The organism is Microcoleus sp. PH2017_34_RAT_O_A (genome assembly GCF_020737885.1).
Classification (GTDB): Bacteria; Cyanobacteriota; Cyanobacteriia; order Cyanobacteriales; family Microcoleaceae; genus Microcoleus.
Map to the genome: position 1 here is coordinate 1 of NZ_JAEQDD010000035.1, position 41434 is coordinate 41434.

At 45.3% G+C, this 41434-nt stretch carries 39 protein-coding genes and 1 pseudogene; 12 read left to right on the forward strand and 28 right to left on the reverse strand.

Going from position 1 to position 41434, the window contains the following annotated elements; translation table 11 throughout:
• Window positions 1–650 precede the first annotated feature (650 nt).
• The 9 genes from JGK11_RS13600 to rpmH form a co-directional block, all read right to left on the reverse strand.
• Window positions 651–827, reverse strand: coding sequence for a hypothetical protein (locus JGK11_RS13600; protein WP_194010918.1), 177 nt, complete (start codon window positions 825–827; stop codon window positions 651–653).
• 434 nt (window positions 828–1261) lie between these two features.
• The gene (locus JGK11_RS13605) at window positions 1262–1738 is read right to left on the reverse strand and encodes an SH3 domain-containing protein (protein ID WP_293181953.1); all 477 of its coding nucleotides are present in this window, start codon (window positions 1736–1738) and stop codon (window positions 1262–1264) included.
• A gap of 381 nt (window positions 1739–2119) precedes the next feature.
• Window positions 2120–3628: an AAA family ATPase gene (locus JGK11_RS13610; protein ID WP_293181951.1), complete on the reverse strand. Its 1509-nt coding sequence runs from the start codon at window positions 3626–3628 to the stop codon at window positions 2120–2122.
• Window positions 3629–3967: 339 nt separating this feature from the next.
• On the reverse strand, window positions 3968–4486 hold the full coding sequence (locus tag JGK11_RS13615) for a YceD family protein (protein WP_293181949.1): 519 nt from the start codon (window positions 4484–4486) through the stop codon (window positions 3968–3970).
• Window positions 4487–4737: 251 nt separating this feature from the next.
• Window positions 4738–5211, reverse strand: a complete 474-nt coding sequence (locus JGK11_RS13620; protein ID WP_293181947.1) for a R3H domain-containing nucleic acid-binding protein — start codon at window positions 5209–5211, stop codon at window positions 4738–4740.
• An 8-nt stretch (window positions 5212–5219) separates the two neighbouring features.
• Window positions 5220–6368 (reverse strand): membrane protein insertase YidC, encoded by a 1149-nt coding sequence (gene yidC / locus JGK11_RS13625; protein ID WP_293181945.1) that lies wholly within the window; start codon window positions 6366–6368, stop codon window positions 5220–5222.
• Window positions 6369–6700: 332 nt separating this feature from the next.
• Window positions 6701–7096 (reverse strand): PH domain-containing protein, encoded by a 396-nt coding sequence (locus JGK11_RS13630; protein ID WP_293147797.1) that lies wholly within the window; start codon window positions 7094–7096, stop codon window positions 6701–6703.
• Window positions 7068–7472, reverse strand: a complete 405-nt coding sequence (gene rnpA, locus JGK11_RS13635; protein WP_293181943.1) for a ribonuclease P protein component — start codon at window positions 7470–7472, stop codon at window positions 7068–7070. The genes JGK11_RS13630 and rnpA overlap by 29 nt, the downstream gene beginning before the upstream one ends.
• Before the next feature lie 37 nt (window positions 7473–7509).
• Window positions 7510–7647, reverse strand: a complete 138-nt coding sequence (gene rpmH / locus JGK11_RS13640) for a 50S ribosomal protein L34 (protein WP_006632320.1) — start codon at window positions 7645–7647, stop codon at window positions 7510–7512.
• 256 nt (window positions 7648–7903) lie between these two features.
• Here rpmH and JGK11_RS13645 point away from each other — a divergent pair, with 256 nt between their 5' ends.
• Both JGK11_RS13645 and JGK11_RS13650 read left to right on the forward strand, forming a co-directional pair.
• Window positions 7904–8335 (forward strand): DUF433 domain-containing protein, encoded by a 432-nt coding sequence (locus JGK11_RS13645; protein ID WP_325315363.1) that lies wholly within the window; start codon window positions 7904–7906, stop codon window positions 8333–8335.
• The gene (locus JGK11_RS13650) at window positions 8332–8724 is read left to right on the forward strand and encodes an ACP S-malonyltransferase (RefSeq protein WP_293191699.1); all 393 of its coding nucleotides are present in this window, start codon (window positions 8332–8334) and stop codon (window positions 8722–8724) included. The genes JGK11_RS13645 and JGK11_RS13650 overlap by 4 nt, the downstream gene beginning before the upstream one ends.
• A gap of 295 nt (window positions 8725–9019) precedes the next feature.
• Here JGK11_RS13650 and JGK11_RS13655 read toward each other — a convergent pair.
• From JGK11_RS13655 to cysC, 5 genes and pseudogenes are all read right to left on the reverse strand, one after another.
• Window positions 9020–10660, reverse strand: a pseudogene (locus tag JGK11_RS13655) (acetolactate synthase large subunit); the annotation flags it as partial.
• A 205-nt stretch (window positions 10661–10865) separates the two neighbouring features.
• Complete coding sequence (locus JGK11_RS13660; RefSeq protein ID WP_293181936.1) at window positions 10866–12233, reverse strand: NAD-dependent succinate-semialdehyde dehydrogenase; 1368 nt, start codon at window positions 12231–12233, stop codon at window positions 10866–10868.
• A 496-nt stretch (window positions 12234–12729) separates the two neighbouring features.
• Window positions 12730–15054 (reverse strand): tyrosine-protein kinase domain-containing protein, encoded by a 2325-nt coding sequence (locus JGK11_RS13665; protein WP_293212049.1) that lies wholly within the window; start codon window positions 15052–15054, stop codon window positions 12730–12732.
• Window positions 15055–15343: 289 nt separating this feature from the next.
• On the reverse strand, window positions 15344–17149 hold the full coding sequence (locus JGK11_RS13670) for an SLBB domain-containing protein (protein WP_293197401.1): 1806 nt from the start codon (window positions 17147–17149) through the stop codon (window positions 15344–15346).
• 37 nt (window positions 17150–17186) lie between these two features.
• Window positions 17187–17711: an adenylyl-sulfate kinase gene (gene cysC, locus JGK11_RS13675; protein WP_293181930.1), complete on the reverse strand. Its 525-nt coding sequence runs from the start codon at window positions 17709–17711 to the stop codon at window positions 17187–17189.
• Between the two features lie 496 nt (window positions 17712–18207).
• On the opposite strand from cysC, the gene JGK11_RS13680 reads away from it, so the two are divergent.
• From JGK11_RS13680 to hetR, 4 genes are all read left to right on the forward strand, one after another.
• Complete coding sequence (locus JGK11_RS13680; RefSeq protein WP_293212050.1) at window positions 18208–20091, forward strand: FAD-dependent oxidoreductase; 1884 nt, start codon at window positions 18208–18210, stop codon at window positions 20089–20091.
• Between the two features lie 95 nt (window positions 20092–20186).
• Window positions 20187–20414 (forward strand): hypothetical protein, encoded by a 228-nt coding sequence (locus tag JGK11_RS13685; RefSeq protein ID WP_293181926.1) that lies wholly within the window; start codon window positions 20187–20189, stop codon window positions 20412–20414.
• 679 nt (window positions 20415–21093) lie between these two features.
• Window positions 21094–21312: a hypothetical protein gene (locus tag JGK11_RS13690; RefSeq protein ID WP_293181924.1), complete on the forward strand. Its 219-nt coding sequence runs from the start codon at window positions 21094–21096 to the stop codon at window positions 21310–21312.
• Between the two features lie 1080 nt (window positions 21313–22392).
• Window positions 22393–23298: a heterocyst differentiation master regulator HetR gene (gene hetR, locus JGK11_RS13695; protein ID WP_293181922.1), complete on the forward strand. Its 906-nt coding sequence runs from the start codon at window positions 22393–22395 to the stop codon at window positions 23296–23298.
• Between the two features lie 206 nt (window positions 23299–23504).
• Here hetR and JGK11_RS13700 read toward each other — a convergent pair whose 3' ends face one another.
• Window positions 23505–24398 (reverse strand): TIGR00297 family protein, encoded by an 894-nt coding sequence (locus tag JGK11_RS13700; protein ID WP_293181920.1) that lies wholly within the window; start codon window positions 24396–24398, stop codon window positions 23505–23507.
• Window positions 24399–24424: 26 nt separating this feature from the next.
• Between JGK11_RS13700 and JGK11_RS13705 the strand changes: the two genes are divergently transcribed.
• Window positions 24425–24880 carry a VOC family protein gene (locus JGK11_RS13705; RefSeq protein ID WP_293181918.1) on the forward strand — a complete coding sequence of 152 codons (456 nt, stop codon included), beginning with the start codon at window positions 24425–24427 and terminating at the stop codon, window positions 24878–24880.
• On the opposite strand, the gene JGK11_RS13710 is transcribed toward JGK11_RS13705, so the two are convergent.
• Window positions 24864–25505 (reverse strand): alpha/beta fold hydrolase, encoded by a 642-nt coding sequence (locus JGK11_RS13710; RefSeq protein WP_293181916.1) that lies wholly within the window; start codon window positions 25503–25505, stop codon window positions 24864–24866. The genes JGK11_RS13705 and JGK11_RS13710 overlap by 17 nt on opposite strands.
• A 315-nt stretch (window positions 25506–25820) precedes the next feature.
• On the opposite strand from JGK11_RS13710, the gene JGK11_RS13715 reads away from it, so the two are divergent.
• On the forward strand, window positions 25821–26270 hold the full coding sequence (locus JGK11_RS13715; RefSeq protein ID WP_293181914.1) for a hypothetical protein: 450 nt from the start codon (window positions 25821–25823) through the stop codon (window positions 26268–26270).
• 104 nt (window positions 26271–26374) lie between these two features.
• Here JGK11_RS13715 and JGK11_RS13720 read toward each other — a convergent pair whose 3' ends face one another.
• Window positions 26375–27532 carry a tetratricopeptide repeat protein gene (locus JGK11_RS13720; RefSeq protein WP_293212052.1) on the reverse strand — a complete coding sequence of 386 codons (1158 nt, stop codon included), beginning with the start codon at window positions 27530–27532 and terminating at the stop codon, window positions 26375–26377.
• Between the two features lie 127 nt (window positions 27533–27659).
• Between JGK11_RS13720 and JGK11_RS13725 the strand changes: the two genes are divergently transcribed.
• Together JGK11_RS13725 and JGK11_RS13730 are read left to right on the forward strand one after the other, a co-directional pair.
• Window positions 27660–27857 (forward strand): YgiT-type zinc finger protein, encoded by a 198-nt coding sequence (locus tag JGK11_RS13725; RefSeq protein ID WP_293212054.1) that lies wholly within the window; start codon window positions 27660–27662, stop codon window positions 27855–27857.
• A gap of 64 nt (window positions 27858–27921) precedes the next feature.
• Entirely contained in the window at window positions 27922–28539 is a 618-nt protein-coding gene (locus JGK11_RS13730) for a Uma2 family endonuclease (protein WP_293212056.1), read from the forward strand.
• A gap of 18 nt (window positions 28540–28557) precedes the next feature.
• On the opposite strand, the gene JGK11_RS13735 is transcribed toward JGK11_RS13730, so the two are convergent.
• The 8 genes from JGK11_RS13735 to sir form a co-directional block, all read right to left on the reverse strand.
• Window positions 28558–29331 (reverse strand): PPC domain-containing protein, encoded by a 774-nt coding sequence (locus JGK11_RS13735; protein WP_293181910.1) that lies wholly within the window; start codon window positions 29329–29331, stop codon window positions 28558–28560.
• A gap of 104 nt (window positions 29332–29435) precedes the next feature.
• The gene (locus JGK11_RS13740) at window positions 29436–29876 is read right to left on the reverse strand and encodes a hypothetical protein (protein WP_293212058.1); all 441 of its coding nucleotides are present in this window, start codon (window positions 29874–29876) and stop codon (window positions 29436–29438) included.
• Between the two features lie 3 nt (window positions 29877–29879).
• Complete coding sequence (locus tag JGK11_RS13745) at window positions 29880–30236, reverse strand: lysozyme inhibitor LprI family protein (RefSeq protein WP_293181906.1); 357 nt, start codon at window positions 30234–30236, stop codon at window positions 29880–29882.
• A gap of 117 nt (window positions 30237–30353) precedes the next feature.
• Window positions 30354–30740 (reverse strand): type II toxin-antitoxin system PemK/MazF family toxin, encoded by a 387-nt coding sequence (locus tag JGK11_RS13750; RefSeq protein WP_293181904.1) that lies wholly within the window; start codon window positions 30738–30740, stop codon window positions 30354–30356.
• On the reverse strand, window positions 30730–30960 hold the full coding sequence (locus tag JGK11_RS13755; protein ID WP_293181902.1) for a hypothetical protein: 231 nt from the start codon (window positions 30958–30960) through the stop codon (window positions 30730–30732). Before JGK11_RS13755 ends, JGK11_RS13750 begins: the two co-directional genes overlap by 11 nt.
• Before the next feature lie 59 nt (window positions 30961–31019).
• Complete coding sequence (locus JGK11_RS13760) at window positions 31020–31856, reverse strand: 16S rRNA (uracil(1498)-N(3))-methyltransferase (protein ID WP_293181901.1); 837 nt, start codon at window positions 31854–31856, stop codon at window positions 31020–31022.
• Between the two features lie 128 nt (window positions 31857–31984).
• Window positions 31985–33211 (reverse strand): transposase, encoded by a 1227-nt coding sequence (locus JGK11_RS13765; RefSeq protein WP_293191683.1) that lies wholly within the window; start codon window positions 33209–33211, stop codon window positions 31985–31987.
• A gap of 351 nt (window positions 33212–33562) precedes the next feature.
• Window positions 33563–35554, reverse strand: a complete 1992-nt coding sequence (gene sir / locus JGK11_RS13770) for a sulfite reductase, ferredoxin dependent (protein WP_293212060.1) — start codon at window positions 35552–35554, stop codon at window positions 33563–33565.
• A 288-nt stretch (window positions 35555–35842) separates the two neighbouring features.
• Between sir and JGK11_RS13775 the strand changes: the two genes are divergently transcribed.
• Window positions 35843–36091 (forward strand): chlororespiratory reduction protein 7, encoded by a 249-nt coding sequence (locus JGK11_RS13775; RefSeq protein WP_293181897.1) that lies wholly within the window; start codon window positions 35843–35845, stop codon window positions 36089–36091.
• 183 nt (window positions 36092–36274) lie between these two features.
• On the opposite strand, the gene JGK11_RS13780 is transcribed toward JGK11_RS13775, so the two are convergent.
• Together JGK11_RS13780 and JGK11_RS13785 are read right to left on the reverse strand one after the other, a co-directional pair.
• Window positions 36275–36655, reverse strand: a complete 381-nt coding sequence (locus JGK11_RS13780; RefSeq protein ID WP_293212062.1) for a hypothetical protein — start codon at window positions 36653–36655, stop codon at window positions 36275–36277.
• A 168-nt stretch (window positions 36656–36823) separates the two neighbouring features.
• The gene (locus tag JGK11_RS13785; RefSeq protein ID WP_293191679.1) at window positions 36824–37963 is read right to left on the reverse strand and encodes a glycosyltransferase family 4 protein; all 1140 of its coding nucleotides are present in this window, start codon (window positions 37961–37963) and stop codon (window positions 36824–36826) included.
• Window positions 37964–38570: 607 nt separating this feature from the next.
• Between JGK11_RS13785 and serS the strand changes: the two genes are divergently transcribed.
• Window positions 38571–39851, forward strand: coding sequence for a serine--tRNA ligase (gene serS, locus JGK11_RS13790; RefSeq protein ID WP_293212064.1), 1281 nt, complete (start codon window positions 38571–38573; stop codon window positions 39849–39851).
• Between the two features lie 254 nt (window positions 39852–40105).
• Here the strand turns inward: serS and JGK11_RS13795 are convergent, their stop codons facing one another.
• A complete protein-coding gene (locus JGK11_RS13795; protein WP_293212066.1) occupies window positions 40106–41122 on the reverse strand; it encodes a hypothetical protein in 1017 nt (338 codons plus the stop codon).
• Window positions 41123–41434: the final 312 nt, after the last annotated feature.

Genomic DNA, 41434 nt, shown 5'->3' on the forward strand with positions numbered 1-41434 from the left:
TCTTGAAGGAGTCAGTAGAGGCGCTTTGATTTCGCCTTTGAAAGTTCGCATTTGGACTCTTCAAGAATCCCCGTCCCGGAGCGGGCTGGGGAGTATCAAGATCGACTAAAAATCCCCACCCTTGCTAGTTGCAAACAGAATGAGGATTTTATTGGTTAACTAATTTTTGACACTCCCCGGCATGAATGCGCGGGGATTCTTGGTTCACCGATACACCTTTAAATTGCCTATCCTTTCGGCATTACTTAAACCAAAAACCCGTTCAATAGAACTAAGTTTCGAGCCTAACTTAGACAACCCCAGAGGGCTTACCTCCCCAAGCTTTAAGAGATTTCTCTCTTTGTTGACCTATGCCCTACGGTACACTTTTATTAACAAGTTTTTAATTTTTCTGGTAGTGAGCGCGCGTTGGCTATCTCGGCTATGTTTATCGTGGTTTTCGCCATCCACTAAGTATTGTTATTTCCTAGGCAATCGTTTTGGAATTGGTTATCCATTTGTTCTAGCGGGTATTCTACCTATACTAGGTTTTAGTATAGCTTGTTATGAGAGCAATTAGCGGAAACTTTCAAGACAAATTTAGAGAATTAAAGCCGTCCTTCTACGATGGGGCTTTAGACCCACATTTCCGGTAAAAATGGGACATTAAGTTAAATTAGACCGAACCGATCGCAAATCAAAGCAACTCCGGCTGCAAAAACAGTAATTGCTAACGCTACCAGAGGGTTTTGCCCTCTGCTGACTGCAAAAGAAGTGACCACTCCAGCTCCTAAAGCCGCAGTTACAGCAGCAGTCGCCAAATCTCGATCTGGACGTTTGTCGTACATATTTTTTATGGTTGATAGCTGTCAAGCTGAAAACTTAGATCTTGTTATCTAAGCTACCATTCTTGCCTCTACTGCGGTGACAAAAGCCTACGATTTGCAACTAAGCTTAAAATTTTGCTAAGTTTCTTAACATAACTCTCAGTTGACTGTTGACTGTTGACTGTTGACTGTTGACTGTTGAGGGCCACCTCTACCTGGAAGGAAGAGGATTCGAGTAATGAATAGTCTGCTTTTAATTTTTGCCGATCGGGCGGGCGGGCTTTAAACCAATTCTTTAGCGTAAATAAATTTAACTTGACTTTTCAAAAAGAATGTGATATGTAGAGTTGGTTTAAGCGGAGATTAACCTTAGACTTATTGCATACGATCTGCGATCGGGCAACCGCAGAGCAACACAGTCCAACGCAGATAATTTGTAGACACCAGCCTTGGTGCTATTCGCCTTCAACTTTTTCAGTATTGCCACCCTTCACCCAACCTTCGCGATTGCCATCCTCAACTCGAATTCGCTGCCACTCTTTGTCCGGCGAATCTTCCAAAACCACAACTTTTTCCTTGTAACCTACACCGCCAATCCGGTTCGAGTCTCGATTGCCACTATCCCGAAGAATTAAGCCGATCGGCTGAGTTACCAGAGCTCGGTAAGCTCCCGGTTCCAGGGGTTTCTCAGACGCAGCATCGCCAGACGCAGCATCGCTAGACGTAGACACTGGGCTGGCCTTGGCTGTTGACTTCGCCCCAGCACCGGCAATCTGAGCTGCTGTTTTGTCGTTGGGAAAAACAGGTCTGTCGGGCACAGTAGTTAGCTTAGCGGCAAAGTAAAGTGCAGCCGCCACGCTAGCGCCTGCCATCAGCACGATCGCTAGCAGAAAACCCACTAAAAACTTGAAAACGCTATATATACTGTTCATAGGGCGGAAGAGTTGACAGTTGACAGTTGACAGTTGACAGTTGACAGTTGACAGTTGACAGTTGACAGTTGACAGTTGACAGTTGACAGTTGACAGTTGACAGCTTGCGAAAGAGAAGGGTTGACAGTTGACAGTTGACCGAAGGAACAAGGAAGAGCGAATGGGGAAATTTGGGTTCGATGGGATAGACGCTGGGAGGGAAATTTCAGCTTCGGGCGAAGGCCGAATGCTTGGGAGCATCTCAGTTTTACAAGAAGCATTTTTTATTGTAGTGCGAGCGTCCCCGCTCGCGTGCTTATAAACCCACGCGAGTTCTCGACAGCACTATAAATGCAAAACTAAGATGCTCCCGAATGCTTTCTGCACAATGTTTTCGATCGACTATCCTTGAATCCGGCGGCTCAAACTGCCGTATCTCGAAGCAAGGCGAGCTTTACCCGCCGCCGCCCAATCTTGCAAAAATTGGATTTGCTCGCTCGCTGTTCGGGCTAACGGCACCATCTGACTAGCTGATTCTAAAATATCATCTGTGGTAAAGTCTCGATTTTGGCTAAACCCAATGTGCATTGCTTCAATCAAAGTTTGCTCGATTTCGGCTCCTGAAAAATCTGGAGTTTCGTAAGCCAAGCGCTCTAGATCGTAGTTTTTGATGCTGTGCGATCGCAACCGCAACAAATGTACCTCAAAAATCGCCCGCCGTTCCTCCTGACTTGGCAAACCTACAAAAAATATTTCGTCAAACCTGCCTTTTCTCAGCATTTCCGGCGGTAAAGACTGGATGTTGTTCGCCGTGGCGACGACAAACACCGGTGAAGTTTTTTCGCCCAACCAAGTAATAAAAGTTCCGAACACGCGGCTGGTTGTCCCCGAATCGCCTTTACCATCCAATCCCGAAAAAGCTTTGTCAATCTCGTCAATCCACAGCACGCAGGGCGCCAAAGCTTCCGCTAGCTGAATCATTTGTCTGGTGCGCGATTCCGATTCCCCGACTAATCCGGCAAACAAGCGCCCGACATCCAACCGCAGCAAGGGCAAATGCCAGTGGTGAGCGATCGCCTTTGCAGTTAAGGATTTGCCGGTGCCTTGAATTCCGACTAATAACAAGCCTCTGGGATGCGGCAAACCGTATTGGCGGGCGCGATCGGAAAAAGCACCACCGCGCCGCAGCAGCCATTCTTTGAGATTGTCCAAACCGCCGATATCGGAGATGTTTTCGCGGGCTGGGTAAAAATCGAGAATTTGAGTTTGGCGGATGGTTTGGCGTTTTTCTTCTAAAATCAGTTCGGCATCGTCGGGATGCAGTTCGCCTCTGGTGGCGATCGCCTTTGCCAAAACTCGGCGGATTCGTTCGATCGACAATCCTTGACAGGAGCGCACCATTTCATCCAGGAAACGCCCTTCTATGCTTTGTCCGGTAGCACTTAACAGTCTTTCTACCTCAATTTTGATTTCCGCAGCCGCAGGCAGAGGAAACTCCAAAACAGTGATGACTTCGCTGAGGTCTTCCGGGATCGAAGTTATCGGAGATACGATGACTATATTTTTGGGTACAGATTTGAGGAGTCTCGCCAAATTTCGCAACTTCCGAGAAATCGAGACATCTTCTAAAAAGCGCTGAAAGTCTCGCAAAATAAAGATTGCTGGTGCGGATGCCGGCAATTTTTCCAGAAACTCTAAAGCTTGTAGCGGGTTGCGCTTGCCAAAACCCGCATCGTTGGGATTGCCTTGATAGCCATCTACAAAATCCCAGATGTAGACGGCGCGAGAACCCTGTTTTTTGGCGCATTGGGCGATCGCGACTTCGACGCGCTCTTCTTCCCGTGTGGGAATGTAGATTAGGGGGTAGCGCGATCGTAGCAGCAGTTCAAACTCGTCGCTAAAAATAGTCATTAGTTATTAGTCATTAGTTATTAGTTATTAGTTATTAGTCATTAGTTATTAGTTATTAGTCATTAGTTGTTAGCGGGTGTTTTTTTTCGTCGTTATTCCACACTTATTCGTGGTTAGCTACGAAAGCATTTCTTTCCGAGAGTAAAAAGAGTTTTTGTTAGAGTGCGAATTCTTCAAGATCGCAGCAAAGCTTATATACATCTAGCAAATGTCCCGATCGCGGACAGTAAAAGCAAAACTGAAATGCTCCCTTAGCTATTGACTATTGACTGCTGACTAATGACTAATGACTAATGACTAATGACTAATGACTAATGACTCTGGACTGCTGACTCTTGACTAAGGCAATTGCCGTTTAAGTGCCGCCAGAGACGCCCAGCGACTGTCAGAGACTGTTTCTGAACTTTCTGTCTCTTCTGCATCATCCTCATTTAAATCTATTCCCGGACATTCAACATCGCATAGCTGTTTGTGCGGCAGTTCCAAGCACATTTGTTGGTACACCCAATCACTCGGAGAGAAATAGCCTGTGGGAGATAAATTTTCCACTAAATCTTCTAAATCCACTTCAAATTCTCCTGAACTTGCATCAGGATCGCTCACTTTTTCTTCGAGCCAAATTATTTCCGATGATTGGATTTTTAAACGGTGATTGTATTGTTTTAGGCATCTATGACAGCTAAGAGTCACAATTGTTTCAGCTTTCGCCTTCACATCAAGAAAATTACCTTTGTGAGTAACTTGCAGTCGCCCCCGCACGGGAGTCAGAGTTGCTAAATCGGGGATAATTTCTTCAAAATCAATGACCTCTTTCCGCTCGGTTTTTGCGAGTAGGTGAGGGATATAAATTGTCTCCATAATCATCTTTCGCCGTTTTATTATCCTCGTCTCAAGTCACAAGCCAGTCGATTTTAGATTTTAGATTTTAGATTTTAGATTTATTTCACAGATGAATCTGGGAGCTTAAACACGATTCTAAAATTTTCGGATATCTACTTTTGGCATCGGGGCTTGTACTTGTTTTTGGGCGGGTAAAAAGTTAAAAGTCAAAAGGAATAGCTCTTTTTTGGCTTTTTCCTTTTTCCTTTTTTCTTTTTTCCTTGTTACCGTCAGCGCAGTCGCACTACCAAACGCCGATCGGCATCTTGGCCTTGACTGTAAGTTTCTATATCCTCACATTCGCTCAAAAAACTGTGTACTTGACGGCGTTCTGCCGAAGACAGCGATTTGAGTTCAACTTCCCCTCCAGTCGATCGCGCTTGATCTGCTGCGTACTCTGCCATCGATCGCAATTCTGCTTGTCGCCGGATGCGATAGCCGTTCAGTTCGACTGTATAAGCAATGGGTTCATCTGATTCGTGAGCGATGTTCGCAACTGTGTTGCAGAGGTACTGAATCGCATCTAGTACATTACCGTCTGGGCCGATTAAGATAGCAACTTGTTCGGGTGTCAGATTGCTTTCATCTATTGTCATCCAATAGCAATCATCTTGCTGTTGGCTTACCACTGTTGAGGGAATTGCGGACAGTTTTAGCAATTCTTCTAACCATTGCTGTCCGCGCTGCATTTCTGATTCTTTCATTTTAACAATCAAGCCTTTTTCTTAGAACGGCCCGGCTCAAAGGGAAGTGCATCTAATCCCTGTTCTTTTTTTGTTTTCGCTTCTGCTTCGTCCACGATTTTTTGGAGATTTTCGGGCAGCGGTTCTCTAGACAAAATAAACGATTGAACTGTTTGGAAGATGTTAGCAATCAGCATATACATCAACACGCCGGCGGGCAGCGGGAAGAACAAAAACATCCCCGAAAATATCACTGGCGTCAGTTTGTTGACTGTAGCCTGTTGGGGATTGTCGTTTGGCCCTTGTGCTTGTCCCGAAAGAGTTTGGTTGATATACAAACTGATACCGAAGCCGAGGATCATCACCAAAATATCCCAGTGGATTGTGCCGTCTGGGTCGATCGCGCCCACGCGGCCTAGAGCTTCGATAAACAGGAATCCTTTGTTGGTAGCCAATCCGGGGATTGTGCCTTGAACTGTGGCTTCACCGGTCGCTAAAGCCACGATGTTGCCCTGTTCGTCTACCTTGACGAATTCTTCGCCTTTGATGACTTTCCAACTGGGAACAAAGTCAATTTCGCTCTTATTTTCTGCCGCTAGAGCTTGGAGAGGTTTACCGTCTGGGGTCTTAAATTCAACCTTGGTTGTATCGCCGACTCCGAGTTTGTCACCTGCTGGAATCACGCCCACAACTGGAGCGTGAAATGTACCCGTCACGTAAATATTTTGTGGTGGCGTAGCAAAGGCTTGCGGTTGAACAGTTTCGATTTGTTCTTTCGGCAAAACTTGGACGTTGACGCTGTAATTTACGTCAGAAAAAGGCGAACCCCTCAGCGTTGCAAACAGTGCAAACAGCACCGGCATTTGCAGCACCAACGGGAAGCATCCTGCTAGAGGATTGCCAAATTCTTTGTATACTTTGCTCATTTCCTCCTGCTGTTTGGCAGGATTTTCTTTATACAGTTTTTGAATTTGATCTACTCGCTCTTTCATCAACGGCTGCGCTACTTTCATGCGCCGCATATTGCGAAGAGAGCCTGCATTTAGAGGATAGAGAGCAAAGCGAATCACGAGCGTCAGAGCTACGATCGCTAAACCGTAGCTTGGCACGATCCCGTAGAAAAAATCTAGGATCGGCAGCATTAGGTTGTTGGAGAGAAACGAGATACCAAAATCCATTCGCTTTGAGTTAATTTAGGTGCTCTTAGTTTACTGTTGAGAACTATTTTTACCCGCTGAATGCGGGCCGTCTCAACTTTTAGGCTTTTGTCTCTATCTTAGGACATTGCCTGTCGATCGACCGCCCGCTACCAGATTTTTGTAATGACTAAAGCCAATACTCGCGCTGACTTCACCCAAAAAACGCACGCAAACGCCCGACAATCGTCATAAATATCCCCAAATTTTAGACTAAGAGTTCAACCTGGCAGATTCATCTGTGGAGTAAATCTCAAATCGAAAAATGGAAAATCGACAGATTTCGCCTTCAAATCAGGGTAAAAGCCTTTCGGTTATTTAGCTTTTGCTGCTGCGTTGGCTTTTTGAGCTGCTGCGGGCAGTTTTTCGTTAATGTAGTCATAGACTGCTCGAAATTTCGGAATCGATCGCAGTTCCAAGCGGCTGCCATTTTTCATGGTCAGCACCATGTCTCCGTAAGTCCCGAAACCCCGAGGTACTGTGACAATTTTGACTATATCTGAGTAGATAACGTCGATGCGATCGCCCCCCATCCAACCGCTAGTTACGGACACTCGGCGGTTGGTGATCCGGTAGCGCAGCCACAGAGCCCGAACAATTGCTCCTACTGCGAGGGGGATTCCCACGACAGTCAGCCCCAGGAGTAAGTTGATAATCAAGTCTCCCAGCGCGGGGCCGCCTTCATAATATACTTCCTCTCGAATTCCCATCTAGTACCTCGGCTTCTACCAACAACTGCTCTAATTCTTGCAGAATTTCTGCATAATTGCACTCTTGTGCGATCGGACGCACCACAATTACTAAATCCCATCCGAATTTTAATCGGGGCAATAGCTGTCGCAAAGCGGCGCGAATCTGGCGCTTGATCCGGTTGCGGACTACAGCGCGCTTGCTGACTTTCAAGCTGATAGAAATGCCTGTGCGACTCGGTTGCAAGGATTTATCGGCTGTGGGTTTGCCAATCTCGACGCTTTTGGGTTTGCGTAGAGCTCTTAAGCTGAAATGAGCGGAGTTGCGGCGGATTCCCTTGCGGTAAACGGCGCTGAAGTCTTTTCGGTGCTTGAGTCGGTTTGTCAGGGGCAACATGGTGGCTGCGTGCGATCGGGCTCATTCTTGGGCCGTGCTAGACTGCGAGGCGGTGACGACCTTTGCTGCGGCGTGCTTTGATTACCAATCGACCAGTTGCGGTACGCATTCTGGCGCGAAAACCGGATGTTCTTTTTCTTTTGCGGCTGGTTCCGTGCAGGGTTTGCTGTGTCATTTCGATTTCTCCCGTCTTGTTACTTTACTTTTGATTAATATTCACAATCTTCTAGTATACCATAGAGTGGTTTTCTTGGCAATAATATTTTTCCGAGTTGATATGTATTGAGAGTTGAGTTAAGTTGCGATCGCAGCCTTGAATGATTGGTCAAGGCTATAATCCCGACTTATTTAAAAAATGTGGTTTATGAACGGCTGACATCTCTTGAAAGCATTGCCAAAAGAATTTGATGTTTGAAAAACAATGGGTTAAAATGCCAAATATTATAACCAACCGGAAAAAACAGATGGATGCCACAGTATTAAATCCTAATCCGAATCCTAATGAAAAAGTGACTATTGTCCGCACAGAAAGGGGGCTTACGATCGCGGGAACACGCATAACTCTTTATGATGTAATAGATCATCTCAAAGCCCACTATCCCCCTAAATTCATTCGCGATGTATTTAACCTTACGGATGAGCAGTTGGGCGCTGCCATTTCCTACATTGAGGCGCACCAGACAGATGTAGAAGCTGAGTATCAAGAAGTTTTGAAATCAGCCGAAGAAACTCGCCAGTATTGGGAAGAACGCAACCGCGAACGCTTTGCTCGCATAGCTGCAACTCCCCCTCGCTCTGAATATGAAGCTGCGCGAGTCAAACTTCAGCAACGCAAAGTGCAGCGGGAAGCAACAAAGCAATGATGATTCTGGCTGACTACAATTTGAATCGGCAAGCTCTCTTGCTTTCTGGAAGTCTGGTGGCAGGAGGGTGGTTAGATATTGCTCCCATTCGGTTAGTGACATTTCAAGATATTGGCTTAGCGTCTAATAGCGACGATCGAGTTGTTTGGCGATTGGCTCAATCTAATCAGATGCTTTTATTGACAGCAAACCGTAATGCAAAGGGTGAAGATTCTCTGGAACAGGTGATGCGGGAAGAAAATGAGCCAACTTCATTTCCCATTATCACGATTGGCGATCCGGATCGGGTTAACGAATATGATTATCGAGAGCGTTGTGTTGAAAAGCTTGTAGAAATAGCGATCGATATCCAAGACTATATGGGAGCAGGTAGGTTATTTATTCCGTAAACAAATATATCAATACTTCGGACAGTTTTTCTATGGCCCAATGACTTATCCTCTATGACTTTGAGCCACTGTGGATAATTAAATCAAAGTCATGTCCACCCCTGACTTGCATTTAATTCGACTTTTTCATGATCCTTAGCCTGTAAAGCTTGTAGTATCGTTCCAAGAACTGTCCGGAGTATTGGTGTACCAATCTGTTGTTGAATCGAAGAGTGTCCCTTACCCGAAATATAGCGGATTTCAGGTAAGCGAACTATGTTGATTTAGGCGATCGCAAAAAAGCCAGTTTCCTAACTTAGATATTGCAACTCATATCGTCAGATAATTGACTGAAACGAGCATTTTCCCGATAGTCTACCGGGCAGTCAATCACGCAGGGAACATCTTGAGCCAGCGCTTCCTTCAGAATAGGAATAAAATCGGTGGCGGATTCCACGCGATAGCCTTTTAAACCCATACTTTCGGCATATTTTACAAAATCAGGATTGCCAAATTTGACGAAATCTGAATGACCAAAGTGATCTTCCTGCTTCCATTCAATTAACCCGTAGCCGCCGTCATTAAAGATGAGAGTGACAAAATTAGTACCGACGCGCAACGCAGTTTCTAACTCTTGAGAGTTCATCATAAAACCGCCGTCGCCGGTGGCTGCTACTACTTTGCGATCGGGATAAACGAGTTTTGCAGCCACCGCCCCCGGAATCGCAATCCCCATCGCAGCAAATCCGTTGGATATTAAACAGGTATTCGGGCGATCGCAATGATAGTGCCGCGCGATCCACATTTTGTGAGCCCCCACATCAGATATGAGAATATCTTCCGGGCCCAGCACTTGCCGCAAATCGTAAATCAGTTTTTGTGGCTTGATCGGGAAACCATCATCCTTAGCATATTGTTCGTACCCAGCGCGAATATCTGCCCGCAATTGCTTAGCAAAAGGATCAGTCTTCTCCATGCGATCGGCACGCTGCAAAATTTCATTGAGCGAATCCGAAATATCCCCCACAACTTCTACAACAGGAATATAACTGCTATCAACTTCTGCTGGCAGAGCTCCTACGTGAATAATCGGAATTTTGCCGTCAGGATTCCACTTTTTCGGGGAATATTCAATTAAATCGTAGCCAACAGCAATCACTAAATCCGTTTCTTCAAAAGCACAGCTAATGTAATCCCGTTTTTGCAATCCCGTCGTCCAAAGTGCCAAAGGATGAGTGTAAGGAATTACGCCTTTGCCCATAAAAGTATTAGCGACGGGAATATTTAATCGAGTCGCAAATTCTGTCAAAGCATCGCTAGCATTAGCCCGAATCGTGCCATTTCCTACTAAAAGCAAAGGACTTTTCGCCTTGGAAATTGCCACAGCAGCTTTATTCAGACTTTGGTAAGCACCAAAAGTTTTTTCGCGGTTATCTTTAGTGAGCGGCTCTCCTTCGACAGGCATTGCTGCGATGTTTTCGGGCAAGTCAATGTGAACTGCTCCCGGTTTTTCACTCTGAGCTACTTTAAAGGCTTTGCGGACAATTTCTGATGTCGTACTGGGGCGGACAATTTGAGCATTCCACTTAGTAACCGGAGCAAACATAGCCACCAAGTCCAAATATTGGTGCGATTCTATGTGCATTCTATCCGTGCCGACTTGTCCGGTAATTGCTACTAGAGGAGCGCCGTCTAAATTCGCATCAGCAACACCTGTAATTAAGTTAGTTGCGCCGGGGCCCAAGGTGGACAAGCAAACGCCTGCTTTGCCGGTAAGGCGGCCGTAAACGTCTGCCATGAAAGCGGCGCCTTGTTCGTGGCGAGTAGTAATAAATTTAATTGAAGAGTGTCTTAGGGCTTCTAAAACTTCTAAATTTTCTTCTCCGGGAAGTCCGAAGACGTATTCTACGCCTTCGTTTTCTAAACATTTGACCAAGAGTTGAGCTGTGTTCATTTCCGTTTTTTCCTCGGTTACTCAGGATTTGTTGTTCTCAAACAATTTACAAGGTTGGGATTTATTGTACAACTTTTGAGGCTGACAAAGTTTTTAGCCGCCCTCAGTCAACTTCTTGCAAAAATCTAATGTTGAATTTTTAACCGCAGATCAACGCGAATTAACGCAGATGGATTGAGGTTTTTGCAAGAAGCCGATCGAGCTTTACTTATTTTACCCACACTGTTTTAATGTTGACAAATTCGTGAATTCCTTGGATGCTCAATTCGCGTCCGTAACCGGAGCGTTTGATGCCGCCAAAGGGCAATCTGGGGTCGGATTTTACTAAGCCGTTGATGAATACGGCGCCTGCTTCTAGTTCGGAAATAAATCGATCGCCTTCTGAGCTTACTGTAGTCCAAGCTGTCGCGGCTAAGCCAAAAGATGTATTGTTGGCTAGTTCGATCGCCTCATCGATGTCTGCAACTCGAAATACTAAGGCTACGGGCCCGAAAAATTCTTGTTGGCGCGCCGCAGCATCTAGGGGAATATCTGTCAAAATAGTTGGCAAGTAGAAATTGCCGGCTTTCTCTGACAGTGCGCGGCCGCCTGTCAAAAGTTTTGCTCCTGACTGAATGCAAGCTTGCACTTGATTGTCCAATTCTTTAAGAATTGTCGGAGTAGCTAAAGGGCCGATATCGGTTTCTGGCAACATCGGATCGCCTACTTTCAATTCCTCGAATTTTTTGACAAATCCTTTGATGAATTCATCGGCGATTTCTTCTACTAAAATAAAGCGTTTAGCAGCTACGCAAGTTTGGCCGTTATTTAGCATCCGCGATGTTACAGCAGTTGATAAAGCTGCTGGTAAATCGGCGCTGGACATCACAATAAATGGGTCGCTTCCTCCCAATTCCAACACTACTTTTTTCAAATTTTTGCCCGCATTTGCTGCTAAACTTTCGCCGGCTGGTTCGCTACCGGTGAGAGTTGCTGCTTTGACGCGATCGTCCGCAACGATTTTAGCTACTTTGTCGGCGCCCACTAGCAAAGTTTGAAAAACTCCTTCGGGAAACCCTGCTTCGGCGAAAATCTCTTGAATTTTTAGAGCGCACTGAGGCACGTTGGAAGCGTGTTTGAGCAAGCCGACGTTGCCCGCCATCAGCGCCGGCGCGGCAAACCGAAAAACTTGCCAAAATGGGAAATTCCAGGGCATGACGGCTAAAATAGCGCCCAGTGGCTGGTAGCGGACAAAGCTGCTGCTAGCGTCGGTGGTTGCGGGTACGTCTGCCATAAATTGAGCGGCATTTTTGGCGTAAAAGCGGCAAACTAAGGCGCATTTTTCTACTTCGCCGATCGCCGATTTAAGCGTTTTGCCCATTTCCAGCGTCATCATTTCCGCGAAAATTTCGCGATCGCGCTCCAAGATATCCGCAGTTGTCTGCATCCAGATTGCTCGCTGCTCAAACGGCTGGTGGCGGTAGTTGTTAAAAGCTTGCTGTGCTAATGCCAGCTTAGCTTCTATGGCCTCATCTGCGATCGGCTCGAAAGTTTTCAGCGTTTCTCCCGTTGCCGGGTTGATAGTAGAAATACCCATTGTTCTATCTCCGTTTCAAAATATACAAAACTCCCTTATAGTTTTGAAGCTAGTTCGGGAGTTGTATTGATGTATTACAAAATTTGGATTTACCAGCCATACTTTTAGATATTGCTAATTTGCAAGTGCCGGGATTTGTTTAAATCTCTCTGTTTTTAATTATAGTGCAAAGTATTAATTGCAAATCTTAAGAAATTTTGTTTTTAAAGTTTATGTTGGCGATCGAAGTGGCAAATGCTTCCCAGGCAGAGCCTCTTGGGTGCATCTGGTTTTTGAAGCCTGAAGAAGCATGACCGCATATAAGTTATTAGTTATCATCTTATGTTGACTACGGTCATGCTTCGCCCCTACGGATATATTTGCCTTGCGCCAGATGCACCCGAGCCTCTTAACCCATATTCAGAGGCTCTACCTCGGCTGGGAGAATCGACAATGGAGGCAGAGCCTCCGCATCTCCGTTACCAGGCAGAGCCTGATAACGAGTAACTACACGCTCCTAAACAGACTTTTCCTCGATGTAATTCTGCACGTAAGACTGATAGTAATACCTGCTGCCTTTATCGTTATTGGCCACCATTCCCAACAGCGGAATCCCCGCCATTTTCAAATCTTCAAAAGCCAACAACAGCGCCTCCCGCTCAGTTTGATGCAGCCCCACCACTAGCATCAATCCGTTAGTATGAGCCGCCAACAAATTCGCATCTGCCAAACCCAACAGCGGCGGAGTATCGTAAATAACTAAGTCAAAATGACTTGCCAAAGCTGCCATTAAATGCTGCATTTTTCGGGAAGACAGCACCTTTGTGGGATCGGGAGGCACTGGCCCGGATGTTAACACAAATAGGTTTTCATCGCGGGGCGATCGCAAAATCACCTCTTCGACATCCACATCCTCGGCAATTACATTGTGCAAGCCTTGCCAATTCGGCAAACCCAGCATTTCGTGCACCTGCGGCCTCCGCAAATCCGCATCCACCAACAGCACTTGCTGGCCCATTGCCGCCGCCGCCCGTGCCAGATTTACCGCCACCGTTGACTTACCGTCAGCAACTTGACAAGACGTAATTACGCAAGAAGCGATCGGACTATTAACATTTAACAACCGAATATTAGCATTGAGCGATCGAAAAGCCTCTTGAAAAGCATCCGTCGGCACCGGCGAACTTCCCACATCAATCGTAGTTCCCTCAGCAGGTGGCAGTCTCAAAATTTTATCGCTAGCAGGAATTACCCCCAACAAAGGCAACCGAATCGAATGTTTGACATCCTCAGGAGAATTGAACACAGTTTTATTATTAAACCGTTCCGCCAACTGCGCCGCCAGCATCCCAAACAACAAACCAGCCAATCCCCCCAAAGCCAAATTCAAAGGCATAATCGGAGCAACAGCCATCAACTCGCCATTTTTGTAGCGCGGAATTTCCGGCTTAGCAATAACTTCCCAAGCCACCTCTTTTTTACCCACAGCTTCAAGCTGCAAAGCTTGCTGTTTTGCCAGCAAACCATTCAGCGTATTGTTAGTCAACTCCGCCTCCCGTTGCAAATCCGAATAGCGCCGAAAAATTACCGGGAATCCTTGAGAATATTGATTCAACTGCTTAGCAGCCTGTTCCAAAACTTGATTCCGCACGCCCAAAATCTGAATTAAATTAGCAGTACCGATAAACTGTTCGATTAACTTAATCCGCACCGGATCTTGAAAAGCCAGCACTTGCGAATTCACCTTAGCCAAATCAGTTCCCAGAACCTGTTGGGCTTCTTTCTTCAGCAAAGGAATCAGATTTTTGCGCTGTTCTCGCAACAACTGCATTTGCGGAGTTTGGTCTGTATATGTCGCCGAATTAATCGCAATTTGTCCTTCCAATTGCTGCAATTGAGTTAGCATTCCTTGATAGCGGGGAGCTTGACTCAGCGCCGAAGCCATCAGCGCTTGTTTCTGGTTTAATCCGAGCTGATTTTGCAGGTTAATATAGAGCAATCTTTGCTGGTTAAGCTGCGTTTGCGCGTCCAATCTTTGCGTTTGAAGTTGGCTGATTTGCTGCGCGAGTTGTTGGGTTTGAATTTGCGGATCAATGAAATTGTACTGCTGCCGCAACTTTTGAATTTCTGTTTGCAGAGCTTGTTGGCGCTTTTGCTGGTTGGGAATTTTGGATTTCACAAAATCCAAACTCTGGCTAATTTGAGTTTTGGTATCTTGCACGCTGTAGTTGCGGTAGCCTAGGGCAACTTTTTCCAAAACAAACTGAATTTTTTTCGGATCGAAATCCCGATATCTAACTTCGATAATTTTGGTATTTTTGAAGCGATTGATTGACAGCCTAGTTCCCTGAGAATATGGCAGATTATCTGCTTTTTCGTTCAAAAGATAGTTGTAATTTATTTCTGGATACTTCGCTCGCAACTGTTTGATAATTGGCGACATTACTTGCGGGCTTTGCAAAACTTGAATTTGCGATTCGTAGTCAAAACCTGGATTTTCTGGCGTCGCGGGACTCGCTGGTTGTAGTTTGAGCTCCCCGGAGTAGACTTTTGCTAAAGTGTTTTGCGTAACAGGGGTTTCTACTAATAATTGAAAGCGTCCTTCATACTCGCTTTTTTGAGTTAGCGTCCAGGCAAAAACTCCGGTTGTCACCGCCGCTGCTACGCCGATAACTAAGAACGAACGACTGCGGCAAACTTCCCAAAAACTTAACGGTTCTTCTGTATTTTCCCTGCCGAAAAACTGCTCTTCATCATAAAGTACGGAAGATAACTTTTGCTGTCCAAGGATTTTTTTATTGTGATTAAACAGTGCTATTGAAGATTTTTTACCTGGTTTCATTTGATTGCTACAACTTATTAGTTTAAACGTTTGTAATGCTGGCGCAGTTTCATTAACCCGGTTTCTGACTAGAGATATCGCTACCAACTAATTTTTTTTGTAGAAACCGGGTTGATGAGGTCTTATACCAATTTAATGTGAAGTTGCACATATTCCGATCCCCCTAAATCCCCCTTATTAAGGGGGACTTTGAGAAGAATCTTGTCCCCCCCTTATCAAGGGGGGTTAGGGGGGATCGGAATTCTATGCAGCCTCATAAAAAATTGGTCTTAGGGCTAGTCTATTGAAATCATCGAAAAATATTGAACAACCGGAAAATTCCCAACAGTGGACTGAAAGGAGCGAGAGTGCCACCTACATTATCCGAGAACGCAGCGCGACCCGATCGCCTTACCATAATTACATCATTATTTTGCAGTTTGGGATTACTTTCCTCATTGGCGGTTGCAGAAAAATTCACCTTAACACTTAGCCGCGAAACAGTGCCGTTAGGATTGAGGCGAATTAAATCCACCGAATCCATTTCTGCCCGCGATTTATTAAAACCTCCCGCTGCTACCAGCGCTTGATTTAAAGTAGTGTTGGGCTGCAATGCAAAAGACCCCGGTTTGACGATTTCTCCCACCAGACTAACCTTAATCGAATCCGGTGAAAAATTAGAAGTAGCCACTTGTGCGCCTTCGAGTGCATTGAGATTTTCGGCTTTGGGCACGATTACCGTATCTCCCTGTTGCAGTGTTAAATCTTGGGATACATCTCCTGCTTCCAAAAGTTGCCACAAATTCACATTAATAATTTGTTCGGTGCCCGCCCGCGTCAGGCGGCGAACTTGTATTTGTCTGATATCAGCTACCGGCGTAATGCCGCCCGCCATTTTAATAGCCCTAGTTACAGTTTGCTGCAAAACATTTTCCCCTCCACCGGGAGTTTCCTTAGCAGCAAACAAACCAGAATCTGCACCCGATTCATTCTCTTGTAACCTACTTTGAAGCTCTTTTGCCAGAGTATAAGTACCGGGTCGAGTTACTTCGCCCACTACAGCAATATTAATTGGTTGAGTGCTTTGCCCGGTAATGTTAGCTACTGCTAAAGTCGGTGCTTCTTGGCGGTTGAGGCTAGTTACAGTGGGAATAAATATTGTGTCGCCGTCGCGCAAAGTCATATCGGCGCGCAAATCGCCGTTTTGCAATAATTCCCACAAATCCACACTGATAATTTGTTCCGCTGCGTTGCGCTGGGGGCGGCGGATTTTGATTTGGCGCACGTCTGCTGACTGGGTAATTCCGCCAGCTAGTCGCAGCGCCCGCGATATTGTGGGCATTTGAGTGCCTATTTGCTCTGAGGTGCCTCCAGGGCCTGCTGCTGAAGATATTGTATAGGCTCCGGGGCGGTTGATTTCGCCTGCGATCGCAATTTGTAAAGGACGCGCAGCCAGCAGTTTCAGCGTAATCCAAGGACGTTTGAGATATTTGCCGTATCGCTCCTTGACAGCATTAGAAGCTTGTTCTAAGGTCATTCCGGCCACTCCCAGGCTGCCAATTAAGGGCAAACTCAGGGAACCGTCAGCCTGTACTTGGTGTTGACCGTTGGGGCCGCTGTATTCTGGGACGTTGAAAATGTCCATTTGAATGCGATCGCCCGCGCCCAAAGTGTAAACTTCCGATCGTACACTCGAAGGTGCACTGGCCGGAACTGACGGAAATCCCGGCGCTGCCGGTACCGGTACGCGAATCGGAGAACCCGAACCCGAAGCAGGAGGAGGAGGAAGAGGATAAGAAGGGGAAGGAGGAGGATAAGAAGGGGAAGGAGGAGGAGAAGGAGGAGAAGGAGGAGGAGGAGGCAAAAACTGGGCCACCGCGACAGATGAACCCACAGTCGCCGCCAGCACTGACACAGTTAAACTTTGGAAAATTAAATTTTTGACTGCATTACTTACGCCATAAACCTGTTTGCAGATTGTGCTGAAAACCTCTCCCTCAGACCCTTTCCTGCAAAGATAAGGGAGAAAATCTCCCCTTTTCCTTTTTGCCAAGACAACCGCAGGGTGAGGTTTTTTCTCAAGTTGCGCGCCGCGCGAAGAACTGTTCACCACCATCGCTTTTTGCCCCTATCCTCTTCCTACCCCGCCAACATTAAATGTAACCCAACTGTTCCAACTTGCTCAGAACTTTTTTGACACTATCTTCCAAACTTTCCTCGTCTGTGCAACAAACAATCTCGGGATTGAGGGGTGCTTCATAAGCATCGTCAATGCCCGTAAAACCCTTAATCTCTCCTGCTCTGACCTTAGCGTACAGCCCTTTGACATCTCGAACTTCGCACACTTCTAATGCCGCTTTGACATACACCTCAACAAAATTTGGCTCCATTGCTCTAATTTCGTCGCGAATAGCTCTGTAGGGGCTAATAGCTGCCGTGATTGCCACAACTCCATTGCGGCTGAGTAGGTTTGCGACAAATCCAATCCGCCGAATATTAGTATCTCGGTCTTCTTTGCTAAATCCCAAGCCTTTTGACAAGTTGGTGCGAACGACATCTCCATCCAATATTTCAACTTTGCAGCCTCGGGTCTTCAATTCTGGTTCGAGAGCTTTGCTGATAGTTGTCTTGCCAGAACCGCTGAGTCCGGTAAACCACAAAATAAAACCTTTTTCCATTTTCAACCATTAATAAGTAACTGGGAAATTATAGAATGTAAAATTTTCTATATCTATTCTCCCTTTTCTATCTTATCGTGGTTTGCGGTGTCATCTTGATAAGATTTACCTGCGAAAAATGAGAACTCAAAATTTGCGAGTTCTGCGGTCATCTCACCACACAAATGCGCGACAGTCACATAATTTACGATATATTCTTTATAAAGACTTAACAAATTCAAATCAAAGTCGCGATCGATCGCAAACCTCGAAGATCTAACAGTATATTTACGGCATTGAACACTTAAAATTATTATAAATATCGAGCATATATCCGTAGATTAACGGTACTCAACATTTGATATTATCACAAGTGTTTAAAATATATCCGTATATTCACGGCACGAATTGCTGGTAATTATCACAAGTGTTTAACATATATCCGTATATTCACGGCACGGCTCGCCTACATAAGCCTTGAACAATCCCAAATCTCCAATCTCCAATCCTATTGCCTATGTTTCCCGTCTTAAAAGCAGATGTTTTAGTAGTTGGTGGCGGCACCGGCGGCACTTCAGCAGCAGTCCAAGCAGCCCGCCGAGGTGCCAAAACTATTTTAGTCAGCGAATTCCCCTGGCTGGGAGGAATGCTGACTTCGGCCGGCGTTTGTGCTCCCGACGGCAACGAATTAGCAGCATTTCAGACTGGTTTGTGGGGCGCGTTTCTCCGGGAACTCCAGCAGCGACAACCGGGAGGTTTGGATTGGGGCTGGGTCAGTTTTTTTACTTACGATCCCCGCATCGGTGCTGAAATTTTTGCTGATTGGGTTAAGTGTTTGCCGAACTTGCAGTGGATTTCTGGACAAACAGCTCAAGATGTGATTTTTGAAGACAACAGAATTTCTGGGGTGAGATTTGCAGATTTTACGGTTTCTGCCAAAATCACTTTGGATGCAACGGAATTGGGAGATTTGCTGGCTTTAGCGGATGTTGGACACTGCTGGGGTTGGGAATTCCAAGCTGAGTGGGGAGAACCTAGCGCGCCGATCGCCTCTAACGATCTCACAGAACGCTATTCGGTGCAAGCTCCAACTTGGGTGGCCATCATGCAGGATTTTGGCGAAGGCGCGGTGGCGCCAGAAATTCCCGCGCCACCTGTTGACAATCCCGATCGATTTTTCGATGCTTGGAAAGATTACACTCCCGAACAATTTCTCAATTACGGCCGACTTCCTGGGGGATTGTTGATGATTAATTGGCCGATTTGTGGTAATGATTATGGTGAAAAGGTCGATCGACTAATTGAATCTCAAGCATCCCGACAACAATTCCTCCAAGAAAGTCTCTGGCACAGCCAAAGTTTCGCCCGCTTCATTCAAACCCAACTCGGCCCCCGCTACGGTTTAGCAGAGAACATTTTTCCCATTTCAAAAACAGAAAATCAATCAAATTCTTCCCTTCTTTCTGCTTTTGCCTTGCACCCCTACTACCGAGAAAGCCGCCGTTTGCGAGGGATAAGTACAGTCAAAGAACAAGATATTTTGCCGGTTGTCGGGGGTAGAGTCGCGAAATTGCCGATCGATTCTCACGGAATTTGCGAGACAATTGCGATCGGCAACTATGCAAATGACCACCACTACACCAGCGGCGACATTCCCTTACAGCCCAAATCCATCCGCTGGGGCGGCCGCTGGACTGGCACTCCGTTTACAATTCCCTACAGTGCGCTAATTCCTGCGACTACAGACGGATTGCTAGTCTGCGAAAAAAATATTTCCGTGTCTCACATCGCCAACGGTGCAACTCGCTTGCAGCCTTTGGTGATGAATATCGGACAGGCGGCGGGGATGGCGGCGGCTTTGTGTGCGGAAGTTGGATGTCAGCCGCGCGATTTGCCTGTCAGAGTTTTGCAAGAAGCTTTGCTGCAAGATTCCGAGGCGAGGGCGGCAGTTGTTCCTTTATTTAATTTGACACCGGATCGATCGGACTGGCTACATTGGCAGCGCTATTATCTCGATCGACCTCAAGCATATCCCGCCAGCGGCGAATGTCCTGTGTCAGTCAAAAGCGATCGAGAAACCGGGTTTCTCAACGAAATTTCTGTATTAGAACCCATAACTTTGAAAGTTGAACCCGGTTTCTACGTAAATCCGCGTAGTAAAACAGCAAATACCGAGAGTCAATTTTCGGGCATTTTCCGCCGTCTGGGCGCACAAGACTGGACACTGACGCTGACAAGTCCCCCATCCTTAGCCGATCGAACTTGGCAACTCGTGACTTTGGACTGGGAAACCGACAGATTTCTACAGAGTTGCGAAACCGAAAAGCCTCTGACGGTATGGGGCAGGCTGAATTTTGCTGGTGCTTGGCTCCTAGCGGGTGCAGTAACATCGAAGAGGTGAGGTTTTTTGCAAAGTTCCGAAAATTGCCAGAAATTTATCCTGATGGATGGGGGGAAGTCTGTATCAGGTTATAGACACTGACACGGAAACTACCCATGCACACCTACACTGCAATTGCTTTACTGAGCCTGTTGGGCATTACCTTGAGTGCCAGCGCCGCTCGATATTTTGAACGCCTAGTGGAACTGCTCGTAATTGCCACTGCTGATTATATGTTCTTGGCGTCCACTCAATCACAAAAAGGCGATCGTTCTCCAGAAAGAGGCAGCGGACGCAGAGAGTTTGCTCAGCACGATCTTTACACACATTACATACTAGCTTAATGGCATAGGACGAAAGAAAGTTCTGCAAATGAGTGGGTTTCGGCCGCCCGTGTCGATCTGATTTTCTGGGATTCTAGTTGGTCACGTTCGTTTGGCAACTGCACTTCTTGTTGACAGTCATTAGGATATTTTTGCGTGTTAAAAATAATAGCAGATCGAGCTGCAACCGCCATCTATTGAGGGATTTACTCTTTCAATATTTGGCGGTTTTGTATGTTCCAGGCTGGAGAGACTTTTGGGAGCATCTCAATGAATGCAAAAAAGCAATTTCTTTACAGTGCGAGCGTCCCCGCTCGCGATTATAGATCGCGAGCGGGGACGCTCGCACTATAAAATCAAAACATCAAAACTGAGATGCTCCCAGACTTTTTACCTGTCAATTCAGGTAACTAAAATTTATTTTGGGTGAGACAATTTAAAAAATTGAGGACTTACGTATTAAGACCAAAGAAATCGGTTTTTTTACCTCATCTGTGGAGTACAACGCAAGATTTTCGTAAAAAACTGCTGGTTAAGCGGAGTCGAAACCCGGTTTCTGCTCGCCCGTGCGTCCAGGACTAAAATCAAATAATTCTCCCATCATGTTTTTTTGGGTAGTCTGGCAAATTCAAGGAAATCAATCCTGATTAGCAAGGGAAAAGTCCGTATCTGTAACTAGACACTGACACGGATACTACCCATGCACACCTACACTGCAATTGCTTTACTCAGCCTGTTGGGCCTTAGCTTGAGTGCTACCGCCGCTCTAAGCATAGAATCCCCAGTCCCACAGCTAAAAACTTCTACCGCTCAATATATGTTATCAGCGCAAACTCAACAAAGAGGAGATCGCGCTCCCCGCAGAGGCACCGGACGGTATGATTTGATGCAGGTCAACACTGACACTCAGGCACTATAATAATTTCGATCGCATTGCCAGAAAGCTAGTTCCGCAACTGACTTGTTTCTGGTTTCGAGGCTGGTTTCGAGGTCGCCCGTGTCGATCGATCGCATTTTCTGGGATTTATAGTTTGTCAGGTTCGTCAGGCCACTGCACTTTTTATTGATACTCCCTAGAAGATTTTTTTTGTAACAAATGTCACAATATAAACTGGAGCTGCCATCTACGTAGAGATATATTCTCGTAGGTGGCGGTTTTGTATTGAAAATGCTCTTTCTCTTTTTCCCATTCTCCCCCTCTCTGAGTCGCCTCAAATTCTTCCGATCGCAATAGTTCTTTACGTTTTCCCCCCACAGGTGGGGTTTAATTTTTAACCGCTGCACTATAATTGACGTGCGATAACTAACTTAATATATAGCTACACCCTGAGTGCAGAGGGTGCAGCTCTCGACTTAAATTCGCCAATAAGAACCACTTATTCGGTGTCGATCGCCTTTAAGCTAAGGCCCGAGTGACCTCAGGAAAATTAACCGGCCTGAATCTTAGGGTAGCTGCCAAGCTTTCCGGCGACTGTCGGCTATGCTTGATTCGGCGGTCTCGCAATATTTCTTTTATGGAGGATGAAAAGATGCCTCCAAGTTTTACTATTTCGGAGATTGTCAGTAACTCAGGGAATCAACGCCACTGAGCTTGTAAGAGTAATCGAGCAAGCTGTACTGACGGGCCTCAGACTTTCGAGGTCTACGTTATTTGAGTCAGGACACTCCTTGAATGCGACGCTAGTTTTCCGCTCTGTCGCTTGTAGTTAAACAGTCTTAAAGTCACTCTCGTCAGTGCTGCAAGCCTCACAAGCTCTTATAACATTGACCGACAAGCGAACATTACCCCGCTTTCTTAGGCTCCATCAGGAGCAAACATTATGCGTACAGGGTTGTAAGGTTTGAGGTGGTAATTGTCCCATCGAAAGTACATTACAAAAGTACACCTGATCGAACAACCCCAAGGCGGTAATGGAAAGATTCAAGGCGATTGAAATCGCCTGGTCGTTTTCCTCTCAGGTCTTTCATACTCTGAGTTTCCCACTTACCTAGTGTTTTTATGAAAAATGACTCTTTAGATCTGGTCAAAAGCCTGAGTCCCAGTGCAATGGATCAGATCATGCTATATCTGGCGTTTAGCGCCATGAGAACCAGCGGACACAGGCACGGAGCGTTTTTAGACGCGGCGGCAACGGCAGCTAAGTGTGCCATTTATATGACCTATATGGAGCAGGAAAACAACCTGCGGATGACCGGACACTTGCATCACATTGAGCCTAAACGGGTGAAAGTCATCGTCGAGGAAGTCCGGGAAGCTCTGACTAAGGGAAAATTGCTGAAAATGTTGGGTTCCCAAGAACCTAGATATTTGATTCAGTTTCCTTATGTCTGGCTGGAACAGTATCCTTGGGTTCCGGGACGCCCTCGGATTCCGGGAAACAGCTTGACGGCGGATGAGAAAAAATATCTCGAAGGCAAGATTCCTCCCAATCCACCTGATGCTCAATTGATCAATTCTTTTCAGTTTATGGAGTTGATCGAGTTTCTACATAGACGATCGCAAGAAGAAATGTCAGCAGAAAGGCGAATGCCTTTAAGCGAAGCTCTAGCAGAACACATCAAGCGCCGCTTGATCTATTCCGGAACCGTGACTCGAATTGACTCTCCTTGGGGAATGCCTTTTTATGCCCTCACCCGCGCTACTTACTCTCCCGCAGAACAGGAAGAGCGCACGTTTACGATGGTGGAGGATACGGCTAGATATTTCCGACTGATGAAGGATTGGGCGGAAAAACAACCGAAAGTCATGCGAGTTATGGAAACTTTGGATGTTCCGCCGGAACGCCTAGAACAGGCTGTTGAGGAATTAGATGAAATTATTCGTAATTGGGCCGATCGCTATCACAAGCGGGGCGAACCAACGATGATTGTACAAATGGTTTTTGGGCCAAAAGACGACGATTAGTCAGTTGTCAGTTGTCAGTTGTCAGTTGTCAGTTGTCAGTTGTCAGTTGTCAGTTGTCATTGGTTGATTCCTTGAAACTAATGACTAACGATTAATAACTCATATTTCTGGGCGCAGAAACCGGGTTTTATACGAAAATATTGCGTTAATGCCTTGAATAATCGTGCAAAACCCGGTTTCTTGGGTGAGATTTCGTGCAAGCTGGACTAGGCTAAAAAAGTTCTCCAAGCGGAGGCTAGGACGATCGCTGCGATCGCTCCGATGAGTGTATTGAAAAAATTCACTACCTCGTTCGTGAGCCACTCAAACTTTGATTGCACCGTCGCACCAATCACGCTCTCGATGTTCGTAGCAATAAAAGCTGCAACAACACAAAAGACAATTCCTGTCAAGTCAATTACACCCACAGCCCAACTCACAAGAGCAATCAGGATCGATCCGACAATACCTGCGATCGTTCCTTCCAAACTTACCGCCCCTTCCGTACCCCTAGGTACAGGCTGCAAGGTAGTAATCAAAAACGTATGCTTCCCGTAAGCTTTGCCGATTTCGCTAGCGCAGGTATCGGAAAGTTTGGTGCAGAAACTCGCCGCATAGCCCAGCAACAACAAGGAAATCACATCTTGTGACACAGGCCAAATAGCATCTTGTGGCACAGGCATCTTGCCTGTGTCTCCTAAAATACCGCCTGTGTCTCCTAAAATACCGCCTGTGTCTCCTAAACCTGTGTCTCGGAAAATACATAATGCCAAAACTGCCACAGCACAAATAGCAGCGGTTAAAGCCGAACCCCAGACATTTTCCGGGCCTCGGGCGCCCGATCGCTTTTCGGCAATACCTTCAGCTTCTTTTTGGGCTTTGCCAATGCGGGTAACTCCAGATCCGACCAGAAAGTAGAACATGACCACAGCATAGCCTTGCCATCCCAAACTGCCCCAGATGATAACACCCAGCAGCCAACCGTGGAGTTGTCCAGCCGGAGTAAGCAATTTTTTGGGAGCAAGGGTGGCGATCGCGAGTAAAAATGTATTCAGGGCGATCGCCACCAACCAAGGATTAGACCAAGACAAATAATTAAAAAAGAATTCTGAGTTTTGCATAGCCTCTAGTAGCGTCTCTTATTGTTATGAACAGTCAAGTCTTATTTCATCTTGCCTTCCCCGTAACCGATATCGATCGAACCAAAGCATTCTATGTCAGCGGGCTCGGCTGCGAATTGGGTCGGGAGTCACCCAGTTCTCTCATTTTAAATCTCTGCGGCCATCAGATTGTCGCCCACGTCACCCACGAACCTCTAACACCCCAGCGCGGCATCTATCCCAGACACTTCGGCTTAGTTTTTACCTCGGAGTCTGACTGGGAAGCGCTGTTAGAAATGGCGCAGCAAAAACAGTTGAATTTTTATCAAGAATCAAGACGGCGGTTTCCAGGTTTGCCCACAGAACACCGCACCTTTTTTCTAGAAGATCCGTTTGGAAATTTGTTGGAATTTAAATATTACTGCGATCCAGAAGCAATTTTCGGTCGCAGCGAATACGCTCAAGTTGGAGATTATGTACTAGGAATCAGAGATTGTTACTAGAGATTGTTTGGGTAAATTTAGAGGGTACAATAGGAGCCTCTAGTTCTCGAACTAATGCGTTAATACTTTGAGAATCTGTCACCATTTGGCGGTGCAGCAAAACGTTGAGTTTAACTTCTTTACCTACTGGCATTTGGGAGCTGTGCGACGGTAAAATCATCACATCAAATGGCGTCCACATTGATGTAAAATTTATGCGTTTGAGCATAGTCGCATCTTGGTTCAAATCGCGCAACAAGCCACTATCGGGGCGCATATCCAGGTATCCTGGTAGGCGCAGGGAATAGGCGGTGAGGGTTCCTTTGTGGGGGGAAGATATGGTTATGAAACGCTGGACTCGGTTAATGCCTCCGAGTCGCTGGACGTAGTAGCGGCTGACGATGCCTCCCATGCTGTAGCCTACTATGTCGATCGCCTGTTCTGGATCGAACGTCTCAGAAATGTAGTCTGCCAGTTGCTTGGCTAGGGAGTCGAGGCCGAGGCTGCCGTCGTTGGGGGTGAGGTTGAGGCTGTGGACACACCATCCAAGTTGGGTGAGGCGGGCGGACATTTTGTCAAAAATAGTCTTTGTGTCCCAGATGCCGTGGATGAGAATGACGGGATTGCGATCGAGCGAACTGTTCATTTGAAAAGAAAATTGCTTGCCGATTACAGCATAAATTACTCCCCTAGGGAGTTTGACCCCGAGTAGGACAGATGGCGAATCGGCTTGAGGTATCGCTGGCCAATAGCAAATCAGTCATAAATTCTGAGATAATCGTAAATAAGTGCAAAGTTAAAACTGGCATTACTGAGTAAAAATTACTAGAAGCTCTGCATTTTTAATCAAAAAATGTAAATTTTGATTAAGAAATATAGACAAAGGTTGCCTTAGCTCGTAATCTAACTTTGTTGACAAACTTGTACAAATTTCTCTAAAAAAACAAAAGGAGTAAGTCTAATGTTTGGTTTTATCAAAAATTTCTTCGGCGGTATTTTCGGCTTTTTTGCTGGACTGTTGGGCTTGAAAAAGTCTGAATATTTCCTAGATTTGGGCGAATCTTCGGATAAAGAACCTGCGAAGGTTGCACCTGCGAAGGCTGAGCCTGTTGCAGCCGCACCGGCAAAAGTTGAGGCTGTCAAGTCTGAGAAGTCTGAACCGGCGAATAAAGCTAAGGTAGAGAAAAAGTCTAAGAAAGAAAAAGAACCAGTCGCTAGCGCTGCTGCTAAGACTTCGGAAGTGCCGAAGGTACCTGCTGCTGCAACTAACGGCAAAGTGTCGAGTCAAGCTGAACCTGTTCTGACTTTTGCTCCTAATAATTTAATGCCGACACCAACTGCAAATCGTCGCACCCCAGGCCCAAGCATGAATAATTTCCGGGAAATGGCTCGTCAGGTGAAAACCAAGTAGGAAATGGAGAATTCGCAATAGGGAATTGGGGATTGGATAATTCCAAATGCTGGGGTTGAAAAATTAAAAATGGGATTCCTCATTTTTAATTTTTAACTCTTTTTTTATTCCCTATTTCCTGGGTGTCTGAGAAAGGCTAATCCGCTGTATAGCTGGAACGCCGAGTCCCAAGGAGTTTCGGATTTGCGCTCTACCTCTACATGAGATTCGATTTTGCTTAACATATGCGTGTAATCGAGAACTGTCTCCGCAAAGGGAGTAAATTCCGACCAAACTGTAACGTCAAGCTGTTGGTCAAATATTTCTAGCAAATGATTCCAGTTAATTCTGGTGGTACTTTGAGGTATTTGTGGGGATTTTTTGACACTAGATTTTTTGTTTTTTGACTGCGGTGAAGCTACGCTAGTTGCTGAACTTTGAGTGAAGTCAACGCCTTGTTTAAATTCGTAACTTTGGTCGCAAATTCGCAGAATGCAGTTGCGGCTGGGAATGTGCAAGTCGCAGATTTGAGCGTAATCTTGGGTGATTTCTTTGTGGCGAAATTGCTCGTTTCTGCGGTTGGGCGAGTAGTCCATGATTTCCATGAACATTGGTAATAAGCCTTCTACTCTTTGGCTGACTTCTGACCAGTTAAATTCTATAGCACCGAGCCGATTTAGGTTATCTTTACAAACAACCGCTGGAGAAGAGAGAGACTGGAAGTGTTGGACTCGGAAAATTTGGATGTTTTTAATGTCGGCTAGGGTTGCCCAAAATACGGGAATTCCGGCGTTGAGAAGTTCTTGGCCGTAAATTCTGAGTTCGGCAATGGGGCCGGTTTTGTAGAGTCTCCAGCCGCGGCTTTGGATTTGCATCCGGGTTGTGTAGGCGTCGATTTTGAAGATTCTGCTGATATTTTGTACGGCTGCGGGTTTGTCTTCGGGACTCACTGGTTCGAGGATGAGGAGTCCGGGTTCTAGGCTGCTGGGGTCGTTTTTGGCAGTTTCGATGGCTTGTTGGCGGAGGTTTTGTTGTGCCGTTTCAATGCGTTGAATGCCTTGGCGGGCCTGGGAAACGATTTTGGGGTTGGTGATGTCGCGGAGTATTTGTTTGTAGGTGGTTTGGGCTTTGTCGGGGTTGTTGGTGAGTTCGTAGTAACGACCGATGTAGTATTGTACCCAGGGATTTTCGGGGGATTCTTTTTGCAGTTGTTTGATGAGTTGGGCGGCTTGTTTGTAGTCTTGGCTTTCGAGGGCGGTGGCTATTTGGTGGATGTCTGTCATGGCGGTTGGGGGAATAGGTGTGTTTCTATCTTGGCTGATGTTTGGTTGGTTTTGCCACTGTTAGCCACCGGCGCTCCTATGTTAACTTATAGATATGATATGAAATTATGACATTTAGCAAGAAACAATGGTGGAACAAAAGGTAACTTACACGCTTGAAATCAATAGTAAGTTTATTATTATTGAAAATATTCCTGCTAGAGTGTGTTTGGAAACGGGAGAGCGATTTTTTTCGGCTGAGACTGTGGAACGGTTACAGAAGATGATTTGGGAAGATAGAAAGCCTACTAGGATGATTGAAACACCTGTTTTTGAATTTGCTTAGCGGTTCGTTGAAATTTACTTAAAAATGATTAGAATGAAGGCACAAGTAGAAAAAAGTTTGAGTTATGGTGCAAACAGCAGTTAAACTTACTTTTGAGGATTTCCTCGAACAGTACCCCGATGGTTATGGCATCTACGAACTTGTAAACGGAGAAATTGTCGAGGTGGACGCAACAAGAGCTCATAAAAATGTGGCGCGCTATCTGGTCAAGTGTTTTGATGGAGAAAACGAACGTTTAGGACTTGATTACATTGTTGATAAGGACATCCGAATTAGAACTGTGACGGCTGGGGGACAAGAACAAGGTAGAAATCCTGATGTTGGGGTGGTAAGTGGCTATTTGTGGAATAGCAATGTATTAGCTTATGGTGCTTTGAGGGAACCGATTCAGTTAGCAGTTGAGGTGGTGTCAACAAATTGGGAAGATGATTATGTTGATAAGTTAGATGAATATCAACGGTTGGGTATTTTTGAGTATTGGATTGTGGATTTTTTGGCGATCGCATCTAGATATTATCTGGGTAATCCAAAAGTTCCTAGCATTTTTGTTTACCGTTTGGTAGATGGGACTTACCAGGTTGAGAGGTTTACAGGCTGCGATCGCATTATTTCTCCAACTTTTCCTGAATTAGACGTGACTGTCGATCGCGTTTTCAAAAGTAGTCAAATTCAAAAACTGTAATATTTGGGCTGGTGTTTGTTAAAGTTGATTGGAATTAATACTTAAGGTGTATGAACCTTTGCTGGTGCGATCGAGTCCTTGAACAACTATTTTGTAAGTGCCGTTACTGGGCAATTTTACGGTTATTTGGGATTCTCTCTTGTTGACGCGAACTGCTTTGATATCTACAATTTTATTGTCACTGGGTGCGATGAGGGTGATGAAGTGCTCGAAGGATCTGCTTTTGAGGTCGATGGTGATGGATTGATTTGCACTTCCTTGGAAGCTGTGTTCGCGGTAGAAGCTGCCGTTGGGAAGGCTGGGGTCGCCGTCTTTGAGGGTTCCGCGTTGCTGTAGGAGGGAAAGGGAGGTGAGTTTTGGTCGATCGACATTTTTGAAATCTAAGCCATAATTTGTCATGGGTGTATCAAGACCATTTCCTTCTCTGACTGTGACGATAAAGGCAGTTTGGTTTTTGGTATCTCGGACTATTTTATCAATAAAATTGGCTTGTATTTTGGGTTGATTTAAATGTTTTGGTTGGTCAAAATTGGGTTTTGATATACACAGAACCACGCCTCCATCTTGATAGCGGGCGCTGTAGAACCAATATTTTTGACCGTTAGTTGTGAATTCGTTTCTGAAGAAGATAGTGTATCTTTCAAGTTGCGGTAGTTGTTGGTTGGGGCGACAATTTTTATCGATGTTGATTTCGGTGGTTGATGGCTGTCGCTGGGCGAAAACTGCTGGGATGCTGGCGGTGGCTAAGACTGCTGAGATAATGGCGGTGATTGTGGGCGATCGCATTTTCATGAATTATACTCCCGTTTTTTGATTTTCTTTGAACCGTAGATGCACGCAAGTTAACGCAGATGTCGGAAAATTAATCTTTGTTACGATCGAGGTTTTGTTGGATTCTAAATTTTCTTATTTTTCTCGAATAACTTGATACATTCTGTCAGCCTTTGTCTGCCATTTACCTGAGTGTCTGAACCATTGAGTCTCTGAAAACTATTTAAATCTATAGATTTAATCTGATAAAGTTTATGTCCTGCGGGGTCGTCCGTGAACTCAATCACGGTGGGATGGATCATAGTGTTTTTATTGACATTACCTCGAAAACAGTAACGATAACTTGTATTTCTTTGGTAGCCAAATCCTGTGACAGTCTTCTTGGATTTCCTTAAGAATATGTACTCTTTACCGGGCTGATTTGTTTTGCTTGTTTGTCCGTAAAAGTAGTCGCCATTGGGGATGCTTTGAATGGTCGGTGTGGATTGTGCTAAGATTGGGAGGGAAGCTACACTAAAAATTAGTAAGTTGATTGTGAAGCTTAAGGGCGATCGCATTTTCATCATTGTTTATCTCTGTAAATATTTCTCTAATTCGGCTGTGCGCTGTTTAGTAGCTCGTTCCAAACACTCATTCAGAAAGCCTTGAAACCCGCTACCACCGCGATTTCTATACACTTCAAATTCGCAGCTATTATCTCGCACTTTGATCCAGCCTAACTGAGCTTCCGCAAGTAGGGCTTTCTCTTCCTTGCTCAATTTAGCAGCCAGTTGCTTGTAAACCTCGTTCAGCCGTTTATCCGAGGCTTCGTACCTTAACCTAATACAAGATCTGACTTGTGCATCTCCTTGGGGGCGATCGCAATTAATCTGTTGAGCGATCGCAGAGTGCTCAGATTGTGCGAAAACTGATGTTGTAGCTAACATTGTCAAAAGCGCGATTGACCAAAAGAGCGATCGGCTTTTCCTTAAATTTCTTTTCATTGCCCTTAAACACCTATTTTACGAATTCTCTTAACACAAGACAGATTTGATATAATAAATTTAAAACTTTTTTTGATATTTGGCTGTTCGCCCTGTCGATGGGATTGCCAAAGTATATTTGATAGCTGCATCTACTCTCGCCATATTTGACCAAGTACCAATTTTGCGATCGATTTCAACTTCTAGAAGCGTCACCAGATTGTCTGTCATGATTACGGAATCAGCTAACAATCGTGTTTGCTGGCCCTCCGGTGTTGCTAGGGAAACAAAAACCCGGCTTGGGTGTCCTGCGCGGGCTAAATTGCTAGTAATCATCGCTGTAATAGTTTGTCCTAAACCAGTGCCCAGATTGTCCGCTTGAACTATCAAAACTGGACGGCGTTTCGCAGTCCGCAAATCAGCGTTGGGAAACAAAGCCAGCACTACATCACCTCGCCTATAAAGCATCGTAAGCATCCATTTCAGGTCGTTCCCAATCCTCTGCAAACCTGCTCAACCTTACCCGTAAATCTCCTGCTTGTTGCCGATCGATACCGAGAGATTGCAGCTCTACTAATCCTGATTCTGCCAGAAAAGTAACGATAACTTTCCCTTCAGTTAAGTCGCCCGGAGTTTCTAATAACACAACTTTGCCGTCTCGATATATACCCTTTACTGATTTTAACATTTTAGTTTTATGCCTAATGACTCATTGACATTTTAGCTTCGTTTACCATATCTAGCACTTCAGGGAGATATTTTTTGGGATGGGTACTTTTCAAAAGCGGCTCCTACCAAGGATAAAGCCACCATTGGTGCTGTTACCGCCCTCAAGATTCTCCTACCCAAAGAAACAGGTTCAAAACCAAACTCGATCGCCCTTTCCACTTCTCCATCAGTCCAGCCGCCCTCCGGGCCAATAGCAATCGCGATCGATAATTCTCCCCGATAATCTTGCTCCCCCCTTATTAAGGGGGGCTGGGGGGGATCTTCCCCATCTTGCTCCCCCCTTAGCAAGGGGGGCTGGGGGGGTTCTAAACCAATCAAACAATCCCACAAATGTCGATTATCCCCGCGAGCCACACAAATAAATCGATGTTTTTGACAGCAATCTTTTACCGCCAAATCAAAGGAAAGAGGCTCATAAACCGTCGGCACAATTTGACGTTCCGACTGTTCCGCCGCCTCCGCAGCAATTCTTCTCCAGCGATCGACCTTTTGAGCGCTTGGTTTGAGCAAAGTGCGATCGCTCGTTACGGGCACAATACTTGCCACGCCCAACTCCGTCGCCTGCCGAACAACCTCGTCAAAGGCGTTTCCTTTGGGCAAAGCGGCGATCAAAGTTACTGCGACCGGAAGCTCCCTGTTAACGGCAATCTCCTCTTTTATCGAGGCAAATAACCCGGTTTCCTGGGCTTTTAGAATTGCTGACCACCAATGTCCTCGGCCGTCCATTGCTATAAATCGATCGCCCGCTTGCAACCGCAAGACGCGATTTAAATAATGCTGTTGTTCTTTTGTTAAGTCGATTTTGTTAGCACTAATTTGGGCTGCGGTAACTGCTAATCTTTGTAATTGAGCCATGAGATTTTGGATTGCTCGTTTTATATTAGATTTTTTTATTTAACCGCAGAGGGCGCAGAGAGCGCAGAGGAAGAGAGGAGATAGACTGTTTACCGCTCAACTAAACCTACTCAAACCTACTCAAAGGCTTAAAGTCCAGTCATTCGTAGTGGGTCAAGCACCACAGGGTCAAACGGCTGACCCTTTATTCCTTGGTCTAAGACATCAGGAATTACTTTTCTAATGATATTAAATGAGCCATTCACATCAGCATTTAATAACTTACCCTTTGCTGTTTTATACAATCCTCTCGCTATTCTCTTTCCCTGAAACACAGGTTTTTTTCCCCCATATTTAGGTAGAGCATCTCCATCTACAGCACTGGCTTGAGATGTATACGATTCTTCTGTTATGACTACTTTAATTCCTTTTAATTTGGCTTTATACGTCAACATTTCTATTAACCTATAATGAGGAATGCTCACAAATTGTTGATTATTCCTTTTGCCTAAATTAATCTCTTGTTTCCAAGTAGGATTATGTCCAATTACTAAGATTCCTATTTGATGCTCCGTACACCAATCTATCACTATTTTACTGGCTGTATGTAGATAGTTGTCTACTCTACAGTTGCGTTTATGAGTGAGTTTTTTTAATCTTTGAGATTGGGTTTGATTCTGCTTGATTTTTAGCTCAGATTGTAAACAGGAACGTTGTTTATTGTAAAAGGTGTTAATAGCTTTTAGTGGTCTGCCTTTAATTAAAAGAGGTCTGAGACCTGTTTGATTGGTAGTTACAGCCATTAGGTTATTAACTCCTAAGTCTATACCTGCTATTTGTTGATAATTGGTTGTCTCCTCTGCTTTTTCATAAACTATTTCTACTACATAACAACTACTCTTCGGCACAATTCTCGCCTCTATTATTTCCTCTACTGATGTCGGAATTTGTATTTCACTCATTGAGAGCTGACAAATTCCTTTTTTTAAGGCTTTTTTCGAGATTGATTCGTGAGAATATGGAAGGATATTGCGCCCTTTGGTTTTATGTTTGTATCTAGGGATTTTGGGTTTACCTAAGAATTTTTCAGGATGTTTCTGCCAAGCTTTTAGAGCTTTAAAATAACTTGTCCATGCTGAATCTAATCTTCGGATGATTTGCTTGCTAACTTTTGTTGGTAGGGCTTTGTAGTCTATAGTTTGGGATAGTTGGTGGTAAAGTTGGTTAAAGTTTAATTTCTGGTTCTGTTGAAAAAAGTGCTGACGATAATGATAATTAGCTAGGTTAAACAAATTTTTCGACAAAAAAGCCTTGTGGTCAATCTCTGACCAGAAATGATGCTTCTTTGTGATAATATGACGTTCAACTAGCTTCATGTTCTGATTATACTACCAGTTGGCTTTTCTGAAAACTCCCAGCAAAAACTTACTCACTATTGGCATTTTGCTATAAACATGAGTAGTATTGAGGAGAATTAGCTAGATTTTTGGGAGCTGCATCAACCCCGATTTATTTCTTAGTCCGCGCAGGCGGACATCGTTTGTATAGAAGCGATTTCAATCGCCGTTTTTATCTAAAAAAAAACTGTTCAGAAACAATAAAGGCAAAGCATTTACAACCGGAATTATTTGACAAATTCAAGGTTTTTTCTGCAAATGCTCTGCCCTTATGTTACTTTGGTCTGAACTTTATCTGATGCGATCGAAAATTGACAATCGAAAATCGGCTTATCCTTCCTCCTTAATCTTCTTCAAATAAGTGGAAATTGCCTCTGTAGCTAGCTGCGTGATAGGCTTGCCCTGACGGGCTGCTTCTTCCTTGAGCTCGTTGTAGATTTCATCGCGGACGCTGATGCGACGGCGGACTTTGCCACCGCCAGCAGTGGCTGTCTCGTTTTCATCGCCGTTACTAGACGTAACATCTAAATCATTAATCTCAGTTGTCATCGAGTCAGCAGATTGGTGATTGGTTACAAATTGACGGATAGATTCTAACCCAACGCGATCGCAAAAATCGCCAAAACTCTCGCTTTGTTGCCGTTTTTGCTTGAAATAAACAAAAATTGGCTCGAAAAAAGCTTCAAAATCATTGACGTGCAGCTTTTCCTCAATGGGTTTTGCCAGCCGGGTTTGTGAGGGAGAACCGCCCAGCCAAATCTGGTAAGATTCCGGGAAACTCCCAACAAATCCCAATTCTGCCATATAAGGGCGAGCGCATCCATTGGGGCAGCCAGTCATCCGCACTACAAAATGCTCGTCTGGTAAGCCAACTTTGGTCAAAATCGCCCGAATCCGCTCTAAAATGCCGGGAATCGCGCGCTCGGACTCGGTAATCGCTAGCCCGCACGTGGGAAATGCCGGACAAGCCATAGAATAACGTACTAAGGGGTCGATCGCAGTTTCCGCTTGAATGCCGCGGCGATCGAGTATTCCCTGAATTTCTGATTTGATATCCGGCGAAATATCGTAAATCGTCACGTTTTGGTGCGGTGTCACCAGCAGAGGCAAATTGTACTTCTGCACGATTTCCCGCAAAGCCGTTTTTAGCTGAAACGAGCCTTCATCCTTAATCCGACCGTTTTCTACGGAAATGCCGACAAACAGTTTGCCGTCGCCTTGTTCGTGCCAGCCCAAGAAATCAAAATACTTCCACTCAGGCAGAGGTTTAAACGCTTCTAGCGGTTTGCCAAAATATTCGGCTACTTTTTCTTGGAACCACTTGACGCCTTTGTCGTTAATCAGGTATTTGAGTCGGGCGTGTCGTCTGTCTGTGCGATCGCCAAAATCTCTTTGGGTTGCTACAATTGCCTTGACCAAATTGTAAACATCATCCTTGGCAACATAGCAAATCTCGTCCGCAACGCGAGCAAAAGTTTCTTCTTTGTTGTGAGTGCGCCCCAAACCGCCGCCGGCAAACACGTCAAAACCTTGCAACTCGCCAGCTTCATTGGTAATTACCACCAAGCTCAAATCCTGAGAGTACAAGTCTATTGAATTGTCTCCCGGTACAGTAACAGAACACTTGAACTTGCGCGGCATATAATGCTCGCCGTAAATCGGCTCTTCCTTGTCGTCGCTAAAGATTGTGCCGTTCGCGTTTTGCTGTCTGGCGGCCTTAACTGCGGGGTCTTCCTCAGCGGAAATAGCCTTTTCGCCATCGAGCCAAATTTCGTAATAAGCACCGGTTTGCGGTGTCAGCAAATCGGCGACATTGTTGGCGTATTGCAAAGCATACTGGTATTCTGGGCGATTTTTGTAAGGTGCTGGCGGTGCCATGACGTTGCGGTTCAAGTCGCCGCAAGCTCCCAAGGTTGACCCCATATTTTTAATAATTGAGGAAAACACTGCTTTAAGATTTTTTTTCAGCACGCCGTGAATTTGGAAACCTTGGCGGGTTGTGACGCGCAGCGTGTGGTTGCCGTATTCTTCTGATAGCTTGTCTAACGCCAAGAATAGCTGGGGTGGAACTAACCCGCCGGGATTGCGGGTGCGGAGCATGAACTGATAGTCTTTTTCTTGTCCTTTAACTCGATTGTCGCGGTTGTCTTGCTGGTACGAGCCGTGAAATTTGAGAATCTGAATCCCGTCTTCGGTGAAGTGGGTTGTTTCTTGTAACAGTTCAGTCGCAACGGGTTCTCGTAAATAGTTGCTGCGTTCTTTGAGACCTTCTGATTTCGAGGGCTTGCGCGCCGCAGCGGTTGAATTGGTAGATGTGATCATGGGAATGTATAGTGCCAGTTATAATTAGATAAAGGTCGATCGAATATTTCTTGACAATTGGACAGTTGACAAATTTGCACTTGACAAATTTCCTCAGAAATGCTGTGGCGGATCTGTTGACAACCCGGTTAAGAACTAAGTTAATAACGGTAATCCGGTAGGAATTCTGATGTTGTTCTATTTTAACACGTTCGAGCCCGGGCCCCAGAAATTGTAATTAAGAGTTTATACTTTGGCTAGCTTAACTGCTGGAAACTTTAGAAATAATTAACCTCAACCTTTAAAACTATGTCACTGTATGACGAAGACACCTTTGTGGTATTAGAAACAAACCAGCCGGAGCAGTTTTTGACGGCGGTGGAACTATTAGAAAAGCTGAAAGCGGTCTTATCCCAGGAACACGAAGATTTGCCGGCTGATGTGGTAAAATTTCCTTCGGTGGAAGCTCAAGCTAAGTATTTAATTGATACTTATTGTGAATTAGATGTCGGGCCTGGAAAGTTTTTGCAGTGGTATGCAGTGCGATTGGAAAAATAATTTTGGGAATCGGGCATTGGGCATTGGGCATTGGGCATTGGGCATTGGGCATCAAGAATTGGTTATTACAACCAACAAGTAACAAATAACAAATAACAAGTAACAAGTAACAACAAACAAAAATAACCAACAACTAACTCATGCCCTATGCCCTATGCTCCATGCCCCATGCCCAATTCCCAATTAATCTTCTAACTGTTGAACAGATGATACTTCAACGGCGGTAACATCGATCGTACCGGGCGGCGTCAAACGGCTAAAATGACCTTCCTCTATTTTCAGAGGTTCACCGCAGTTGGCACACTGAAACTGAGTTTGATTTAAAGCTGTGAATTCGTACTGACAAACAGGACACTTGTCTTCAATTAAATTGCGTTTCAGCCACCACTGAAGCGCGAAAAATCCTACCACAGGAGTCAGCAGCAACAAACCTACTACAATCAACAATGATTTAACTACCCAACCCAAACCAATTGACACCAACACGCAGGCGATGCCCAGCAATATCAGCCAATTGCTAATACGGGGTAGGTTTAAAGAGATTTTGGGGGTGCCTTGGTTCACGGTGGTCTCCTTTGGTGTCTTTTCAGGTAGGCATAACTCTATCAGTTGACAGTTGACAGTTGACAGTTGACAGTTACTGTACGGGAATCAAATTGTACTAATAAATTTAGATAGTGTTTGAGCTAATTTTCCTATTATACATTGAGAAACTGCCCTCTACGTCATAAATTAATCTGGGCGATCTATCTGAAAAATCCCAATTAGAGATTGACAAAGGGATTGAAAACTGAACGCTGCGAGGGTTTGTTCCCTCAACCAATGCCGATCGCACTTTTTATCTTTTCCTCGCAGCATTTCCACACAAGCAACCGCTACTGCTGCCGGATCTCGGTGAGGAACTCGCCATCCCAGTTTACCATCTTGCAGCGGATCGGCAGATCCGTCCGCGTCCCCGGCGAGCACTGGTATTCCGCAAGCTAGAGCTTCCAAATACACTATACCGAAGCCTTCCTGGGAGGGCATTACATAAGCATCGGCTAACTGATAATGTGCTGCTAAATCTGCTGTCGGTACAAAACCCGCAAATATAACTCTTTCGGCAACTCCCAAATCGGTGGCGAGTTTTGCTAATCTAGGGCGATCGTCCCCGCGTCCAATAACCAAGTATTTCACATTGGGAAAACTTTTGGCAATTTCCGGCAAAGCTTGAATTGTGACATCGACGCCTTTGTAACTATCGGTCGATCGCAATCGGGCTACAGTCATCAATATTTTAGCACCAGTCAGATCGTACTTTTCTAATAAATGCAGCGGTTTGGGACCGATAGTAAATAGTTTTTCATCTACAGTACAAGGCACTATTTGGAATTTCTCGGGATTTAAGTTGTTGAGTTCGCAAGTGCGATCGCGCGTGTACCTGCTAATCGTCCAAATGCGATCGGCTTGTCTCATTGCTATTTGATATTTTAGCGGAAGTGTTTCCCAAACTTCCTTGCCGTAAGTTAAAATCGTGTAGGGAATTCCCAACGGCTGGCATAATGTTTGAATCAGCGGTGCAAGTTTGATGTGACCGCAGAAAACCCGTTGAGGTCGTTTTTGCACCAAGCAGGTTAGCAATTTGGTGGCAAACTTAAAACGGCCAAGCCAAGCGGGATCAGTTTTTAGGTAAGAGAATTTGAGATTTTTGGACTCGAAGGGATTGTGACAATCTGGCCCATCTCGCAACAGCAAAATTTCTGCTTGTGGCGGAAGGTTGTTGGCTGCGGTTAGTGACAAATAAGCTTTCAGGATGTCTTGAATGTAGGATTGAATCCCGCCTTCGCTGGAAAATATTTCTAGGAAACAGAATAGGTGATTTGTCGATCGCATTTTTATTTAGATTTGATAGATAAGAAGACACGGCGGTTGAAACCGCGTCTATACAAGCGAAACCCGCCTCCGCGGGTTGAAGATAAAAGACACGGCGGTTGAAACCGCGCCTATACAAGCGAAACCCGCCTCCGCGGGTTGAAGATAAAAGACACAGCGATTGAAATTACGTTATTCTCTTTAGTCCGCGGAGGCGGACATCGTTTGTCTAGGCGCGGTTTCAACCGTACGTCCTATCTTAACTTTCATCTGGGCCCTAACTTTCATGTCGCCCAAAAAACAAAAAGCCCCTAAACATCGCTGGTTAGGGGAGAAAATTATCAGGGTGCATCTACTAATGTGGTTAGTATAGCATCCTTTTGTGGGGTGTCACCCATCATGGGTGACACCAACGCAGTTTTTTCGATGAGAATAAATTATATTTGAGGTGCTAAATGATTGCCAAAGCTTGTATGTCCGATCGCATTGTCGCTGTTAACCTAAGATAGGACTGACGCAAAAATCCTCAGAAAGCCTGTAGATTCGTAGATCTATGCTCGCGAAAGCCGATATTTTTCCAGAAATCGGGTTGGCGATCGGCAAGTCCTATATTATTTAAAATAAATCCGTGCTAGACCTCAAATTAATCCGAGAAAATCCGCAAGCCGTACAAGAGGGCCTCAACACTCGCGGAGGCAATCACGAAATCGAGCCAATTCTGCAACTAGACAAACAGCAGCGGGAGCTCGAAGGTAAGCGATCGCAACTGCAAGCCCGCAGCAACGAAATAGCCAAACTCATCGGGCAAAAAAGAAAATCGGGTTTACCCCTCGAATCTCCCGAAATTCAGACTCTGCAAGCCGAAGGTAACGAAGTCGGCACGCAGTCGAACGAATTGCAAGCACAGGAAAAAGACTTAAAAGCTCAAATAGAAGCCTTATTGTTACCATTGCCGAACTTGCCCGGTAAGTCAACTCCGATCGGCAAAAATGAAGATGAAAACGTCGAAATCCGGCGCTGGGGAGACGAATACATTCCCCAAAATCCCGAGATTTTGCCCCACTGGGAAATCGGCGAAAAATTAGGAATTATCAACTTTGAACGGGCAGTAAAAATCGCTAGTCCCCGCTTTGTCACGTTAGTTGGCGCAGGTGCAGCCCTGGAAAGAGCGATTATTCAATTCATGCTCGATCGCCATACAAAAGCTGGTTATGTAGAAGTAATTCCCCCACTTTTAGTTAACACCGAATCCCTCACTGCTACAGGTCAATTGCCGAAATTTGCTGAAGAAAGTTTTAAGTGCGATCAAGACGATTTATGGTTAATTCCTACTTCTGAAGTTCCGGTGGTGAATTTGTACCGAGGTGAAATCTTGACAGCAGAACAGTTGCCAGTTTATCACTGTTCTTTCACTCCTTGTTTTCGCCGGGAAGCCGGAAGTTACGGTAAGGATACGCGGGGATTGATTCGGTTGCACCAATTTAATAAGGTGGAGTTGGTGAAACTGGTGCATCCGAGTACCTCTGAGGCTGAGCACGAAAAGCTTGTGCAGGATGCTGAAGGAGTTTTGCAGGCGCTGAAATTGCCCTATCGGGCGATCGAGCTTTGTACCGGCGACTTAGGTTTCGCGGCGGCAAAAACCTACGATTTAGAGGTGTGGCTGCCTTCTGCGGGCAAATACCGCGAGATTTCGAGTTGTTCCAATGTCGCAGATTTTCAAGCGCGGCGGGCAAATATTCGGTTTAAAGAAGCGGGGAAAAAAGGTACTCAATTCGTGCACGCGCTTAACGGTTCCGGTTTAGCTGTGGGGCGGACAATGGCGGCTATTTTGGAGAATTACCAGCAGCCGGATGGGACGGTAAAAGTGCCGGAAGTTCTCCAATCTTATCTCGGTCGCGAGGTTTTGTAAACTACGAAGACACGGCGGTTGAAACCGCGTCTATACAGACAAAACCCGCCTCCGCGGGTTGAAGACAAAGGCGGTTGCGAGGTATTGTAAACTACGAAGACACGGCGGTTGAAACCGCGTCTATACAGACAAAACCCGCCTCCGCGGGTTGAAGGCAAAGGCGGTTGAAATTAGGCGATCTTCTTGAGTCCGCGGAGGCGGACATTGTTTGTGTAGGCGCGGTTTCAACCGCCGACTCAAACGGGGTTTCTGACTTACAAATTTTTTAGTGCTTCCTTGATATCCAGCGCCAAAAATCTATCCAACGCTAAATACATCCAATAAAGAGATAACTGAGCATCACTGTTAGTCTTTTGAAACCCCAAAGCATAGGACATTTTTTCATAGCTGGGGTGAATAATTAACGTGTACAAGTCGCAAAGATTGGGAAAATCTGTTTGGATTTCTACTAAAATTTTTTGTACATCCTCAATCAAAGTAATTCGGTATTCTTCTAAATATTTCGGATCGATTACCCAACAGCGGACAAACACTGACTGGCAATTCCGATCTCCTGGTAGCGCCATCTTGAAAGGATCGATATCAGAAACAGAACTTAAATGCAGGCTTTTGCTCGGAGCACTAAAAAAATTAACATCCGATTCGCTAGCGGTGGGATAAAGTAAGTAAAATCCGACTGGATTAAGATTGTCGCAGCGACGCAAAACTCGCATTCCTTTTGAATATTGAGCAGCCGAAAGCCGAATAACTTTAGCAATCTTTTGTGGAACTGCGTTCGTACTGCGGTTCATCCAGTTATAATAGCTTGCTAGTAAATTAGCGACGGGAATTGCATCGCACCGAGGGTTAAAATCATCTAATTTGAGTTTGACTGAATTTTCGGGCTTCGGCGGATCTAAAATTTCTGGGATGGGTTGAATTTTAATTGCTGTAGCGTTTCCGTCAAAGTGTTTTTCGATCAATCCGAGTGCTTCTAGTTTATCTAACATCATGCCGGCGGCGCGATCGCTCCCGCGATCGGAATCCGAGTAAAATAGTTCTGCTGCTTCCCGGTGAGTGCACTGCACTTCTGTGGCTGGTAATTCCAGTTTAGTCAGCGGCGGTTTGACGCGGGGCTGGCTTTCCTGAAGCTGTTTCACTGATAAGTAAATCCAAAGTCTGACGAAGCATTCAGCCCTAGTGCGAGTGACGCCTACTCGTTTCATCAACAGGGAAACAGCAGCGCGGCGCTGAGATTGAGAATACCAACTATCTAGTTTTGCAATATCCATTTCAGTCGGGAAGCAGGGAAGGAACTCTAGTTATATTTTGGCTTAATTTTACAAAAAACTTCACCCCGCTTCATGTTACTTGTTGCCGCTGTTGCTGAACTTGTCTGATTTCCCCTGACTCTACAATACAACTGGTTGCTCCTTGCAGGTTCAGTGCTTCACAAAGCACAATCAATTTTAGATATTTTCAGGCTTGATTTAAGTATGTCGTTGAACAGTTGACAGTTGACAGTTGACAGTTGACAGTTTGAGAGCGGCCTCTACCCTTAAGTCCGAGGATTGGAGTAATGAATAGTCTGATTTTAATTTCTC

Coding starts and splice junctions, on each gene's coding strand:
- yidC (WP_293181945.1), bottom strand. CDS start 6,368: ATGGATTTTGGTATCTCGTTTCTCTCCAACAACCTAATGCTGCCGATC.
- JGK11_RS13735 (WP_293181910.1), bottom strand. CDS start 29,331: ATGAAAATGCGATCGCCCACAATCACCGCCATTATCTCAGCAGTCTTA.
- rnpA (WP_293181943.1), bottom strand. CDS start 7,472: ATGTTGCCCCTGACAAACCGACTCAAGCACCGAAAAGACTTCAGCGCC.
- JGK11_RS13660 (WP_293181936.1), bottom strand. CDS start 12,233: ATGGGTATTTCTACTATCAACCCGGCAACGGGAGAAACGCTGAAAACT.
- rpmH (WP_006632320.1), bottom strand. CDS start 7,647: ATGACACAGCAAACCCTGCACGGAACCAGCCGCAAAAGAAAAAGAACA.
- JGK11_RS13745 (WP_293181906.1), bottom strand. CDS start 30,236: ATGTTAGCTACAACATCAGTTTTCGCACAATCTGAGCACTCTGCGATC.
- JGK11_RS13750 (WP_293181904.1), bottom strand. CDS start 30,740: ATGCTTTATAGGCGAGGTGATGTAGTGCTGGCTTTGTTTCCCAACGCT.
- JGK11_RS13645 (WP_325315363.1), top strand. CDS start 7,904: ATGCCAAATATTATAACCAACCGGAAAAAACAGATGGATGCCACAGTA.
- JGK11_RS13650 (WP_293191699.1), top strand. CDS start 8,332: ATGATGATTCTGGCTGACTACAATTTGAATCGGCAAGCTCTCTTGCTT.
- JGK11_RS13685 (WP_293181926.1), top strand. CDS start 20,187: ATGCACACCTACACTGCAATTGCTTTACTGAGCCTGTTGGGCATTACC.
- JGK11_RS13615 (WP_293181949.1), bottom strand. CDS start 4,486: ATGGAGACAATTTATATCCCTCACCTACTCGCAAAAACCGAGCGGAAA.
- JGK11_RS13705 (WP_293181918.1), top strand. CDS start 24,425: ATGAACAGTCAAGTCTTATTTCATCTTGCCTTCCCCGTAACCGATATC.
- JGK11_RS13665 (WP_293212049.1), bottom strand. CDS start 15,054: ATGAAACCAGGTAAAAAATCTTCAATAGCACTGTTTAATCACAATAAA.
- JGK11_RS13785 (WP_293191679.1), bottom strand. CDS start 37,963: ATGCGATCGACAAATCACCTATTCTGTTTCCTAGAAATATTTTCCAGC.
- JGK11_RS13630 (WP_293147797.1), bottom strand. CDS start 7,096: ATGGGAATTCGAGAGGAAGTATATTATGAAGGCGGCCCCGCGCTGGGA.
- JGK11_RS13690 (WP_293181924.1), top strand. CDS start 21,094: ATGCACACCTACACTGCAATTGCTTTACTCAGCCTGTTGGGCCTTAGC.
- cysC (WP_293181930.1), bottom strand. CDS start 17,711: ATGGAAAAAGGTTTTATTTTGTGGTTTACCGGACTCAGCGGTTCTGGC.
- JGK11_RS13680 (WP_293212050.1), top strand. CDS start 18,208: ATGTTTCCCGTCTTAAAAGCAGATGTTTTAGTAGTTGGTGGCGGCACC.
- JGK11_RS13765 (WP_293191683.1), bottom strand. CDS start 33,211: ATGAAGCTAGTTGAACGTCATATTATCACAAAGAAGCATCATTTCTGG.
- JGK11_RS13755 (WP_293181902.1), bottom strand. CDS start 30,960: ATGTTAAAATCAGTAAAGGGTATATATCGAGACGGCAAAGTTGTGTTA.
- JGK11_RS13620 (WP_293181947.1), bottom strand. CDS start 5,211: ATGAAAGAATCAGAAATGCAGCGCGGACAGCAATGGTTAGAAGAATTG.
- JGK11_RS13610 (WP_293181951.1), bottom strand. CDS start 3,628: ATGACTATTTTTAGCGACGAGTTTGAACTGCTGCTACGATCGCGCTAC.
- JGK11_RS13775 (WP_293181897.1), top strand. CDS start 35,843: ATGTCACTGTATGACGAAGACACCTTTGTGGTATTAGAAACAAACCAG.
- JGK11_RS13715 (WP_293181914.1), top strand. CDS start 25,821: ATGTTTGGTTTTATCAAAAATTTCTTCGGCGGTATTTTCGGCTTTTTT.
- JGK11_RS13710 (WP_293181916.1), bottom strand. CDS start 25,505: ATGAACAGTTCGCTCGATCGCAATCCCGTCATTCTCATCCACGGCATC.
- JGK11_RS13795 (WP_293212066.1), bottom strand. CDS start 41,122: ATGGATATTGCAAAACTAGATAGTTGGTATTCTCAATCTCAGCGCCGC.
- JGK11_RS13700 (WP_293181920.1), bottom strand. CDS start 24,398: ATGCAAAACTCAGAATTCTTTTTTAATTATTTGTCTTGGTCTAATCCT.
- JGK11_RS13730 (WP_293212056.1), top strand. CDS start 27,922: ATGGTGCAAACAGCAGTTAAACTTACTTTTGAGGATTTCCTCGAACAG.
- hetR (WP_293181922.1), top strand. CDS start 22,393: ATGAAAAATGACTCTTTAGATCTGGTCAAAAGCCTGAGTCCCAGTGCA.
- JGK11_RS13740 (WP_293212058.1), bottom strand. CDS start 29,876: ATGATGAAAATGCGATCGCCCTTAAGCTTCACAATCAACTTACTAATT.
- JGK11_RS13760 (WP_293181901.1), bottom strand. CDS start 31,856: ATGGCTCAATTACAAAGATTAGCAGTTACCGCAGCCCAAATTAGTGCT.
- JGK11_RS13720 (WP_293212052.1), bottom strand. CDS start 27,532: ATGACAGACATCCACCAAATAGCCACCGCCCTCGAAAGCCAAGACTAC.
- JGK11_RS13600 (WP_194010918.1), bottom strand. CDS start 827: ATGTACGACAAACGTCCAGATCGAGATTTGGCGACTGCTGCTGTAACT.
- sir (WP_293212060.1), bottom strand. CDS start 35,554: ATGATCACATCTACCAATTCAACCGCTGCGGCGCGCAAGCCCTCGAAA.
- JGK11_RS13725 (WP_293212054.1), top strand. CDS start 27,660: ATGGTGGAACAAAAGGTAACTTACACGCTTGAAATCAATAGTAAGTTT.
- JGK11_RS13670 (WP_293197401.1), bottom strand. CDS start 17,149: ATGGTGGTGAACAGTTCTTCGCGCGGCGCGCAACTTGAGAAAAAACCT.
- JGK11_RS13605 (WP_293181953.1), bottom strand. CDS start 1,738: ATGAACAGTATATATAGCGTTTTCAAGTTTTTAGTGGGTTTTCTGCTA.